At 37.2% G+C, this 57671-nt stretch carries 50 protein-coding genes and 1 tRNA gene (2 of these 51 running past the window's edge); 28 read left to right on the top strand and 23 right to left on the bottom strand.

Annotated features, from left to right (window positions below):
- Together JL102_RS00795 and JL102_RS00790 are read left to right on the top strand one after the other, a co-directional pair.
- Positions 1-270, top strand: the 3' portion of a protein-coding gene (locus tag JL102_RS00795) for a GNAT family N-acetyltransferase (RefSeq protein ID WP_202241657.1). Its footprint begins 186 nt before the window's first position; 270 of the gene's 456 nt are visible here — the last part of the coding sequence; its start codon lies beyond the left edge, outside the window; it ends in the stop codon at positions 268-270.
- Between the two features lie 228 nt (positions 271-498).
- Positions 499-738 carry a Kazal-type serine protease inhibitor family protein gene (locus JL102_RS00790; RefSeq protein ID WP_202241655.1) on the top strand — a complete coding sequence of 80 codons (240 nt, stop codon included), beginning with the start codon at positions 499-501 and terminating at the stop codon, positions 736-738.
- On the opposite strand, the gene JL102_RS00785 is transcribed toward JL102_RS00790, so the two are convergent.
- Positions 730-1185 (bottom strand): hypothetical protein, encoded by a 456-nt coding sequence (locus JL102_RS00785; protein WP_202241653.1) that lies wholly within the window; start codon positions 1183-1185, stop codon positions 730-732. The genes JL102_RS00790 and JL102_RS00785 overlap by 9 nt on opposite strands.
- Positions 1186-1270: 85 nt before the next feature.
- On the opposite strand from JL102_RS00785, the gene prfA reads away from it, so the two are divergent.
- From prfA to JL102_RS00755, 6 genes are all read left to right on the top strand, one after another.
- The gene (gene prfA / locus JL102_RS00780; RefSeq protein WP_202241651.1) at positions 1271-2338 is read left to right on the top strand and encodes a peptide chain release factor 1; all 1068 of its coding nucleotides are present in this window, start codon (positions 1271-1273) and stop codon (positions 2336-2338) included.
- Between the two features lie 11 nt (positions 2339-2349).
- Positions 2350-3756, top strand: coding sequence for a right-handed parallel beta-helix repeat-containing protein (locus JL102_RS00775; RefSeq protein ID WP_202241649.1), 1407 nt, complete (start codon positions 2350-2352; stop codon positions 3754-3756).
- 4 nt (positions 3757-3760) lie between these two features.
- On the top strand, positions 3761-4183 hold the full coding sequence (locus JL102_RS00770) for a secondary thiamine-phosphate synthase enzyme YjbQ (protein WP_202241647.1): 423 nt from the start codon (positions 3761-3763) through the stop codon (positions 4181-4183).
- A gap of 73 nt (positions 4184-4256) precedes the next feature.
- Complete coding sequence (locus JL102_RS00765) at positions 4257-7913, top strand: BamA/TamA family outer membrane protein (RefSeq protein ID WP_202241645.1); 3657 nt, start codon at positions 4257-4259, stop codon at positions 7911-7913.
- 54 nt (positions 7914-7967) lie between these two features.
- A complete protein-coding gene (gene gpmI / locus JL102_RS00760) occupies positions 7968-9488 on the top strand; it encodes a 2,3-bisphosphoglycerate-independent phosphoglycerate mutase (protein WP_202241634.1) in 1521 nt (506 codons plus the stop codon).
- Positions 9489-9536: 48 nt separating this feature from the next.
- On the top strand, positions 9537-10064 hold the full coding sequence (locus JL102_RS00755) for a hypothetical protein (RefSeq protein ID WP_202241632.1): 528 nt from the start codon (positions 9537-9539) through the stop codon (positions 10062-10064).
- 72 nt (positions 10065-10136) lie between these two features.
- Here JL102_RS00755 and JL102_RS00750 read toward each other — a convergent pair whose 3' ends face one another.
- On the bottom strand, positions 10137-11048 hold the full coding sequence (locus JL102_RS00750) for a universal stress protein (protein WP_202241631.1): 912 nt from the start codon (positions 11046-11048) through the stop codon (positions 10137-10139).
- Between the two features lie 150 nt (positions 11049-11198).
- Here JL102_RS00750 and JL102_RS00745 point away from each other — a divergent pair, with 150 nt between their 5' ends.
- From JL102_RS00745 to JL102_RS00735, 3 genes are all read left to right on the top strand, one after another.
- Positions 11199-13019: an ABC transporter ATP-binding protein gene (locus tag JL102_RS00745; protein ID WP_202241630.1), complete on the top strand. Its 1821-nt coding sequence runs from the start codon at positions 11199-11201 to the stop codon at positions 13017-13019.
- Positions 13020-13030: 11 nt separating this feature from the next.
- Positions 13031-13441: a Fur family transcriptional regulator gene (locus tag JL102_RS00740; protein ID WP_202241623.1), complete on the top strand. Its 411-nt coding sequence runs from the start codon at positions 13031-13033 to the stop codon at positions 13439-13441.
- 154 nt (positions 13442-13595) lie between these two features.
- Positions 13596-14558, top strand: coding sequence for a TerC/Alx family metal homeostasis membrane protein (locus tag JL102_RS00735; protein ID WP_202241621.1), 963 nt, complete (start codon positions 13596-13598; stop codon positions 14556-14558).
- Here JL102_RS00735 and JL102_RS00730 read toward each other — a convergent pair.
- Positions 14551-15822, bottom strand: a complete 1272-nt coding sequence (locus tag JL102_RS00730; protein ID WP_202241619.1) for a TerB family tellurite resistance protein — start codon at positions 15820-15822, stop codon at positions 14551-14553. The two genes, JL102_RS00735 and JL102_RS00730, sit on opposite strands and share 8 nt — an antisense overlap.
- 192 nt (positions 15823-16014) lie before the next feature.
- On the opposite strand from JL102_RS00730, the gene JL102_RS00725 reads away from it, so the two are divergent.
- Both JL102_RS00725 and JL102_RS00720 read left to right on the top strand, forming a co-directional pair.
- A complete protein-coding gene (locus tag JL102_RS00725) occupies positions 16015-17037 on the top strand; it encodes a potassium channel family protein (protein WP_237390275.1) in 1023 nt (340 codons plus the stop codon).
- 14 nt (positions 17038-17051) lie between these two features.
- Positions 17052-17438: an STAS/SEC14 domain-containing protein gene (locus JL102_RS00720; protein ID WP_202241618.1), complete on the top strand. Its 387-nt coding sequence runs from the start codon at positions 17052-17054 to the stop codon at positions 17436-17438.
- A gap of 11 nt (positions 17439-17449) precedes the next feature.
- Here JL102_RS00720 and JL102_RS00715 read toward each other — a convergent pair whose 3' ends face one another.
- The 5 genes from JL102_RS00715 to JL102_RS00695 form a co-directional block, all read right to left on the bottom strand.
- Positions 17450-17968 (bottom strand): PH domain-containing protein, encoded by a 519-nt coding sequence (locus JL102_RS00715; protein WP_202241614.1) that lies wholly within the window; start codon positions 17966-17968, stop codon positions 17450-17452.
- Between the two features lie 259 nt (positions 17969-18227).
- The gene (locus tag JL102_RS00710) at positions 18228-20111 is read right to left on the bottom strand and encodes a hypothetical protein (RefSeq protein WP_202241613.1); all 1884 of its coding nucleotides are present in this window, start codon (positions 20109-20111) and stop codon (positions 18228-18230) included.
- A 22-nt stretch (positions 20112-20133) separates the two neighbouring features.
- Positions 20134-20658, bottom strand: coding sequence for a 5-(carboxyamino)imidazole ribonucleotide mutase (purE, locus tag JL102_RS00705; protein WP_202241612.1), 525 nt, complete (start codon positions 20656-20658; stop codon positions 20134-20136).
- A gap of 5 nt (positions 20659-20663) precedes the next feature.
- Positions 20664-21803: a 5-(carboxyamino)imidazole ribonucleotide synthase gene (locus JL102_RS00700; RefSeq protein ID WP_202241611.1), complete on the bottom strand. Its 1140-nt coding sequence runs from the start codon at positions 21801-21803 to the stop codon at positions 20664-20666.
- Between the two features lie 13 nt (positions 21804-21816).
- Positions 21817-23730, bottom strand: coding sequence for a peptidylprolyl isomerase (locus JL102_RS00695; RefSeq protein WP_202241610.1), 1914 nt, complete (start codon positions 23728-23730; stop codon positions 21817-21819).
- 278 nt (positions 23731-24008) lie between these two features.
- Here JL102_RS00695 and JL102_RS00690 point away from each other — a divergent pair, with 278 nt between their 5' ends.
- The 4 genes from JL102_RS00690 to JL102_RS00675 all read left to right on the top strand — a co-directional run bounded on the left by JL102_RS00690 (position 24009) and on the right by JL102_RS00675 (position 28479).
- Positions 24009-25172 carry a CNNM domain-containing protein gene (locus JL102_RS00690; RefSeq protein ID WP_202241609.1) on the top strand — a complete coding sequence of 388 codons (1164 nt, stop codon included), beginning with the start codon at positions 24009-24011 and terminating at the stop codon, positions 25170-25172.
- A gap of 124 nt (positions 25173-25296) precedes the next feature.
- Positions 25297-26340: a SanA/YdcF family protein gene (locus JL102_RS00685; protein WP_202241599.1), complete on the top strand. Its 1044-nt coding sequence runs from the start codon at positions 25297-25299 to the stop codon at positions 26338-26340.
- A gap of 69 nt (positions 26341-26409) precedes the next feature.
- Positions 26410-27849, top strand: coding sequence for an N-acetylmuramoyl-L-alanine amidase (locus tag JL102_RS00680; protein ID WP_202241595.1), 1440 nt, complete (start codon positions 26410-26412; stop codon positions 27847-27849).
- An 87-nt stretch (positions 27850-27936) separates the two neighbouring features.
- Positions 27937-28479: a hypothetical protein gene (locus JL102_RS00675; protein WP_202241593.1), complete on the top strand. Its 543-nt coding sequence runs from the start codon at positions 27937-27939 to the stop codon at positions 28477-28479.
- A gap of 42 nt (positions 28480-28521) precedes the next feature.
- Here the strand turns inward: JL102_RS00675 and JL102_RS00670 are convergent, their stop codons facing one another.
- The gene (locus tag JL102_RS00670; protein ID WP_202241591.1) at positions 28522-30330 is read right to left on the bottom strand and encodes a MutS-related protein; all 1809 of its coding nucleotides are present in this window, start codon (positions 30328-30330) and stop codon (positions 28522-28524) included.
- A gap of 99 nt (positions 30331-30429) precedes the next feature.
- Between JL102_RS00670 and JL102_RS00665 the strand changes: the two genes are divergently transcribed.
- On the top strand, positions 30430-30837 hold the full coding sequence (locus JL102_RS00665; RefSeq protein ID WP_202241589.1) for a hypothetical protein: 408 nt from the start codon (positions 30430-30432) through the stop codon (positions 30835-30837).
- Here JL102_RS00665 and feoB read toward each other — a convergent pair.
- Entirely contained in the window at positions 30834-32948 is a 2115-nt protein-coding gene (gene feoB, locus JL102_RS00660; protein WP_202241583.1) for a ferrous iron transport protein B, read from the bottom strand. The two genes, JL102_RS00665 and feoB, sit on opposite strands and share 4 nt — an antisense overlap.
- The gene (locus JL102_RS00655; protein ID WP_202241582.1) at positions 32949-33173 is read right to left on the bottom strand and encodes a FeoA family protein; all 225 of its coding nucleotides are present in this window, start codon (positions 33171-33173) and stop codon (positions 32949-32951) included. It lies immediately after the preceding gene.
- Positions 33174-33346: 173 nt separating this feature from the next.
- On the opposite strand from JL102_RS00655, the gene JL102_RS00650 reads away from it, so the two are divergent.
- Complete coding sequence (locus JL102_RS00650; protein WP_202241581.1) at positions 33347-34132, top strand: Fpg/Nei family DNA glycosylase; 786 nt, start codon at positions 33347-33349, stop codon at positions 34130-34132.
- 54 nt (positions 34133-34186) lie between these two features.
- Here JL102_RS00650 and JL102_RS00645 read toward each other — a convergent pair whose 3' ends face one another.
- On the bottom strand, positions 34187-37165 hold the full coding sequence (locus JL102_RS00645; protein ID WP_202241580.1) for an AsmA family protein: 2979 nt from the start codon (positions 37163-37165) through the stop codon (positions 34187-34189).
- A 44-nt stretch (positions 37166-37209) separates the two neighbouring features.
- On the bottom strand, positions 37210-37587 hold the full coding sequence (locus tag JL102_RS00640; RefSeq protein ID WP_202241578.1) for a hypothetical protein: 378 nt from the start codon (positions 37585-37587) through the stop codon (positions 37210-37212).
- Positions 37588-37736: 149 nt separating this feature from the next.
- Between JL102_RS00640 and JL102_RS00635 the strand changes: the two genes are divergently transcribed.
- The gene (locus JL102_RS00635; protein WP_202241577.1) at positions 37737-38624 is read left to right on the top strand and encodes a hypothetical protein; all 888 of its coding nucleotides are present in this window, start codon (positions 37737-37739) and stop codon (positions 38622-38624) included.
- 20 nt (positions 38625-38644) lie between these two features.
- Here JL102_RS00635 and JL102_RS00630 read toward each other — a convergent pair whose 3' ends face one another.
- Together JL102_RS00630 and JL102_RS00625 are read right to left on the bottom strand one after the other, a co-directional pair.
- Positions 38645-39436, bottom strand: coding sequence for a (Fe-S)-binding protein (locus JL102_RS00630; RefSeq protein ID WP_202241575.1), 792 nt, complete (start codon positions 39434-39436; stop codon positions 38645-38647).
- A 21-nt stretch (positions 39437-39457) separates the two neighbouring features.
- Complete coding sequence (locus JL102_RS00625) at positions 39458-40780, bottom strand: 4Fe-4S dicluster domain-containing protein (protein WP_202241573.1); 1323 nt, start codon at positions 40778-40780, stop codon at positions 39458-39460.
- An 80-nt stretch (positions 40781-40860) separates the two neighbouring features.
- Between JL102_RS00625 and JL102_RS00620 the strand changes: the two genes are divergently transcribed.
- A tRNA-Phe gene (locus JL102_RS00620) sits at positions 40861-40933 on the top strand.
- A gap of 214 nt (positions 40934-41147) precedes the next feature.
- On the top strand, positions 41148-42533 hold the full coding sequence (locus JL102_RS00615) for a sensor histidine kinase (protein ID WP_202241572.1): 1386 nt from the start codon (positions 41148-41150) through the stop codon (positions 42531-42533).
- On the opposite strand, the gene JL102_RS00610 is transcribed toward JL102_RS00615, so the two are convergent.
- Genes JL102_RS00610 through JL102_RS00600 form a run of 3 tightly spaced genes read right to left on the bottom strand, consistent with a single transcriptional unit; the run spans position 42530 to position 44310 of the window.
- A complete protein-coding gene (locus JL102_RS00610; RefSeq protein ID WP_202241571.1) occupies positions 42530-43312 on the bottom strand; it encodes a pseudouridine synthase in 783 nt (260 codons plus the stop codon). The genes JL102_RS00615 and JL102_RS00610 overlap by 4 nt on opposite strands.
- Positions 43313-43350: 38 nt before the next feature.
- Positions 43351-43920, bottom strand: a complete 570-nt coding sequence (gene scpB / locus JL102_RS00605; RefSeq protein ID WP_202241570.1) for an SMC-Scp complex subunit ScpB — start codon at positions 43918-43920, stop codon at positions 43351-43353.
- Positions 43921-43923: 3 nt separating this feature from the next.
- Positions 43924-44310 (bottom strand): TraR/DksA family transcriptional regulator, encoded by a 387-nt coding sequence (locus JL102_RS00600; RefSeq protein ID WP_202241565.1) that lies wholly within the window; start codon positions 44308-44310, stop codon positions 43924-43926.
- Between the two features lie 214 nt (positions 44311-44524).
- On the opposite strand from JL102_RS00600, the gene JL102_RS00595 reads away from it, so the two are divergent.
- Entirely contained in the window at positions 44525-45541 is a 1017-nt protein-coding gene (locus JL102_RS00595; RefSeq protein WP_202241563.1) for an isoaspartyl peptidase/L-asparaginase family protein, read from the top strand.
- A 6-nt stretch (positions 45542-45547) separates the two neighbouring features.
- Here the strand turns inward: JL102_RS00595 and JL102_RS00590 are convergent, their stop codons facing one another.
- Together JL102_RS00590 and JL102_RS00585 are read right to left on the bottom strand one after the other, a co-directional pair.
- Positions 45548-45733: a hypothetical protein gene (locus JL102_RS00590; RefSeq protein WP_202241562.1), complete on the bottom strand. Its 186-nt coding sequence runs from the start codon at positions 45731-45733 to the stop codon at positions 45548-45550.
- A 110-nt stretch (positions 45734-45843) separates the two neighbouring features.
- Entirely contained in the window at positions 45844-48477 is a 2634-nt protein-coding gene (locus JL102_RS00585; RefSeq protein WP_202241560.1) for a lamin tail domain-containing protein, read from the bottom strand.
- Positions 48478-48512: 35 nt separating this feature from the next.
- Here JL102_RS00585 and JL102_RS00580 point away from each other — a divergent pair, with 35 nt between their 5' ends.
- The 5 genes from JL102_RS00580 to mfd all read left to right on the top strand — a co-directional run bounded on the left by JL102_RS00580 (position 48513) and on the right by mfd (position 55593).
- Entirely contained in the window at positions 48513-49505 is a 993-nt protein-coding gene (locus JL102_RS00580) for an aspartate-semialdehyde dehydrogenase (protein WP_202241558.1), read from the top strand.
- Between the two features lie 14 nt (positions 49506-49519).
- Positions 49520-50698, top strand: a complete 1179-nt coding sequence (locus JL102_RS00575) for a THUMP-like domain-containing protein (protein ID WP_202241556.1) — start codon at positions 49520-49522, stop codon at positions 50696-50698.
- A 220-nt stretch (positions 50699-50918) separates the two neighbouring features.
- Positions 50919-51515 carry a Crp/Fnr family transcriptional regulator gene (locus JL102_RS00570; protein ID WP_202241554.1) on the top strand — a complete coding sequence of 199 codons (597 nt, stop codon included), beginning with the start codon at positions 50919-50921 and terminating at the stop codon, positions 51513-51515.
- Positions 51516-51581: 66 nt separating this feature from the next.
- Entirely contained in the window at positions 51582-52136 is a 555-nt protein-coding gene (locus tag JL102_RS00565; RefSeq protein ID WP_202241552.1) for a DinB family protein, read from the top strand.
- A 154-nt stretch (positions 52137-52290) separates the two neighbouring features.
- Positions 52291-55593 carry a transcription-repair coupling factor gene (gene mfd, locus JL102_RS00560; protein WP_237390272.1) on the top strand — a complete coding sequence of 1101 codons (3303 nt, stop codon included), beginning with the start codon at positions 52291-52293 and terminating at the stop codon, positions 55591-55593.
- Here mfd and JL102_RS00555 read toward each other — a convergent pair whose 3' ends face one another.
- The 3 genes from JL102_RS00555 to JL102_RS00545 form a co-directional block, all read right to left on the bottom strand.
- A complete protein-coding gene (locus tag JL102_RS00555) occupies positions 55594-55845 on the bottom strand; it encodes a hypothetical protein (protein ID WP_202241539.1) in 252 nt (83 codons plus the stop codon).
- A 185-nt stretch (positions 55846-56030) separates the two neighbouring features.
- Entirely contained in the window at positions 56031-56747 is a 717-nt protein-coding gene (locus JL102_RS00550; protein WP_202241537.1) for a LytR/AlgR family response regulator transcription factor, read from the bottom strand.
- 6 nt (positions 56748-56753) lie between these two features.
- On the bottom strand, positions 56754-57671 hold the 3' portion of the coding sequence (locus JL102_RS00545) for a sensor histidine kinase (protein ID WP_202241535.1). It continues 132 nt past the right edge of the window; the window shows 918 of its 1050 coding nt (coding positions 133-1050); its start codon lies beyond the right edge, outside the window; its stop codon occupies positions 56754-56756.

Genomic DNA, 57671 nt, shown 5'->3' with positions numbered 1-57671 from the left:
GGATGCCTATTGGTAACTCCTGAATGGAGCGAATGGAGAAATGGAACTGTACTTTGGATACAATCTGTGTATGTAAGCAAAGATTTCCGTAAGCAAGGGGTATTTAAGCAGATGTATAATTACCTTAAAGCCCAGGTTATAGCTGATGAAAAGCTCATGGGCTTAAGGTTATATGTAGAAAAGACCAATCTTCCGGCCCAAAAGGTATATGAAGCCATAGGCATGAATGGCGATCATTATCAATTTTTTGAATGGATGAAAACCTTTTAGTATATTACCGCCATGATGGCATTATGCCAATGGTCATGTAGTCAGATCACTACCAAAGCCAAGAACTGCAACAGAGGGGGTAATGGTAGCATTTTTTAAAATAAAATTGAAAAAAATTATCTGACTACCCAGCGAAAAAGATATTTGCTGTGCCTATATTTAATCCTTGTGATATGACTTTTGAAAAAACCATTATTTTTTAAACACATAAAACAGCTACTACGAACCATGAAAAGAAAAATTGCTTCCTTCTTATTTTTTGCGGCTTTAACAACCTTTGCATGCCAATCTTCTAATGATGATAACTGCATAGATGAAGAAAAGATTAACCCCGAAGGCATGTGTACACGAGAGTACATGCCCGTATGTGGCTGTAATGGAGAAACTTATGGCAACAAATGTGTAGCTAAAAATGCAGGCCTCACTTCATGGACCGAAGGACCCTGCCCTGAGAAACCCTCAAAGTGATAAAATAATTTCTTTCCTGCTAAAGGAAATAAACCAAATGCCCAACAAGGTGTCGGATTCTATTATGGGAGCTGAATACAACAGGTCTTTTCCATCTTTCTGCACATTATCACCCAGCTGAGATGGACTAGCTTCTACGTATTTATAAGCATCCCATATACTTTTTTGTGTGTCGTTAAGCTCAGGCTCCCCTATATTATTCACACGTTTCACCGTACACTTACATTCATTAACTACCCCTGCAAGCTCCACGGAATCGCTAGATAATGCGGTTACAATTGATCGGCCTTCATCAAGAGCCTTTTCAAAAATAGATTCTTCTGAAACCTTTTTTATAGCACGCTCATTCATTTCATTATGCAGTGCCTTTCTTTCTTCATTCGAAAGATTACCACCACAGCCTGCAGCTATAATAAACAGACTTAAAAGTACAATTACTCTACTCATTTAGTACGTATTGGTGAATATTTTACAAAGCTACAACATAATCATACTGTTTTGTTAATTTTGTTGTTAGAATAACATAATCCTTATGATTGAAAAGTTAGAAGAGATAAAGCATAGATTTGAAGAAGTGGGTCAGCTCATCGTGCAGCCAGACGCTATGGCTGATATGAAAAAGTACTCACAGCTAAGCAAAGAGTATAAAGATCTCGATAAGATTGTAAAGAAATACGAGGAGTATAGAGATATACTTTCCAACATAGCCAATGCAAAGGAGGTCATCAAAACAGAAAAGGATGAAGAGTTCAGAGATATGGCCAAAATGGAGCTAGACGAACTTCAGCCTCAGAAAGAAGAGTTAGAAGAAGAACTCAAGAAAATGCTCATACCTAAAGACCCTAATGATGATAAGGAAGCTATTCTGGAAATAAGAGCGGGTACAGGAGGTGATGAGGCAGCCATATTTGCTGGAGACCTTTTCAGGATGTATCAAAGATTCTGCGAGAAAAATGGCCTTAACCTTACGGTATTAGACCTTACTGAAGGTACGAGCGGCGGCTATAAAGAAATAGTAAGTACGGTTTCAGGAGAAAATGCCTTTGGTACACTCAAATTTGAATCTGGCGTACACCGCGTACAAAGGGTACCACAAACAGAAACTCAGGGGCGCGTACATACTTCAGCGGCTACTGTAGCCGTTTTACCTGAAATGGATGAAGTAGAAGTAGAAATAGACATGAATGATGTAAGAAAAGACACGTTCTGTTCTTCAGGGCCTGGAGGTCAGTCAGTAAACACCACTTACTCGGCGGTAAGACTTACCCACATGCCTACAGGTATAGTGGTTTCTTGTCAGGATCAAAAATCCCAAATTAAAAACTTCGAAAAGGCACTTAAAGTATTACGATCAAGAATATATGAAATAGAACTGGCCAAGCATAACGATGCCGTAGGTGCTCAAAGAAAATCTATGGTGGGTAGCGGAGACCGTTCTGACAAGATACGAACTTACAATTATCCTCAAAGTAGGGTTACTGACCACCGTATCAATTACAGCCAGCATAATTTACCTTCTGTAATGGACGGAGAAATAGGTGAATTTATTGAGCAGCTACATTTGGCTGAAAGCGCTGAAAAAATGAAAGAAGGAGCATAAAATAATATCATTTGAAATACATTCTGCCGGTTTTATGTTTATTCATTACCATTTGGGCTTGCAAGCCCGAAGAGGAAAAGTTTACCTATGATAGTAGTGCAGCATTACGGTTCTCTGCCGATACCGTGTTATTTGACACTATTTTCACCTCTGTTGGTAGTATAACTAAACGCTTCAAGGTATATAATGACAATAAAAATGCCTTAAACATAGAGAGCATAACACTGGCAGATAACGCTTCTCCATATACCATTTATGTAAACGGGAGGGCGGCCTCTAGCTTTTCAGATACCCGAATACTTGGAGAAGACAGCCTACTTGTACTAGTAGAAGTAAGGATAGACCCAAATGATCAGGACTTACCCTTTATTGTGGCCGATGAAATAGTATTTAATACTAATGGAAACAGGCAGGATGTAAAGCTGGTTTCCTGGGGGCAGGATGCAAACTTCATTCATGGCACGCTGAAACTCTGCGATGAGGTATGGACAGCTAATAGGCCCTATGTGATTTATAATTCAATAATTGTTGAATCTTCATGCAACCTTACCATTGAGCCCGGTGCCAAAATTTACTCTCACAACTCCAGCTACATACTTGTAGAAGGAAGCATTACGGCAGAAGGCACTGCTGAAGAAAGAATATCTTTTACGAATGACAGGTTGGATTATGAAAATGTACCTGGGCAATGGGGCGGTATAGTGTTTCTGGAAGGGAGCAAGAATAACTCTATCACCTACGCTGATATCAGAAATGCAGAAGTGGGCATCTACCTAGGTACACCGGATGATGATGATATAGCTGATTTAGTAATCGGTAACTGCACTATTGAAAACATAGGTGGACTTGCCGAAAACCCAATAACGGGCGGTCTTGTAGCCCCTGGCTATGGAGTTTTGGCCATTACATCCGACCTATACATGTACAATACACTCATTAATAACTGCGCGGTAAATGTATTAGGCAATTATGCTGGGGGTAATTACATATATGAACACTGCACTTTTGCCAATTATTCATTTGACTTTTTCAGAGAAGACCCAGCTGTAGTATTTTCTAACAACCTGCAGTTACTAGCAGATAGCTTATTGGTAGCAGATCTCAATATTGAGCTTTATAACAACATCATATGGGGTAGTATAAGAGATGAAATAATCTTAAGTAGTGAAAGTAGTAAAAAGTTTGAACTGGCCATGTCTAACAACATTATTCGAACCAACTTAGAACAGCTCAACACTAACAATAACATTATTAACCAAGATCCGCACTTTGTTAACCCCAGCAATTATAATTACCACCTAGACACGCTTTCGATAGCTAAGGATGCAGGGATAGACATTAATCTAAGTACCGATCATGATGGTAATACGCGAGATGCTAAACCCGATATAGGCGCTTTTGAAAGAATAGAAAATTAGAACCATGAAATTCTACCAAACAGAAATTTCCCTTCCGGCATTTTCAAGAGGCTTTCACCTCATTACCTCCAAGATAGAAGATGCCTTGCCTGAAATAAATAATATTGACGCAGGCATGCTACAAGTGTTTATCAAGCATACGTCAGCTAGCCTAAGCATTAATGAAAATGCAGACCCTACGGTAAGAGCCGATTTTGAAAGCCATTTCAATAAAATGGTGCCTGAAAATGCCCCTTACTATAAACATACACTGGAAGGACCTGATGATATGCCTGCCCATATAAAAAGCTCCATTTTAGGCAGCTCAGTAAATATACCCATCACCCAAGGCTCTCTTAATCTTGGCACGTGGCAAGGCATTTATCTCTGCGAACACAGAGACTATGGAGGAGCCAGAAGGCTCGTTATCAGTGCCTTTGGCCAGTAATCACCTATATAGTATATAGCTTGAAAATGGCCTGATTCGATAACTTAAAAAAAAGTTACTTGTTAGGTCTAATATGATTAAAAGGTTAACTATACTAGTAACAGCCCTTTTTTGCTTCATTGGGTTATCAGATACTCCGGCTCAAAATATAGAGCACAAAGTATTTCTACTTGGCAATATCACAGACATAGATGATAAAGAAGCTTTTGCTTCTAATTTTATTAATACACTTAATAAAACATCTTCGCCGTACACTATTCTGGTTAACGGAGATATTATAAATTCTAAACCTACTAACGAAAATACCGAAGCTCTAAAAAGATTATTTTCTAGTATTAATAAAGCCTCCAAAGGAAAAATAATTATAGTTCCTGGAGATCGTGACTGGGACGATTCTAGTGAAGAAGGATGGAAAGCGGTAAAAAAACTAGAAAAAATAGTTAAAGATTGGGATCTGGATAAAGTAAAATGGCCGAATGACGATGCTTGCCCGGGCCCTAAAGATATAGAACTCAGCGCTAATCTTTTACTCATTACCATAGACACTCAATGGTGGAATCATCCTTACCGTAAAACTACCCCTGCTGATGCCGATTGTAAGATAACCACAACAGGAGATTACCTTGAAGAGTTTACAGAATTATTAGACGAAAACTCCAATAAAAATATTTTAATAGCCGGACACCACCCTTTAATTTCTATGGGACACTATGGTGGTCGATTTAATCTAAAGGATTGGTTATGGCCTGTCCCGGTAGCCAAAGGGCTTATCATTTCATACCGTCAGAATATAGGAAGAACCGTAGACTTATCTAATGAAAATTACAGCCCTTTTGCCCATATCATGACTAAAGTTTTAAGAGACTATAATTCAGTGATATATGCTTCTACTCATGAAAAAAATCAAGAGATTATTAAAGCACAGGATAACATTTATATCAATAGCGGTTCTTTGGGCTCTTCAGACTATCTGGCCAAGAATCCTCCCATCCCATTTGCTACAGAAGAAAAAGGTTATATGGTCATCAACTACTTTAAAAGTGGAAAAATAACTTCTGACTTTATAGCACTCAAGGATCAGAATTCCGCAAAAGAAATTCCGCTTTTTGCCTCCTCTTGTTTGGATATGAAAGACTCATCTGTACTTATTAATCATCGCAGCTCTCCATGCAAAGAAGAAGTTACTCTTCCGGGCCAAAGGCAAGATACGGCTCAATATGTAATGAGAATAGCCGGCCCGGAATACAGAAAAGATGTGCTATACAAACTCTTCTTTGGTCAGCACTATCGTAGCAGCTGGCTTACACCAGTAAAAGCACCATATTTACATCTAGACACCACCTTTCAGGGGCTTACTCCATATGCTGTGGGAGGTGGCCGACAGACAACTTCATTGAAACTAAAAGGAGGCAACGGAAAAGAATACACTTTCAGATCAGTAAATAAAGATCCGATAAAAGCTTTGCCTTATGAACTGCGAGGCACCATTGTAAGTAATGTCCTCCGTGACCAAACTACCACAGAGCAGCCTTACGGCGCCATGGCATCCAGCATTATGCTAGATGAAATTGGTATACTTCACCCCAGACCTACGCTGTATGTATTACCTGAAAGCCCCCAGCTGGGAAAGTTCAGCGAAAAATACACCCACCTACTAGGCATGCTGGAAGAAAAACCTATCAATCCTGATAAAGTAGAAATAGTTTTTGGCAATGGTGATGATGTAAAGCATTCACTACAAATGTTTAGAGACTTATATGAAGATAATGATAATCGTATAGCTGAAAATGAGTTTATAAGAGCCAGGGTATTTGATATTCTGGTTGGAGACTGGGGTAAGCATGAAGACAATTGGAAGTGGATAGGTTATGATCAGGAAAAAGGCACCCTCTACCGCCCTGTACCTAGAGATAGAGATCATGTGTTTTCTAAATGGGATGGCATAATTCCATGGTTAGCAGACAGAGAATGGGCCAAAGCTAGTGGAGAAAATTTTGACTATGAGATAAAAGGCATGCGCAGCCTCATGTGGCAAGCGCGCCATATGGACAGAGCACTAGCCAATGAATCCACTAAAGAAGATTGGATAGCTGAGGCCCAGTATATTCAAAATAAAATTACTGATGACATTATACACAAAGCAGTACTCAATATGCCTGAAGAAATCTATAACCCTGATGGCAAAGAAATAGAAGATAAGCTCAAAGCAAGAATCAGAGATTTGGATAAATATGCCGAAGAATACTATCTCATGTTAGCGAAGGAAGTGAATATAATCGGTTCGGAAAAGCATGAATATTTTGATGTGGTAAGAAACGAAAATGGCTCGGTAGACGTAACCGTACACAAAATGCTAAAAGATGGAGAAAAAGTAAAAATTCTCTATCACCGCCTATTTCACCCTGAAGAAACCAAGGAAATTCACCTATTTGGCTTAGATGGTGAAGATGTTTTTAAAATTTCAGGTGATAGCAAAAAGCCCTCCATTCTGGTAAGAGTAATACCAGGCCCAGGCAAAGACACCTTTGAAGACACCTCTTCTGCTACCAATTGGAGCAAGCAGACCATAATCTATGATCTAAATGAGAACCCTGATTATGCACTGGGCTCTGAAGCAAAAATGTCAAAATCGAAAAACCCTGATGCTTACGTATACAATCGCACTGCTTTCAAGTACGAAACTTATTTACCACTGGCATACCTTTCTTACAATGCAGATAATGGTGTTTCTTTTAATGCCGGGATCAGGTTCACACAACAAAAATATGGCAAGTCAGACTTTAGCAGTACACATTTTATAAGCGCTTCAGCCACCACCATAGGAAACCTCGGTTTCAAATATGAAGGCCGGTGGAAGTATACCTTTGGCAAATGGGATACTTACCTGGATGCTGAAGCAGGCGTTCCAAATAAGATCAATTACTACTTCGGAAGAGGCAATGACACCCCAAAAACAGATGACTTAATGGATGCCAACTATTATAACGTACAATATAATACTTATAATGCTAGCATAGGGTTAGTAAGAGATTTCCTGAAGTTCAGCAATTTCAAAGTAGGAATAGGCTATGAGCATAATAGCGAACAACTCAAAGAAAATAACATTTACTATGCGAACCCAGAAAGTGCACCTCTCCCAGGCAGCGATGATCAAAGCTTTTTCACTACTAAAGCTAAATTAAATCTAGATTTCAGAGACCGCCCGAACCTAAGCTTAAGAGGGATGCGCTTTTTTGTTGACTATACCAATGGTAGTTATATTAATAACTCCAATTATGACAATTTTGGTTTGGCCTACGCTTCACTGGAGCAGTTTATGTCTAACTATTGGGAAAACCCGCTCACACTGGGTCTTAAAATAGGTGGATCCACTTCATTTGGAGATATTCCGTTTTACAACCTCAAATACTTAGGTCAAAATAATGATTTAAGAGGCTATCGAAGAAACCGTTTTACGGGTGAATCTACCGCCTTTTTTAACAGTGAGGTAAGGATGCAGCTTTTTCAGCGTCGCACCCAAATTTTACCTATCAAAGTTGGCCTTCGTGGCTTTGTAGATAGCGGTCGTGTATTTGATGACCTGGATGTTTCAAATAAGTGGCACACAGGCTATGGAATGGGCTTTTATCTTGTTCCTCTTCAAGAAAAATTCACACTCAATTTATCCGTCGCCTTCTCAGAAGAAGAATCCGGACTTATATTATTTAGCCTGGGCAATGTTTTTAACTGAGCCTTTGAATACCAAGCCAAAATTGCCGTTTTTTGCAGCAAACCTTTTAAAATTATGAGCAAGAAAGTCTTATTAATGATATTAGATGGTTGGGGCCTGGGTACAAACCCTGAGGTTTCAGCTATCGAAGCTGCCAACACACCCTTTGTTGATAGCTGCTTTGAAAAGTTCTCCCACAGTAAATTAGAAGCTTCCGGCCTAGCCGTTGGTCTGCCTGAAGGACAAATGGGTAACTCCGAAGTGGGACACATGAATATTGGAGCTGGTAGAATTGTTTATCAGGATCTGGTAAAAATAAATAAGGCATTCGAAGAGCACACCATTGATGACAATCCTGTACTTAACGAAGCCTTTGAATATGCTAAAAGTAATGGAAAGAATGTCCATTTCATGGGGCTACTGTCTGATGGCGGTGTTCATTCTCATATTAAGCACCTGAAAGGGTTATGCTCCCTGGCTAAGGATAAGAACCTAGATAATGTATTTATTCACGCCTTCACAGATGGACGAGATACCGATCCTAAAGGAGGAGAAGGTTACTTAAAAGACCTTATAGATCACACTAAAAAAACCACAGGAGAAATAGCATCTATAGTAGGTAGATACTACGCTATGGATAGAGATAACCGATGGGAGCGAGTGAAGTTAGCTTATGACGCCATGGTAAATGGCAAAGGTAAAGAAGCTCCTGACCTTATCTCTGCAGTAAAAGAATCATATGCTGATGATGTAACTGATGAGTTTATCAAACCGATTGTACATGTAGGTGAAAATGGCCAACCACTAGCTACTATTCAGGAAGATGATGTTGTGATATGCTTCAACTTCAGAACTGACCGTGGTAGACAAATCACTCAGGCGCTTACTCAGAAAGATTTCCCTGAGCAAGATATGAAAAAGCTGAAGTTGCATTACCTTACCATGACCACTTATGATGACACATTTAAAGATGTGAACGTTCTTTTCAAAAAAGATAATCTTAAAAACACATTAGGTGAGGTACTGGAAAGAGCAGGCAAGAAACAAATAAGAATAGCTGAAACAGAGAAATATCCACACGTTACTTTCTTCTTTTCAGGAGGTCAAGAAAGTGAATTTGAAGGAGAAAAAAGGTTATTATGCCCATCTCCAAAAGTAGCTACTTATGATTTACAGCCTGAAATGAGTGCCAATGACATTAAGGATAAAATCATTCCTGAACTAGAATCTAAGGAGCCTGATTTTATTTGCCTTAACTTTGCTAACCCAGATATGGTGGGTCATACCGGTGTGTTTGAAGCTGCCGTAAAAGCTTGTGAAACCGTAGATGGATGTGCTAAAGCAGTTACTGAAACAGCCCTTGATAATGGATATGATATCATTATAATAGCTGACCATGGCAACTCAGATATTATGGTTAACCCTGATGGAACTCCAAATACCGCTCATACTACTAATTTAGTACCTTGTATCCTAGCTAGTAATGACTTTAAAGGAAAAATAAAAGATGGTAAATTAGGAGATTTAGCACCTACTATCCTTACACTTATGGGTGTTGATATACCTGAAGAAATGACCGGAGACGTATTAGTTTAAATGAGATACCTCGCATTATTAACAATCCTTTTTCTGGCTTCATGTAACATGAAGCCAGAAAAAGAAATTTCATATTATTATAATATTGACAGCCTGATGGCAGCCCAAAAGCACCTGCTCATCTCCAAAGGCGCCGTCATTCATAAATCTGCAGTAGTGGCTGGTGACACCGCCACCTCTACCATACAGCCAGATAGCTCTGTATGGGACAAGGAATTTAAGATTTTTGAAAATATAAACATTAATAAGCCCACACTTAGAGGACTCTACACTGAGAAAAACGATCAGGATAATAAAAGCAATCTAAAAGTGCGCTCCTACACTACAGACAATGAAGATGCTGAAATTAAATACTTGAAAATTTACTACTTAGATAATTTAAGCAATATCAAAAAAGTAGAAGCTAAGTATGAAGAAGATAACCCTATTTATCAGTCAGCTAGATTCTTAAGATTAACCTTTGATGATATTAACAAAGAAGCTGTACTTACAAAGTATCAGATAATTGGTAATCAGAAAACGATTTTAAGAGATCCTGTGAAAATTAAAATCAACGCAAAAGTTACGATTAAGTAGCAGGTAAAAAAAATAAGCGAAATGAATAAGGCCTTCCTTTGTATAAAAAAGAAGGCCATTTTATCTTTTGATTTACAGGTCAAGCAATGCCTGCAAAAAGCTTAAATTCTCTTTTTTATCCTTCACTATTAACAAAGGAATAACAGTATTATAGGCCACCATTTTATCAGCCACACTACCTAAAAGTATAGAGGCCAAACCGGTTCTTCCTTTAGATCCAATCATTATCAAGTCTACTTTCTTTTCTTCCGCTACCTCCCAGGCTCTTTCTGCAGGATCATCTTCCTCATCATGCGAAAGAATAATTTCAACATCACCTTCTTTCACTTTGTTATCATTAAGAAACCCCACTACATCTTCATAAGCATTGCTTCTCATAATTTCAGTAAACTCTTCATATGATTTACCACTGGTATGATAGCCAGAAGGTACCTCAAAAGAATTTTGCACTACTACCTGAGCGCCTGTTCTTTCTTTAAAAAACATAGCCTCTTCAAGTGCCAAAGCTGATGTTTTAGAGCAGTCTGTAGCTATCAACACAGAAGATACCGTATCTTTAGCCTCTTCAGGCACAAACAGCACGGAGCAATGTATGGTTTTTGCCAGTTTACCTGTTAAAGTTCCTTTGCCTTTAAGGTTTACTTTTTTACCTACCACAAGTAAGTCTATCTCTTTTATGTCTGCCCAGCGCAAAATTTTATCTTCTGCATTGCCTTCTTTAATCTCTACGCTATAATCACATTTAGACTTAAACTTTTCTTCTACCTTCTTTTGTATCTGTTCCTTCAGAGCCTCATCTGTGGGAGCCATAAGATCAGGATATGCTTCTTTCACTTTCTCTGGTAGCTCTAAAGATTTGGCCACGTGAAAAAAATATACCTTATCAGTATTAAGAATATCTACTAATTTGGAAGTATATGAAAATAATGTCTCGTCCATCTCTGTAAGGTCGAGCGCTACTAATAATCGTTTATAGGAATACATAACTCTACTTAATAATCTGCTTAAATATATGGTAAAAATCCGAATTACTCCGGCCAATTACATATTTTGAACGCTTGATTAGTCTATAAAGTTATTAGTCGATAAATTTGTAGCTGCACAACTGGCAAATCTTATATAAAGATATATTGAATGGCTAAAAGAAGAGGAAGAGAACCCCTAAAAGAAGGCGAAAAAAGGAAACTGGATAAAAAGAATTTTGCAAAGCTTATAAGGGTATTCCGATACATCCTTCCCTACAAATCAACATTTATTTTCGGCATGGTATGCCTGTTTTTCAGCAGCACTACCCTCCTGGGCTTTCCTTATTTTGCTGGTAAGCTCATAGATATAGCCGATGGTAAACCTTGGGTAGTAGTACCAGGAAAAGACTGGATTATCACTTCCATCGGGGAGGTTACATTGATACTAATTGGCATTTTGTTCATTCAAAGTATATTCTCCTTTTTCAGAGTATATCTATTTGCCTTGGTAAACGAGAGATCTATGGCTGATTTAAGGCAAGATCTGTTTGGTAAAATACTCATGCTGCCTATTAAGTTTTTTGATAACCGAAGAGTAGGGGAGTTGATCAGCCGCATCACTTCTGATGTATCTTTATTGCAAGACACATTCTCTATTACCTTAGCGGAGCTATTCCGCCAAATGGCCAGCCTCATAATAGGTACCGTAATAATAGCCGTAATAGCCCCTAAGCTTACGCTGTTCATGATATGCACTTTTCCTGTTGTGGTTATTGCAGCTCTTGTTTTTGGCAAATTCATCAGAAATTTATCAAAGTCTACCCAAGACAAGCTCGCAGAGACCAATGTAATAGTAGAAGAGACCATACATGCGGTAAATACAGTAAAGGCATTTACAAATGAAATATTTGAAATTAATAGATATACCAAAAAGGTAAATGAAACGGTAAACATAGCCCTAAAAACTGCCAAATATCGTGGCATGCTAATATCGTTTATCATTTTTGCCCTTTTAGGAGCATTAGTAGCCATTATGTGGTACGGAGCCACTTTGGTTCAAAACGGCCACATGAGTGTAGGTGACCTCATGTCTTTTGTTCTTTATACAGCATTTATTGGAGGCTCACTAGCCGGATTAGGAGAGGTTTTCAGCCAGATTCAGCGAGCCATAGGTGCTTCTGAAAGGGTAATAGAAATCATCAACGAAACACCAGAAACCAGAAATGGTGTAGCTAATAAGGAAAAGCTAAAAGGAGATATTATTTATGACAATGTTACTTTCGCCTATCCAGGAAGAAAGGAAATAGATATATTGAAAGGCTTAAACCTTACCATAAAAGAAGGTCAAAAAATAGCACTCGTTGGACCAAGTGGGGCTGGTAAATCTACCATCATACAGCTTCTTATGAGATTCTACAATGTTGATTCAGGCAACATTGTAATAGACAATAAAACATATACCGAATATGACCTTGCCTACTACCGCAGTAACATAGGCATAGTACCTCAGGAAGTAATGCTCTTTGGAGGAAGTATAAAGGAAAACATTGAGTACGCTAAGCCCGGAGCCACTGAAGAAGAAATAAAAAATGCGGCAGAAAAAGCTAACGCTCTGGAATTTATAGAGAATTTCCCAGAGAAATTTGATACATTAGTAGGAGACAGAGGGATAAAGCTAAGTGGGGGTCAAAGGCAAAGAATAGCTATTGCCAGGGCCATTTTGAAAGACCCATCTATACTTATTTTAGATGAAGCTACTAGTGCGCTTGATGCCGAGTCTGAAGTACTGGTGCAGGAAGCACTAGACAAACTAATGGAAGGCAGAACCACTATTATGATAGCACATAGACTATCTACCATTAGAAAAGCTGATAATATATTCGTCATTAAAAATGGCAACATAGTAGAATCAGGAACCCATGAGGAACTTTCTACTTATGATAAAGGTATATATAGTCACTTGCTTAGCCTTCAATTTCAGGCAAATTAAACTGGCCGATCATGGATACGAAAAAAATTCTGAATGACTATAAATTAAAATCTACTCCTTGCAGATCAGAAGTACTCCAACTCCTGGTTAACAATGAGCATGCCCTTTCTAATTCTGACATAGAAAACCAAATAGATGTAAGCCACGATCGCGTTACGGTGTACAGAACACTCAAATCATTTTTAGACAAAGGAATTATTCATAAAGTACTGGATGACGAAGGTGTAACCAAATATGCGGTATGCCATGAGTGTAGTAAAGAGGAACATCACCATGAGCATGTACATTTTAAATGTGACAATTGCGGCCTCACTCAGTGCATGGATAACATTCAAATTCCACAAGTGAAACTTCCTTCAGGCTTTACAGCCAAGGAGAAAAATCTATTGATACAAGGAATATGTGATCAATGCAATAATTAAGTAGAATATTCAATTCATATTAATTATTTTTTCCTATAATCCATAAAATCGCACTCTAAGGTTGCAATTAATTTTGTACTTTTGAAACTGTTGCACTATGGTTAAAAAGCCTAACATATTGGATAACTATCCTTTCCCCTTGACTCACGGTTAAATGTCTACATTTTCTCTTTTTGATAACGCCAATGAGCCTATTCTTTTTGGGATATTTGGGCTGATTATCATCTCATTTTTAGTAATTGATCTAGGTGTTTTTAACAGAAAAGCACATAAAATACCTGCCCGATCAGCATTATTCCAATCAATATTTTGGGTGGTTGTATCGGTCATATTCGGCTATCTCATCTACCTCAATGACGGAGGAGCTGAGGCATCCTTAGCCTATTTTTCAGCTTACCTTACGGAGTATGCACTTTCAGTAGATAATATTTTCGTTATACTGCTCATACTACGGTATTTCAAGGTTAAAGAAGAGTATTATCATAATATACTTTTTTGGGGTATTATAGGTGCCATACTTTTCCGGGCCATATTCATTTTTGTAGGGGCGTACCTTATTAGCCAGTTCTATTGGATACTTTACATCTTTGGCATTTTCCTAGTATATTCTGGTATTAAAATTTACTTTGAAGGAGAGGAAGATGAAATAGATCCTGGCAAAAATCCTGTTTTAAAATTTGCAAGAAAGCATTTAAAAATTACTAAAGGTGACTTTGGCGGCAGGTTCTTAATAAGACGCAAAGGAAATATATTATTTACTCCCCTTTTTTTAGTAATAATATTAATAGAAACTACTGACCTGATTTTTGCTGTAGACTCTATTCCTGCTGCTTTTGCCATTACACAAAGTGAGTTTATCATCTACACCTCAAACATTTTTGCTGTGCTAGGCCTTAGAGCCAAGTTTTTCCTTTTAGCCAATATTATAGACAGATTTTACCTATTACAAAAAGGTCTTGCTTTTATTCTTATTTTCATAGGAGCAAAAATGTTATTAGAAATTTTCCATATTGATATTCCTATCTATATATCATTTGCTATAATTTTATTAACACTAGTTACCTCCATAGTACTTTCCATAATATTGCCTGAAAACAAAAATGAAAAGGCTAAATAGCGAGCTGTAATACTCCTTTTATAACTTCTCTGGGTATAATTCTCAGCAGGATTTTGAACGAAATAAACTCTTTAGGAAAAGCTATTACTCTAAAACTAGGTATTTGCTTCAATGCTTGCACTAGGCCATCTCTCATGATCTCTTTTTCTGCGTCTGTTAGCTCAGCTTGTACTCCTTTTTTAATAAGACGCACCAGTATCTCATCTGCAAAGATGGCACTGCTCACCCTGTTTTTATATTTCTCTACCACCTGCGAAATGCGCTGAATATATTCATCACTGACCTCCTCATATTCCTTCTTACTCTGGAGAGCATCTAGTTGACGCCAGTTTTCTAACACAAAACCTTCCACAGCAATCATACTATGCTCAAAATCAGCGCTTTGAAAGCCCAATGAATTGTTAAATCGATTAAGAAATTCTAATTCTATCTGATCTACTTTTTTATCTGACCATACAGTTAGTATGGCCAGCTCCAAGAAAAATTTACGAATAATCCATGGATCCGACTTTTCAAGAGGAATATCTTGAATACCCAATCCATGGTCAAAATATTCCTTTGCCACCCTTCTTTTTTCAAGTGGGAGGGTGGTATTTTCTATAAAATGCTGAAATAGCTTTCTTTCTTCTTCCTCCACCTTATGATTAGCATGAGCAGCTGCAGCCATTACTTTAACAGCAGTATAACTCAAATCTGTCTTTTGATCTTTAAAAAAATCAGCTAAAACCTTATCAGGGTTGGTATAGCTCCATTGACCAAAAATGTATACATCATGAAAAAGCTGAGTATTATAAAAAAACTCAGCCCAAAAGTTGCCCATACTCTTTCTAAAGGCCATATCTACACGCTTTTCCAGTACTCTTTCGGTAATTCTAAAAGTATCTTTAGCTCTACCAAACCAATTTCTGCCGGAAGTAGCAATTTCAGGATATACGTTATTATAAAAGCTATTTACCTTTTTCATGGTGGCTTCCATGAACTCCCAGTAATCAATATTTTCTGAAGAGTAATTATATAGCTCAGCTATATTTATGAAGGTATCAAGCAAAATAACTTTCACTTTATCTTCATGATCCCAATTTTTTTGATGAAGATCATCAATGGCGCTTATAGGAAATCCATACATAAGGCCAGTAGGTTGTATTAGCCCATAAAATGACTGGTCTGGATTCTGGCCCTTCACTTTATGATTGATGCTAAATAAAAATGATTCCTTTCTCTCTTCAAGAAACTCGCGTACCCACCCTTTTTCTGATGGATTCATATTTCAGTCAATTAGTTTAATCTTTAATAATAATATATTTAAATAACTATTTCATTATTCTTTAAACATATAAGCAGAATTCTGCTACCTATAAAATCAGATGATACACAAATTGTTCAAACATAATTTCAATCACAGTAAAGCGATAATAATTGGATAGAATTCACAATATCAATATCTTCAAACACTGATATGAACATTAACTTGCCCAGGAGTATAACCAAGCTGATCTATGCTACAATTTTATTCCTCATAAGCCTAATTGTAGGTACAGGAGGATATGTGGTACTGGAAAATTATACATTAATAGATGCCTTATATATGGCAGTTATCACTTTTGCCACAGTAGGCTATACAGAGGTTAACGCATTATCTGTTAATGGAAAGATTTTCACCCTAATCTATATTATTTTTAATCTTGGGATTTTTGCGTATACTGTTTCTGTACTATCAACCTTCTTGTTTGAAGGAGAACTGGGCCGTGTTTTTAAAAATTATATTTCGAACAGAGAAGTGAATAAGTTAAAAGACCATGTTATAGTATGTGGCTTCGGTAGAAATGGAGCCATGGCTTGCGAAGAGTTACATAAAGCAGAAAAGGAGTTTGTAATCATAGAAAAGGATACCTCTGTGATAGAAACCGTTCCTCAAGACAAAAAATACTCTTTTGTGAGCGGCAATGCTACGCTAGACGAAATACTCTTAGAAGCGGGTTTAGAAAGAGCCTCCACAGTAATCACAGCGCTCCCTAGCGATGCTGATAATGTATTTATAACACTTACAGCCAAGGAAATTAACCCTAGAATAAATGTAATAGCAAAAGCCTCTGAAACCAATTCAGAAAAGAAATTATATCGTGCTGGTGCCTCGCACGTGGTTATGCCTGACAGGCTTGGAGGTATACATATGGCCAACCTTATCACTAAACCTTATGTAATTGAGTTTCTTGAATTACTCAATGGCGTAGGAGATGCTAAGCTTGAGCTGGAAGAAGTAAGTTACGCCAAATTAAAAAACGAATTTCATAATAAAACGATCAAAGAGCTGGACATTAGAAATAAAAGTGGCGTAACTATCCTAGCCTTTAAAGATGATTTAGAAGGGTTTATATTCAACCCTCAGTCTGATAAGAAAATAGAAAAAGGAGATGTACTGATCATTTTAGGAACTAAAAAGAACTTACATAATTTCAATAATCATTTTATTAAAAACTAATAACATATATCATTATGGAACTCAGAAACGATGCTTTTGCGTCTATCACCTTTGAAAAAGAACTTAACACTATAGTAGTGATCTGGAAAAAAATTCCTTCAGAAGAAATTTATAGAGGCGTTTTCTCACAAGCATTAATAGAACTACACAGTAAGGGAGCTGATAAATGGCTAAGTGATATTAGAAAACAAGGGGTAGTAAGCCCTTCTAATACACAATGGCTTCAGGAAGAATTATTACCAAAAGCAGTAAATGCTGGATTGCGCAGAATTGCCATCATAGCAGAAAAAGACGTTTTCAAACAGTTTTATATTGACAATATTAAAACTTCAATCAGCGACACTTCAGAAATTCAATATTTTGACAATGAAGAGGGTGCCAGAAAATGGCTAAATAGCTAATAAACCAAAACCTATTGTGGAATACCGATTTTAATTCTGTTAAAATCGGTATGAGATTCCAGCGCTTCTAATAGTGTTACAAAACCTATTGAATGCATATGGACTTTAATCTTATTGCTATCACTTATTATATTGAGCTCCAGAGAAACTTTACCGAAAGAAACATCGTGAATTTCGGACCATTCTATTTTTTGGGTCTGGCCTAACATCGTCCGCTGTTCTACTCCTTCATCTTTTATGATTAAGCGGAAGTTTAACCCCATGAGCAATAAAGGAATTCCCAAGCCCAACATCATTATTACTATAAAGAGCAACGCAAATGGACTTTCAGGTTCGTGATTTATCAAACCATGAATGAGCACGGCAATGGCACCAATTACAGCAAAGAGGCCGATAATCAAATAGAATATTGGCAATTTTAATATCACATTGCCCCTTACATCTACTTGTGGTTGTTTCTTAGAAGCAGACATTAAACAAAACATTACTATTATAGCAACAGCGGGAATGGCATAGACAGAAACATCCATAATGATCTAATGATAAAGGAGGTAAAGGTTAAATAGTTTAGTTTCGGTAAATATATAATTTTAATTACATATTTTATAATATATAAATTCACAAATAGCTCAAGGTAATTACTCCTCTAAAAATTCTGAGCTAGTATGACTTCAAATAAAAGACATTAATGAACGATATTTATCCTAGTAATAAAGCTAAAAAAACATCTACTACGTAATGGAATTTATTGAATATAAATAACCATAAATATAACTAAATAAAGTATATTCACTCAGAGCAGGATTCACAATACTGATTCTTCAACTTAGCATTATCTAATAATTGAAAAGTAATGCCTCCATCTAAGGAGCTGTTAAATAATTGGCAAAACCGCTCTGGATTTTTATTGGACGCATTAATCAGTAAAGATCTATAAGAAGGGGAATTGATCAATTTAGGATCTATAATAGTAAGGTTGATATAGAAGAAAAGAAGGTCTTCAGAAGCATCTAACTGATGAATATAAGGCTTCAAAACTGACACTGCCAAGCCATATTGCTGAAAGCTTACAAAATACTTAGCCATACTTAAGGCATCAGATTCAGAAAGTTCATGAGATGAATAAATGTCATAAATAGTTCTGAGCATATCGTTCTTTTCCTTGTAACGACGCTCATTATTCAACTTATCACTTTTTATAATACCATAATTAATTTGTAGCCTATTCACCAACGAATTGTCTAATGGCGACTCACTCAGTTTTTTAATTCTATATAATATTTGCTTTTCATCTAATGTAGAATCACCATAAGCCAAAATCTCCAATTGCAATGCCACCAAATTATACAATACACGAGCATTTTCTGGCATTAATTGATAAAGCTTTTCAAATTCTTCAAGAGCAGAATATATATTCTGAGGGTCAAAAGTATGCTTATAAACCAGCTTATTATTAATTACAGGGCCAAAGAAACGGGCTTGAGGCACTTCTAATCTATCAATAAGACTATCAGGCATTTTATTGCTTTGGATATAATAAAATGCGGCCTTCTGGATGGCAAGGGCTGCCTCCACATTCTCTTGCTCTACTGCCTCATCAAACAATGATATGGCTTCCTGCTCACTTTCAAATTGATAAGTAGCCTTCTTCTCTAAGGTCATGTATAAAATGGCCTTTCTATGTTTACTTAAAATAGGCTCAAGTTTATCAAGCACTTTGTCATTTTCAAGCTGTGCTTTAATGCTACTCTTGTTCATACTTTCCCAAGACCGAAAGGGGGTATCTTTTATATCAGTGAAAAAATCTACCCAGTTTTCTGCTGTCTTTATTTTGATATTAAGGTCGTGCTCTTGTAGCTCTGCAAGTGCACTGGCTATGGAGCTAGCTCTTTTCTGTTGTAACTCTTCATTAACCTCACGAGAACCTTCTATGGAGGTATAAGCCTCTATGTTAAGCTGCTTTATGTCATAATCATATAATTGCAGAGAATCATATATAGGTCTGATATCTGCAGGATTATATACTGATTTGCTTTTTTCAAAGGGGATTTCAAATTTGAACTGCTTGTTTAAACTTATAGCCTTATCTATAAGATTGTTGTTTTGCAACGTATCTACAAATAAGCCCATATCTAACAGTTCCCACTTGGCTCCTTCGATATTAAAAAACCACTGATAATAACATAAAAAATGATCTTGAAGAAATAGAATATTAAACTCCAGGTCTTGATTTCGATAGGAAGAGGGGATAGTACCGACCTTAATTGTTAAAAAACCATCTTCAGTATAAAGTGCCTGCTCCAGTAGTTTCTTTTTATACAAAGGCGGCAGCAAGTAGCCCCTGGACATAGATGATTTGCTGAAATGATTTTTAGAATTGCACCTGAATTGATTCTTAGAAATAATATCAATGGCTATGCCATCACCATTGCTACCTATCAAGTCAATAAACCATTGGGCATCATTACAAAGAAAATAAATATCATTACCTTCTGCCCTAACCCCAAATTCTATCTCTACGGCTTTAGAGGTAATCATCTCATTGCACTCTGTGCATTTTTTACTATAATTATCACCAGCCGATTTTATATCATAAGGGGCATCGCGCTGTGCAAAAAGAGGGCTGACTATCAAACCTAAAAAAGAAATAATGGCAAGCGTTCTTGTTTTCATTATCAAATCAGCCCTAAATGCTTTATTGAAATCCTATTTTTCCACCTCTCCAACCATGCGTTTCCAGGCTCTTGGCTGATTCCAAAACCTTTTCTTTTAATTGCTTTTTATACTCAGCAAGGTTGTCAGCAACCTTATCATCAAAGGCGCCGATCATTTCTGCAGCTAAGATACCTGCATTTTTAGCTCCATCTAAGGCTACAGTAGCTACTGGTATACCACCTGGCATTTGCAAAATAGATAATACGGAATCCCAACCATCAATAGAGTTGCTTGATTTTACCGGCACACCAATAACTGGCAGAGTAGTCATAGACGCTACCATACCTGGCAAATGAGCGGCTCCACCTGCTCCAGCAATAATTACCTTAAGCCCATTGTCTCTGGCTCCTTCAGCATAACTAACCATGCGCTCTGGCGTACGATGGGCTGACACTATAGTAAGCTCATACGTTACTCCTAACTCTTCTAATATTTCAGCAGCCTCTTTCATCACTTTTAGGTCAGACTGGCTACCCATGATAATTCCTACTTGCGCCTTACTCATATTATTTATGCTTTAACTTTTAATTTATTTTTAACGAAATCAACTTTTTCTTTCAGGAGTTTTACATCTGCCTCTACTATGGTTACATGACCCATTTTTCGAAATGGCTTAGTGATTTTTTTGCCATATAAATGCACATGAACGCCTTTAGTGGCAATAGTTTCTTCTAACCCCTCATATTGAGCTATGCCTGTAAAACCTTCTTCTCCTAATAAATTTACCATAGCAGAAGGCAAAACCAAATCAGTATTTCCTAAAGGCAAATTAAAAATGGCTCTCAAGTGCTGCTCATACTGCGAAGTGAAATTCGCTTCTATAGTCTGATGCCCACTATTATGAGGCCTTGGTGCTATTTCATTTACAAGCACCTCATCCTCATGAGTAACAAACATTTCTACAGCTAAAAGGCCTACCATATCCAGCTCTTTTATCACCTCAGTAGCGATAGCTTTTGCCTTTTTATCTACTTCATCGGCAATGTCTGCCGGAGCAAAAAGATACTCCACCAAATTAGCCTCTGGATGAAAAACCAGCTCTACTACAGGAAAAGTACTAATATCTCCTTGTTCGTTGCGAGCTACAATTACAGCAATCTCCTTTTTGAAATTGATTAGTTTCTCTAACAGACTAGGTGCCTCAAAAGCTTTATTCAAATCATCCTCTGAGCGCAATATCTGCACACCGCGGCCATCATAACCTTCTTTACCTAATTTGTTTACTGCAGGCAGAAAATCAGCATTTTTCTTTACAGCCTCTTTAGTATCCGTTAAAATAAAATCTGCTGTAGGGATTCCCTTATCTTTATAAAATTGCTTCTGCACCCTTTTATCTTGTATAAGCTCAATTACCTCCGGCTGAGGGAATACCTTCTTCCCTTCTGCCTGCAGCTTTTTCAAAGCTTCTACATTTACACTTTCAATCTCAATGCTGATAATATCCAGGTCTTTCCCAAAATCATATACCGTATCATATTCCTTCAAAGAGCCTACAGTAAAAGTGCTAGCCACATTTCTACATGGCGCATTTTCATCGGGATCTAGAATATGAATGTCAATATTAAAATCTAAAGCAGATTGTATAAGCATACGACCCAACTGGCCTCCTCCAAGTATGCCTAACTTTTGTGTTTGAACTGATGCGGACATGCCGTTTTCTCTGTTATTTTTGTTTATCACCTAATACTTCTACCGACTGAATAACAGTACCTACCTCTACTTGGTGTACCACATCCATACCATCGGTCACTTGTGCAAATATAGTATATCTGCCATCTAAATGTGGAGTGGGAGAATGAGTAATAAACCACTGAGTTCCTTCAGTATCTTTACCTGCAGAGGCCATACCTACCGAACCTTCCTGATATCGCAGATTGGCTAGCTCTGAGCGGATAGAATAATTTTCTCCACCATAACCATCTCCACGATTACAGCCCCCTTGTACTACAAAGTTAGGAACTACTCGATGAAAATTCTTTCCATTGAAATATCCGCTTTTTGCCAATTGCACAAAATTTGCGACTGAACCAGGGGCCTCATTTACCAAAAGCCGCATGGTAATATCCCCCTTGTCTGTTTTAACTAATACCTTCTGGTTTTGAGGTATGGTTTTTATTAAATCCCAATCTATAGGGTGATTAAATTCATTTACAGTAACAGGAATATCATCTTTACCTTCAAAGTAGGCAATGGTTTTATTCAATACTTGTAGTGCTTCATTGTCTTTAGGCAGAGAAAGCTTTGATTTGGCCGTATAAAGAAAATCGATGCTGTCATATTCTTCTTTGAAATGATAGGTGGTATCAGACAAAAGATTGGACGTTATTGCCACCATAGCAATATCTCCCGTTTCCATTGCTTGCTTAAAAATATCAGCAAAAGCTGGTTTCAACTCTTCAGGAAAAGAGGGCTGCATTCTTAAAGAGACTAATGCCTCCGTACCAGCAGTGGCAATAGCAGGATGCTCTGCTGCAAATGTTTTGGTAATAATGAAGTCATATCCTTTTAGGTAATCTGATAAAGAAGTTAATAAAGCAGCTTTAAAATATGGGTTTTTACTACTTTCATATTGCTCTTTTATTTGCCTGAAAATCTCAGACTTGCTATTGGTAATTTTCAAAGCAGAACCTAGCAATATGGCTTTCACTCTCCAGTTGGTAGCCTTTAAAGCCGCCTCGGTAATATAAATTTCATCAGAAGAATCAGCTTTTTCATATATAATATCTGCAGCAGTAATAGCAACATTTACATTTTTATCTGTCAAGGCATTATACAAAGCCACTTTAATCTCTTCGTACTCATAATTGTACAGTGCCTTAAGTGAGTTAACCTTCACACGGTAGTCATTATCTCCTATTATCTCTTTAGACAGAAGCTCTATTACAGCCTTAGAGTTAAGGTTTTTAAGTGCTGATGCCAGTGCCATTCTCACATTCACAGATTGATCCCTTGTGAGAGCATCAATTATTTCCTTTTGATATTTCTTTAAATCCAATCCTTTAATTCTGGCTAAATAATGAGCGGCCCCCAAACGAGTAAGGTAGGTGTTAGCGCTATCTAGAAGATTAATGGCCCATTCGGTAGTTACTCCATCATATACACTTCTCAGGCCAGCTCTATACAAACCCCAGGCCAGCCCTTCTTTTATTTCATCTTCAATTGGTCTTTTATACAAAAGCTCAATCTGCGGTTGAGTCACTACTTTACCCAACGCCTCAAGCATCTGATTCTTCACCATCACACTATCTTCGCCACTTAATGCCTGAACCAACAGCCTCACTGCACTGCTATCGTAACTCTGTCCTAGCGCATAAGCTGCTGCTTTCCTTACTTCAGCATGATCATCATTAAGCAAGATACCTAACTTGGGTATGGCCATAGTATCCTTTACAGAGCCAAAAGCCTCCGCCGAAAGCCTACGATATTCTGCATTATCATGATCCAAGTATGCCAATAAGGCTTCGGTATCACGCCTATCGGCCAGGTCGTAGATATCTACAACTACAGAATCTGAAAAGAGATTTACGTTAGTAACAGGCTTTTTTACTTTAGATTCACAAGCGGCAATGCATAACATGGTACACAGTAACCATATTGAGGGTAAGTTTTTAGTTAGCACAAGCAATTAGGGTAAGTTAATGAATAATCAAATATACAAATTCTGAATTGTAACTATAAAGGTAGATAAGCAGCCAACTGAGCTGAGGATAGAGCTCTCTCCAATAAATCTTGCTTATTAAAGACTTTGCCCTGATACTGAAAAGCAGCATTTAGCTTATAAGGGATTTATTGATAGCAATTAAACATTATTAGCCTCTAGGCACTTAACTATTAAACAACCATTATTCATTAAACATGGGCCTATTAATTCTCTATCTGCTATTAGCTATATTCATCTCCTTTCTTTGCTCGGTGCTAGAGGCCGTATTGTTGTCTATAACACCTTCTTATATAGAATCACTAAAGGAAAAAGGTAAGTATGCGCTAAGCGAAAAACTGGGCAAAATGAAAAATGAAATTGATAAGCCTTTAGCAGCCATATTATCCTTTAACACCATTGCTCATACGGTAGGTGCTGCTGGTGTGGGCGCACAGGCCGCCATAGTTTTTGGTGATGAATACTTAGGGGTAGTTTCTGGGGTGCTTACCCTTCTTATTTTGATATTTTCTGAAATCATACCCAAAACAATAGGTGCCAGCTACTGGAAATCTTTAGGAAGGTTTACCGCCTCCACATTAAAAATACTCATTTTCCTCATGTACCCACTAGTGCTATTGTCTCAGGCTATCACGAAATTATTGTCTAATGACGAAGTTCAGTCCTCTATCAGCCGTGATGAAGTCTCCGCTATGGCAGATATAGGACACAAAGAAGGAATTTTTCAGGAGATGGAGTCTCGCATGCTCAAAAACATGATACGATTCAGGAATATCACTGCTGAAGATATTATGACTCCACGTACCGTAATGGTAATGGTAAAAGAAAGCCATACTATTTTAAACCTGTATAAGAATAAGGATTTTTCTAAATTCTCAAGAATTCCTGTGTTCAATGAAAATAGAGATGACATAACAGGATATGTACACAAAAATGATGTACTCACCGAAATGGCAGAAGACAATCATGAAAAAAAACTTCATGAAATAAAAAGAGAGATCACCATGATCTCAAAAGACATCCGACTGCCTGTTTTGCTAGATCAATTCTTGGAAAGCAAAGAACATATTGCCCTGGCTAATGACAGATACGGAGGTGTTTCAGGACTACTTACCATGGAAGATGTAATGGAAACTTTATTAGGTGAAGAGATTATGGATGAGTATGATAATGTGGAAGATATGCAAGAATATGCCAGAATCAGATGGAAAAAAAGAGCTATGAAACTAGGCATAATTGAGGAGCAAAAACCAACAGATAATGATAACGCTACGGCAGAAGAGGTAGTACAATATGGTATTACAGGAGGACAGCCTCCTCAGCAAGAAGATAACGATACTGAGAAGTCCAAGGAAGCTTAATTTTTAATAAGTTCTTACATGTTATTAATTTTTTAACGCAAAAAATTCCCAAGGTTTAAAGGACTTTTATACTTTTAGGATTCCATAGCGGGTTACTAAACTTAATTTTTTGCTATTATTACCTATGAAAGGTTTAAAGTTTCTACTTTACATTTTTATTCTTGTCTTACTAGTTGTACTATTTCTTATCCCATTCTATTATAGTGATATCAGTACTCTGATATCTGATATCAATAACGGAAAGGAAACACTTTCATCTGTTTGGGAGCTAACAAAGGGATATTTTTCTAACGTAGACAGTTGGAATATTCTCGGCTTTTTCTTTTTGGCCGCTACCATTTTGGTTATACACAGTGTGGTAGATCATTTTTTACTTTATAAACTGGATAAATTTTATTCCGGTTCTTTTTTTCTGGATGGCTTATTATGGATTACAAAAAGGCTATTAAGTTTAATTTTCACTGCTTTGCTGTTCATTTTTATGGCTAACCTTTTTGTAGACTTTTACTCCAACATAAGAATAGCCTCCAAAACAGCTGATCTGGAAAAAAGAAAATACACCGTATTACTTCTAGGTACCAGCAAACTGCTACAAGATGGTGTACATGAAAACTTCTATTACACCGCTCGTATAGATGCAGTAAAAGAGCTATATGATGCAGGTTATATTTCCAAAATATTAATTAGCGGAGATAACAGCACTGCAGACTATAACGAACCTGTAGATATGATGCGAAGCCTGGTAAAAAGAGGTATTCCTAAAAAAATCATTAAATTAGACTTTGCCGGTTTTCGAACCTTAGACTCTATTGTTCGTTCCAAAAGATACTTTGGCATGCAAGATGTTGTAATTGTAAGCCAAGGGTTTCATTTACAACGAGCATTGTTTCTCTCTTGGTATTTTGGTGTAGACGCCCGCGGCTATGAAGCGAAAGGCGATATGAACTGGGCCATGTTTCTGAGAGAACACCTGGCAGTGCCTAAAATGATTCTGGATATAGCTGTATTAAATACACAACCAGAATATGGTACTACAGGAGTAAGGCGGCAAATTAATTTTGGTCAAAGAGACCTTGTTTTTATTGCATTTATACTCATATACTTAGGCATAGCAATATACCTATCTTATGATGCTTTCGACTTTGGTAAAAAAAGAAGAAACGTATAGATATATATAGATCAAAATCTTTGATATTAGCTAAAAAATTTCAAAGTTAAGGGATTAAATCACTGATTCATGAAAAATTCATTCTTCAGGTTATTTTTTATTATTGCCATTTCGGCCACTTTTTCATCTAGATCTTTTTCCCAAAAGATTGAACCCATCCCCGTAAAACAATTTTATATGGACCGGGTAAACAGAAACTTACAGTTTCTATGTAAAGAGGCAGAATGTTTGGACAATGTAGTAGCGAATGACCGAGGCCTGTACATCTACTCCACTAGTCAAAAAGTAAATAAACCAGAGTTTGTACTTCACTGGCGCGAAATGCCCCATTTCAACGAGTTGCTACAAACCAAAACCAATGAAGAAATTATTGATATCCTGAAAAGAAAAGGAACTCAATATTTCTATGGAATTAATGATACCCATGTTGATCCCGCCAAGTATCCTGTTAGTGAATTTAAAGGTTTAAAAATAGCACTAGATCCAGGACATATGGCTGGAAACTTTGAACAAGCCGAATTTGAAAAAAGGTATGTAAAAGTGGAGGGCAAATACTATAAACAAAAAAGAGATATTTCTTTTTTTGAGGCCAACCTCGCTTATACCACTGCTCTAAGGCTAAAAGAAATGCTGGAAGAAAAAGGAGCCAAAGTAATGCTTACTCATGACTATGGTAAAAGTGCCATGGGTTCTACCTTTCAAGAATGGAAAAATTCGAATAATACAAAAAATGACATCGTTTCTGGCTATAAAAGCGATTGGTTTAATAGAGAGAAATTAGACTATTTCCTATCGGGGGATGCTACAGACTTTATGCTCTTTTATGATGTATACAGAAACATGGATTTTGTGCAAAGAGCAAACAAAATTAATGACTTTGATCCTGACCTCACCTTAGTTATTCACTATAATGCCAGTGAAAATAATCCTAGATATAATGACAAGTACCTTAAACCTGTAAATAGCAACTACAGTATGGTATTTATTCCTGGCTCGTTTATGGGCTTTGAGATAGACGGTAATGAGCAGCTAGACCAAAGGTTTGAACTCTTAAGACTCTTAGTTTCTCATGACTTGGAGGAGTCCAATGTTTTTGCTTCTAATATCATAAAAGCTCTTAATGATGAACTAAAAGTGGAAGCCGTACCTGTTGATAATGACTTTGGCTTTGCCGAAAACTACTCTATACTTTCAGACCTTTCTACTGGTGTATATCATAGAAACCTATACTTAACCAGAGTAGTAAAGGGGCCTATAGCTTATACTGAAGCTCTTTATCAGGACAATGTGGATGAAATACCTTTGCTTGGCAAAACTGATTATACCATTGGAGGGATTAGAACTAGCAGCAGGGTAAAAGATGTAGCTCAGGTGTATTTAAGTGCTATTGAGCAATGGCTCAGTTACAATCAGGAGTTTTCTAAAACCCTGGATGCCCTGTATGAAGATAAGTACGGAGATGAAGCAGACTACCAAGAATTCTTAAAAGAAAAGAAACAAAAAAGATAAATACGACTTTTAAAGTTAATTTTCAGGCCATGTTTTTTAACTGGCCTGATCTTTGGTTAAGTTTAATCACTTCCAAAATTATTAACTATGAAGAAAACTATTTATCTATTATTCAGTCTCTCTGCAATATTTTTATTAAGTGCATGTGGAGAAGGAGATATAGGGCCTCAAGGTCCTCAGGGTCCACAAGGTCCTCAGGGACCAGGAGCATACCTTTTTGAATTCAATGATGTTGATTTCACTGCCTCTAACAAATATACCGCAATACTTCCTTATCCTTCAGGTTTCGACACTTTCGATACTGATGTTGCATTGGTATATATGTATTTTGGACAGGAAGAGGGGCTTGACGTATGGTTTCCTTTACCTGAAACTCAAATAACTGATAATGGAATATTGCAATACAAAAATGATTTTACAACTGAAGACGTAAAAGTATTTCTTCAAGCCAATTTCTCATACGATCTACTAACCCCTAAGGAAACGGATGGGTGGACTATAAGAGTAGTGGTGGTACCTTCAGAAGATTGGCTTGCCTCAGGAAGACAGGACTTGTCTTACCATGCAGTTATAGAAGCCTTAGGCTTAAAGGACTTACCCTCTCCCAAGGTTTCAATACCAAGAAATTAAAATAAAAACCTCTTCACGTGCGAAGAGGTTTTTTGTTTATGATTACTGAATCTTAATACCTATTTTTTCCATTAGCTTACTGGCATTAAAACTTTTACATAAGCCTTCTTCCAGCTTATAGTTAAAAATAATTTCATCATTCTCTATTATGCTATTAAAGCTATAGTTTTTAACGCCTTTCAGCTCATTTTCCAGCTGCCCTAAATCTAAATCATGAGTAGATACAAACCCCAAGGCATTCTCATCTACAAGTTGCCTCACAAGCCCTGACGCACCCTTATGTCTATCAATAGAATTAGTACCCTTCAGTATCTCATCCAGCATAAAGAGTACTGGACATTCACTTTCTTTAAGTAAATCAAGCAATGAGCGTATTCGTTTTAATTCTGCATAAAAAGAAGAGGTATTATCTTCCAGGTTATCTTCTGTTCTCATACTAGTGAAAATCTGAAAAACAGAAGTTTCCATTTCCTTAGCGCAAACAGGAGCACCAGCAAGGGCCATAACTACATTCACGCCCAATGTTCTCAAGAAAGTGCTCTTTCCTGACATATTAGAACCCGTAATAATATTGATAGTACCACGCCCATTCATTTCCAGATCATTGGTTACTCTAATTGCTGGACTAATCAGGGGATGCCCCAAGGCCTCAGTCTTTATATGATAACCATCTCCGCTGATTATGGGAAAATTATAATCCGGGTTGGCATAAGCCACAGCGGCTAAGCTAGAAAGGGCTTCTAGCTGACCAATACTCTCAAACCACTTATTAACATCGGCCTGCTGTTCATTTTTCCACTTTTCAGCACTTAAAACCAGATGAATATCGGTCAAAAATATTAAATTAAATATACTGTAAAACCAATTAGCTCGAGACTGAAGATAATCTAAAACTTTATTTAATTTCAAAATAGAGGCTGATGCCTTTACATTTTCATGGATAAAGGTATTTCTTAATTGCAAAAGCATAGGTGCCTTAAAATTATTATCTTCTATATGGCTTATCATTCTACCATAAGCTCCTAAAACCTCTATACCAGCAGAAGTCTTTTCTGTAAGTTTAGCAGTATATTCAGCAAATCTTTTAAGCACTACTCCATTGACCACCATCATGCCAATGAAAAAGTAAACACTGGTCCCCAACCATATAACTCCTGATAGACTTGTCAGCGCAAGAACAGGAAGAAGGTAAGACAAGATCTTAGGCCATGTTTTATGTAATACTTCATTTGGCTCATTAATCCAGCTAAGCAGTGTTTCAATCTTGCTATCATCCTTTTGGCTGGTCATTCCAGCAGCCTGGAAGTTTTGCCTCCAGGTAAGCTCAGACATCAATTCTTTTACAGCCTGCTGACGTAAAATGATTTCATCACCAGAGGCCGCCCTTTTAAGCCAATGAGCTAGTGTAGCCCGGCCGTTAGGAGTTTCTGACCTTTGAATAAATTGATATATGGAATGCTCTCCAAATACATCTAAATCTTTAATATAGGGATGAGATTTTTCAAGAAAGCCAAGTCCGGTATCTATACCTGTAAAATTATATTCTAAGCGCTGTAGCTCCTGCTGATTAATAAGCATAAGCGCCCGGGCATTATCTCTTTTCAGGGTCAACTTATTATGATATTTCACTAAGAGAATAAAAACGACTAAAAATATACTGAGACTAATAAATACGCCTGACACCAACCGCGCATTAGTAAGCCATACCGTTAGCACTAAAGCAGTTAGGAAAATAATAATTCTAAAAGCCGAAACTAAAGCATGCTTCTTTTCAAGCTTTTGAAGGATCTCTTGATAATGAGTAGCCTTATTTGAAAACTTTTCTTTTATGCTATTGCTATTTTCTGTCATTTTAAAAATGTATATTCATAATAACTTGAAACGAGATTATACTTATTACTAAGTAAAAATAATCTCTAAAATAGAGAACCTGTTCAACCAAAACTAACCATGCCACCTTACTCTGAATTTACAAAACTTGAAAATGGCCTTTATTTAAATAAAATAAGTGCCGAAGGTGCTAAACCTGAAATATTTAATCAATATTTAGCCGATTGCAAATCCTTTCTAGATAATCTGGAGACTAAAATAATCATTATTGCCGACCTAAGAGTAGCTAAAGTAATTACAGTAGAGCAAAAATCTCAATTAGCCTATTTTTATAGGGAGCACAAAAAGCTTATGAGTGATAAATTACAAGGGCTGATCTATGTGGCCCCATCAGCCCCTATGAAAATAACACTAAATACTGTTTTCTTTATTTGCTCGCCTGCCACTGATTACAAAGTTGTAAGCAGTATGGAGGCGGCCAATAATTGGGCTAGAAAAAAGCTAATAAGCGAAAAAAGCCATCTTTAAGAAAATATATTGTAGGTTATAAAAGCGCATAAATAGGCTAAGCCCGACATGTACAGTAATTGAAGTACTGGCCATTTCCAGCCCTTAGTCTCACGGTACACTATGGCCAATGTACTCATGCACTGCATAGCAAAGGCATAGAATATTAATAATGAAGATCCTGTAGCCAAAGTGTAGCGAGGTCCTCCCGTGTCAGGGTTAATCTCGCGCCTCATACGGCTCTTTATCGTCATTTCATCATCTGTTTCCCCAATGCTATAGATGGTAGCCATGGTACCCACAAACACCTCACGAGCAGCGAAAGAGGTAATAAGTGCTATGCCTATTTTCCAGTCATAGCCCAACGGTTTGATGGCAGGCTCAATGGTTTTACCGAAAATACCGGCATATGAGTTTTCCAGCTTGTAAGATTCGATCTTATTATGTAACTCTTGCTCAGTTAGTTGCTGATTCTGAGTTTCGGCCAGGATTACCTCCTCAGCCTTGTCCATCCTATCACCCGGACCATAAGAAGCAAATACCCAAAGTACTATAGAAATAGCAAAAATGATTTTTCCAGCCTCAAAAACAAAAGTTTTAGACTTCTCAAACATGGTTATACCCACATTCTTCCATCTCGGCATTTTATAGGTAGGTAGCTCCATTACCAAAAAGCTTCTTTCTTTGCTCTTCAGGATCAACTTCATGAACCAAGCTGATATAATGGCTGCTAAAAAACCTAAAAGGTAAAGCCCCATAAGCGCCACACCTTGCAGGTTAATAAACCAAAACAAACTTCTATCTGGCACAATAAGCGCTATTAAAATAGTATAAATAGGCAAACGAGCAGAGCAACTCATTAGAGGTGTTACAAAAATAGTAATCAACCTTTCTTTCCAGTTTTCTATTGTTCTTGTAGCCATGATGGCAGGAATAGCACAAGCTACTCCAGAAATCAGAGGTACTACGCTTTTACCATTAAGGCCAAATTTTCGCATGATTTTATCCATAAGAAAAACCACCCGAGACATATACCCTGTCTCCTCAAGAATGGCTATAAATGCAAAAAGAATGGCTATCTGAGGAATGAATATGACTATACCTCCGATACCAGGCACAATACCTTCTGTAAGAAGCCTGGTGAGTACTCCTGGCGGCAATGTTTCACTCAACCAAGTCGCCAACTCTGAAAATGTCAGATCTATAAGATCCATGGGCACTTCTGCCCAAGCAAATATCGATTGAAATATGAGGAATAGGATCAAGAAGAATATTACATAACCAAAAATCTTATGCGTAAAAATCCTGTCCAGCCGCTGAGTCCAGTGTTTCGGAAGTGTAGTAAAATTTTCTTTTACTGATCCATCTATAAAATCATTGATAGCCGCATACCTATCCAGCGTTTCTTTTCTTCTAAGGTCATCTCTAGAGAAGTTATGCTTCTCTACCAGGTCAGTAAGTAAGTTCTTCTCATTTTTCGTTAATGATTGGTTAATGCGGTGCTGCTGTAGCATTTGATAAGCCACATAGTCCTCATTGATAGAGAACATTTCTTTTACAGCATCAATAGCTTCTGGTGCGTGAGACCTGGCTTCAAAGATAGGGCTGAAATGATAATCCATATCGTTTAGCAGGGTCTTTTTCAAGACGTCAACACCTTTTCCTCTTCTGGCTTTCATAGGTATAACAGGTACACCCAATTCCTGAGAAAGCTTCTTTTCGTCTATGCTCAAGCCCGTCTTTTCCACAATATCCATCATGTTAAGCACTAACACAGTAGGAATATGTAAGTCATAAAGCTGAGTAAATAACAGTAAATTCCTCTTAAAATTAGAGGCATCTACAATTACCACAACTATGTCTGGATGAAGAGGGTTGTTCTTGTTTCCTAATATATCGAAGACGATTTTCTCGTCTGTAGAGTTGGGATAAATACTGTAGGTACCAGGCAAATCTATAATTTCTGCCTTATGTGTAGCATCCAGATGACAGATGCCCGTTTTTTTATCTACAGTTACTCCAGGGAAATTTCCTATTTTCTGGTTTAATCCAGTGAGGTGATTAAAAAGCGATGACTTGCCAGAATTAGGATTCCCTACTAATGCAATTTTGGGAATGGTCCTGTTTGACATCTATTGAATAGAAATAGTAATAGCTTCGTCTAATCTTAAGGAAAGATTATAACCTGACACACTCACACAGATAGGATCTCCAAGAGGTGCTGCAAAATTATATTTGATAGGTTGACCGGGTAAACATCCCATCTCCAATAGCTTTAAAGAAAGGGTGTCATCCATAAAGCCATTAATTATTCCACTTTCTCCTGGGGTTAAGTCTACTACACTTCTTGTATTCACCTTCTTTTATTTAGATTAATTACAAACTATTGCGAAGATATGACCTAGCGCCCTTTTTGCCAAAGGTTTGATTCAAAATAAGATCATTTATTTGGCTGACTTTTGTCATTTAAAAGCCAAAGCTCAACCTTTTTAACCATACACCTCTCAGTTATGTTAAACAACATAAAAGCATGCCCGAATTACCAGAAGTAGAAATGTACCGCATATATGCCGAGAGCACCGTACTTCACAAAAAAGTAATTAAAACAGAAGTGATCGATACCAAGCTCCTCAAGGTATCTATACCTACATTCAAAAAACATATCGAGGGTCAATCCTTCTCCGCCATCACACGAGTAGGAAAGTATATCTTCATAAAAACCACAGGAGCTAAATACCTAGTAGTACATTTTGGGATGACTGGTAACTGGCAATACTTTAAGGATGATGAAGATATTCCTAAATACACGAAAGTACTCTTCTACTTTGATAATGGGTTTAAGCTTTCGTACATCAGTAAGAGAAAGTTTGGCTGGCTAAACCTTACTGATAGCATAGAGCAGTTTCAGCAAGATCATAATCTGGGTAGTGACGCACTAAGCACCAGCCAGTCGGCATTTATAAAAAGCCTGGATGGGCGCAAATCTCCTATCAAAAGCTTCCTTCTCAATCAAAAAACCATGTCAGGCATCGGTAACTGGATGGCTGACGAGATTCTTTACCAAAGCAAGCTTCATCCTGAAACACCAATCAACCACCTCTCAGAAGAGGATAAGAAAACGATCTATCAAAAGATTCAGCATGTTTGTGAGGTAGCCATTCAAAAGGAAGCCAATTATGATGATTTCCCGTCATATTTTCTAATACACAACCGCAAAAAAGGAGGCATATGCTATCATACAGGAGACAAACTAGAAAAGATCACGGTAGGAGGTCGAGGTACATTTGTAAGTACTAAATGGCAGGTCAAAAAGTAAAAAGGCCGCATAAACACTACGGTTCATCCGGCCTTTTATTCAAATTACATTTCTTTATTTGTCCTTCCTTTTGAAAAGATCTTTAATCTTATCTTTTGCTTCTTCTTTTGCTTTCTCGAAATCCACTTTTGAATCCTCTTTTTTGGTACTATCAGATTTCTTATTACCTAGGATATTACCTATCACCTCTTTAGCCTTCTCATCCTTCACCTTATCAAGCAGGTCAGCTGCGGCATCTTTCACTTCCTCCTTAGCCTTTTCTTTAACTGCATTTTTTACTTGTTCTTTTTGCTCACTGCTAATAAGTGTAGCTTTAGGGTCATCAAAAGTACCTCCAATACCAATATTTATAGGAATAGTAGAACCTGATGAAGCTGAACTACCAGAGTACTGAGAAATAAGACTATTAAACTGAGTACCTAATTTACCTGCAGGTACATCCATTTTCACATTATAATTAATTCCTCCTCCTAGTCCTGTAGTACCAGAAATATTAGTGGTATAATCTCCTAATTTAACATCAAACGGCTCTACTTTAAGTTTACCATCTTCTATTTTGATAGACATCATAACATCTTTCAGCGTTACCTGATCAGTGTTATTGAGTTTAGTAAGACTTGTAATCCCTTTCACTATTTTAGAATCCTTCATGGAAGCCTGAAGTACTTCAAGCACACCACTACCATTTACTGTTTCCATTTTAGGCATCATTTCTTTATCCAATGACCCGCTGATTTTAAAATCAGTAGAAACGTCTCCATTCACAGTCTTAGCCACAGGAGCATAAGTTTGCACAATACTAAAAGTTTGGAAAGCCTTTTGAATAGAAAGCTTGTTTATATCCAGTGAGAAATTATACTTAGGGTCATTGATATCTTTTGCGTTATAATCACCATTTACGGCAAAGGCTCCGCCAAGCAAATTAAACTTCAAATCACTAAGGTTAGCAATACCGTTACGAACTATAATATCACCCTTAGCATTGGTAATATCCATATCCATAACTTTAACTGTTTTGATGTTAGAATGTAATACAAAATCTATATTTTCAGGCACTTGTATCACTCCATAAGAGGCTTCTTCTTCTCCCACAGCTGGCGCAGGATCTTCATCTTCCTCCATAAATTCATTTAAATCAAGAAGGTTAGAGTTAAAATTCATAGCTCCTTCTATGGTTTGGTTATCTCCAAACATGTAACCTATATAGTTAGATACAGAACCTGTGATAGCCATATCACTCTTACCAACCGTACCTTTAAAATTATCAATCTTCATTTTTTGAGGATCGAAGGATACGGCAGCATTAGAAATAGTTACATCGTAAGGAAGCTCAGCATCCTTATAAGTAAAGCTTTCTACACTTACCTTTCCACTAGTAGGTAAATTCTGATATCTCTCTGCCTCCAACTCTGCCATATTACCTGCTGTTTTAAGATCGGCATTTATTTTACCGGTAAGCTCCATACCTTCTAGCGGGAAAACTTTAGTAATTTTCTCAAGATCTACACCTCCTTTTGCGCTCACATCCCAGGTGTAATTGTCCAAATTACTCACAATCATTGCTGCTTCAAAAGGTTGTCCATCCATTACCATTTTAAAGTTTTGCACTACCGCTTTAAAATCCTTCATTTTACCTGTAGGATCAGTAATACTGGCATCAAAACCTAAGTTTTCTAAAGCATAAGGAAATTCTGAAGTTTTAACATATCCATTCTTCATGCTCATGGTAGCATCTATACTAGGGATAATTTGCTTCACACTATCATATACTCCTGAGGCAGACATATCCACATTAAAGCTCCCTTTAATTGCCATCCCTTCCATAGGAAACATTTTGCTAAGTTCTTCAAGGTTAAGACTTCCTTTAACATTAGCCTCCATATCATAATTATAAAGATTCTTTAGAAGTAGCTTAGCATCAAATGGATTGGCTCCAAACTCTAAATGAAGTTGTTTTAGGTCTACTACTGTATTGTCTATTACCCCATCTGTATTGGCCACAGCCAAATCCATATTTATATTCTTGACAGCATTCGGTAAGTCTGGATATTTAAAGAGAGCATCGTTAACCTTCATATTGAGGTTAAAGGCCGGCATACTTAAACTATCATATAACCCCTTTACTCCTCCATCAAAAGCAAGGGTACCTTCTGTTTGTATATCGTTAAAACTTTCTGTGTATACACCAGGTACAAGCGACAGCAAACTCTTAAAAGTATTTTCCTTAGTACCATACGTAAGGTCCATATCGATACTTCCATCATCTAACAAAGCAAGAAAGCCCTTAAAGCTTAACGCGAAGTCATTTACCTTAACTGTATTTTCTTTAAAGGTATATTTGCTGTACTCATCACTAATGCTCAAAATGGCATCAATTTCTAAATGCTTATCAGTAATATATTCTGTACCATCAAAATCTACTGTAACCGAATCCGCTGAAGTATAAGTGGTTAAATCGAAAATATCTTGGGTGAAATCTCCACTTCCGTTATGGTTAAGTTCTTTGATTTCCAATTTAAACGGTAATGATTTATCATCATATACCACATGGCCATCATTAATCTCCCAGTGATCTATACCAATATTGTAAGCCGCGGTAGTAGTGTCTTGTGAAGCTTCCACTGCAGTAGAATCCGAAATAGCTATGTCATAGTTTGTTCTTCCATCTTCCAGAACTTTGATAAAAACTTCGGGTCTATGGAGCTTTATCCCTTCAATTTTAATCTGATCTCCAAAAAGGCTAAACAAATCTACCTCCACCTCAAATTGCTGTACTGCAAAAAGCAGCTGCCCCTCGAAAGGCGCGTGATTCAAAACCCCAAAATTGTTGAGGTTAGCCGTAGCATTTGGGAAATTTTTAAATAATGAGATGTTAAAGTCCTCAACATCCCAAACTATATCAGCATCTACTGATTCCGCCAAAGCTTTATCTATGCTGGCTTTTATTTGATCCTTAAATGCTATAGGAATGATAAATGCAGCTGCCAACAGTATCAAAATGATACTACCAAAAATAATAAGGACTTTCTTCATGTTTGCTAAGATTTTATAAGAAACAAATTTAGCAAAGATTAATATTAAATGTTAGTGTAGTCCTTTTTGAGATGGAGATTAACCTTAACATCATCTGCAAAAGAAAGCTCCATTTGATCATATGACCGCTCTATCACTCTATATTTTAATAAAATCTGATTATCTAACCTCTTAAGGCTAAGTTCCTTATCATCTAGCTTCCACTCATAGTTCACTTTAACCGTATCATTCACAAAAAGTGAACTATTATTACCATAGATTTTTAGTTTGGCCAAATTGTCTTTATACAAAACCAGTTCACCGTTCACCAGCTCTTGTCCAGAACTCCAAGAAACTGACCACTGACTCTGCACATCATAAGTATCCTGATCCTCAACACATCCCACGGTCGCAATCAGGCAAAGTAACGCTAATCTTTTCATCCATTCTCCTTGTTCTTACCTATTCAACGCCTTACCTGCTGTAAACATTGTATTAAAATCTAAAAATTCTAATGTTAACTTAATGTTAACAACTATTGCCTTTTTACGCCATTTGTGTTAACTTAATGTTAAGTTTTAACAAGAGGGCCATGCAGAAGATCGTTATTTTTACCCTAGCAGTGGCTTTAGGTACGTTTATCCCCACCTTAGCCCAAAAAACCTCAGACCTGAGGTATCAATCAGCATATGAAAAAAATTTCATAGAAAGCTATTTAAAGTATAAAGCTGAAAATCCGTTAAACCTACTTCTGGCACCTGATGAAAGCATGACGAGTCATCTTGCTTCAGAAGCAGATCAAATATTGAAAGATTTTTTATCTCGGTATGAACAAAAGATTAGTTCAGACAAAATATCAGGTAAACACCTTGCCCAACTCTTTTATAAAGTACATAGAAAATTTTTGAAGAGATATGTGCAATACAGCACTTTAGGACAAACCCTTAGAAATGGTAATTACGACTGCCTATCGGGCACTGCTTTCTATGCTGTAATACTAAAAAGACTAGATGTGCCATTCGAAATAATAGAGACCAACTATCATATTTATTTGCAGATAGAAACGGATCAAGGTTTAGCATTAATGGAAAGCACAGATCCCTTATATGGGTACATTAGCAACCCAACAGAAATAAAAGAAAGACTGAAAGATTTTGAGAAATCGGCTACCAGAAAAATAGATCCTGCTCAACATGAGTTTAACTACACCATTAATAAGCCTACTAGCATCATGGGATTAGCCGGGCTACAATATTTTAACCTGGCAGTAAATTCTTTCAACCAAAAAAAATTCAAAGAGTCTCTCAGCCACCTAGAAAAAGCTAATATATTCTATAATTCAGAAAGAATAGTTGAATTTGGAGCGTTAGTAGGTACACACATATTAGAGTCTGGCCAATATTCAGCTCCAGACAAAGAAATTATGATAGCCAGGATACAACGGCTTATCAACTCAGATTTAACAGTAGCCTCTCGATAATAAGAGGCTACATTGTTATTTCATAATCCTTCAGACTCTGCAATGAGTTCAGCCAGATCTTTCACTTTTACCTCGCCTTCCTTTTCCTTGTTCTTAACACCATCACTCATCATAGTCATACAAAATGGGCACGCTACTGCAATAGTATTAGCTCCGGTACTCAAAGCCTCTTCTGTTCGCTCTATGTTCACCTCTTTTTTGCCATTTTCGGCATCTTTAAACATCTGAGCTCCTCCTGCTCCACAGCAGAAGCCTTTGGTGCGGCATCGTTTCATTTCCACTAATTCAGCATCTAAAGCTTCCAGCACCTTACGTGGTGCTTCATAAATGTTATTTGCTCTACCCAGGTAGCAAGAATCATGATAGGTGATTTTCTTTCCTTTGAAACTGCCACCACCTTTTAGGCTGACCTTACCCTCATTGATGAGCTGCTGTAAGAACGTACTATGATGAATCACCTCATAATTACCTCCCAATGCAGGATATTCATTTTTAATAGTGTTAAAACAATGCGGACAGGCGGTAACCACTTTTTTAAGATTATAACCATTAAGCGTCTGTATATTGGCCACGGCTTGCATTTGAAAAAGGAATTCATTTCCTGCCCTTCTGGCCGGATCTCCAGTACATGTCTCCTCTTCGCCCAATACCGCAAAAGAGACACCTACCTTATTCAATATTTTGATAAATGCTCTGGTAACACTTTTATACCTATCGTCAAATGAACCTGCACAACCAACCCAAAAAAGTATTTCAGGTGATTCTCCAGAAGAGGTCATCTCTGCCATAGTAGGTACTTTATATTCACTCATAATCTAATTTCTTTTAATTTTTTAATCCTCTTTTAATTCATCTGCCCATTTAAACCTATCCGTAGGAGCAAATTTCCATGGTGCAAAGCTGGTTTCGATATTCTGAAACATACTGTTCCAAGAGGCGGGTGAGCCAGACTCTTCCATGGCCACATATCTTCTCATTTCCAATATTATCTCCAATGGATTGATGCTTATAGGACATGCCTCTACACAAGCGTTACAGCTAGTACAGGCATTTATCTCTTCTTTGGTAATATAGTCTCCCAAAAGTGATTTACCGTCTTCCAAACCTTTTCCTCCGCTGGCCAAGCTTTTTCCTACTTCCTCCGCTCTATCACGGGTATCCATCATTATTTTCCTAGGAGATAGCAACTTACCGGTTTGGTTAGCCGGGCACTCAGAAGTACACCTACCACATTCCGTACATGAGTAGGCATTCATTATATTCTTCCAAGTCAGGTCATTTACATCCTTAGCTCCAAAGCGTGCTATCTCAGCTGGAGGCTCAGCTGGCTGCTCAGTTTGAATGCCAAGCATCATATTCACTTCATTAGTTACGGCTTCCATATTTCTCATTTCACCCTTAGGTGCTATATCTCCATAATAGGTATTAGGAAATGCTAGAAATATATGTAAATGCTTAGAGTAAGTCACATATACGGCAAAGGCTAAGATGCCAACAATATGAAACCACCAGGCAAAACGCTCTACGAAAATGAGCGAGCCTTCACTCATTCCTTCAAAAAGAGGTATCAAATTACTACTGAAAAACAGGGTACCTGTATCAGGATAATGCTCATTGCTTAATTGTAGCAACTGATCAGAGGCATTCATAGTAAGAATAGCTAGCATCAGCACGATCTCTATCACCAGAATAAGATTTGCATCCAGAGTAGGCCAAGAGGTCATCTCCTTAGCATGAAAACGCTTTACCTTAAGGATATTCCTTCTTATTAAAAAGATGACACAAGATATTAATACGGCCATAGCCAAGAACTCAAAGATATTCATCAAAACAGGATAGACTCCTCCTAACAAAGGAGCGAAAATCCTATGATTACCGGTGAGACCATCAATGACAAATTCTAACACTTCCAGATTGATGACCAAAAAGCCGAAGTATATTAAGAAATGTAAAAAAGCAGGCACCGGTCGTTTGAACATTTTCTTTTGCCCAAAAGCAATAAGCATCATATTATTCAGCCGCTCAGATTTATGATTTTTGAGGTCAATTTCCTTGCCTAACATGATGTTAGACCTGATTCTAGCTATACGCTTATAAAGTATAAATGATACGATACCGAGTGTTATGAGAAACAGTATCTGTGGTAAATATTCCATTCTTGAAAAATAATTTAAAAAAAGTGTAGCATTTATTTGCATCAAAAATAATTTTACATAGTTTTGCATCCTCTTAACAAGGTGCTGTAGCTCAGTTGGTAGAGCATCGGACTGAAAATCCGTGAGTCGGTGGTTCGAGCCCACTCAGCACCACCCAAAAGCCTCGCTATTTTAGTGAGGCTTTTTTTATGGCCAATAGTTTCGTTTTTCATAGTTTCAATCGATTTAAATAGTTCTAGTAGCATATATAAAGGTAATATTTTCTTTAACAAATTAGTATGCTTGCATACTAATTTTGAGCTTAATTTATAATCCTTCTTGATAACTTAATTACAAGTGCCTATCTTACCGGCTTAATTATATTACATTGTCAGAACTTTCAGTCAGAATATTTTCTCAATATTTGATCCAGGGTGTATGGGCCATCATTCTGGCGTTATTATTTCTATATACCTTCCGTATTTACAAACGACATTATTTAAAACTGTGGGCATGGAGCTGGCTAGCATTCTCTATGTATATGCTCACCTCTGGTCTACATTTATACTCCACCTGGATCTATAGCATTTACAACCCTATAAGGATTACACTATCTGCTACTTCCATAAGCTTTGCCTATATTGAAGCCTCTCTGCTGCTAATAGGAACTTGGGAGCTGGTAAGGAACAGAAAATTTGCTTCTGCCCATTTAAGGCTCATAATGATCATTTCAATATTACTGGCGATAGCCTCCAGTGTATTATTTATTGACAACTCTCAAATCTCAGAAAACAGGTTTTTTATACGCGTTGGCCTACGATCACTCATTATGGGCTGCGCCTTTTTCATTACCGGAATCTGGATGATTACCAACCTTTCACATGATAAAAGCCTGGGTAAACGTTTACTTATTATTGCCTTTATTATTTATGGCAGTGAACAATTTAATTACTTTTTAGTAGGCTTTCTCCCAATAATTAATGTTCACCTAAAATTTCCATACATTCAATATTTAGGGCTGCTAGACTTCTTTTTAGAAGCCCTCATAGGCATGGGGATGGCCATATGGCTATTGGAGAATGAAAGAAAAGAATTGGAAAGAGCCAATGATGACCTGGATCATTTCTTCTATAGTACGTCTCACGATTTAAGGTCTCCTTTGGCTTCTATTACCGGCTTGGTAACCCTAGGAAAGGTTCATATAAAGGATGAATCTGCTCTGGAGTTCTTTGACAAAATAGAAGGCCGTGTGAATAAATTAGACTCTGTAATAGATGACATTATCAGCTATGCTAAAAGCGCTAAGTATCAGCTAAAAATAGAGCCCTTAAACTTTAAGGAAATCGTCAAAGAGATTGAAACTAACTTAGAATTCAACAAAGGCGCCACTCATATAGACTTTATATGCGAAAGTAGTGAAGAGGTTTTCTTAAGTGACAAATTGAAAATCACGACGATCTTACACAACCTTATTACCAACTCTATAAAATATCATGATTTCCATAAGGATAATCCATACATAAAGGTATCTCTTGTGAAAGATCAAGGGCGCGTATACATCAGCGTAGAAGATAACGGAAGAGGTATAAAGCAAGAAAACCATCAGCAGATCTTTGAAATGTTTTACCGAGCCTCTGGAGATTCCGTTGGCTCTGGGCTCGGCCTATACATTGTAAAAGAAGCCGCTAAAAAGCTAAATGGTAAAGTAAGCGTACAATCTACTTATGGAAAGGGTTCTTGCTTTAAAGTAAGCCTGCCTGCTTTGGCTGGCTAATTCATATGCTTCAGCTTTATAATCTCTTTTTCTGTAAGCATTCTCCACTTACCTCTTGGTAAGTTAAGCTTATCTAAAGTACCATACATAACTCTATCCAGCTTAACAACATCGTAACCTAAGTGCTCAAAGATCCTTCTCACTATGCGGTTACGCCCTATGTGAATTTCTATTCCTAGCTGACTCTTACTGCCATCTATCATAGCCAGATTATCCACTATAGCCAGTCCATCCTCCAAGTTCAACCCTTCCTGAATCTGAAGAAAATGTTCCTTAGTAATGTTTTTATCTAGATCTACCTTATAAATTTTTCTAACCTTATGAGAAGGGTGTGACAGTTTCTTAGCCAACTCCCCATCATTAGTAAATAATAATAAACCTGTGGTATTTCTATCTAACCTACCTACCGGATAAATCCTTTCGTTACATGCATTCTTTACCAGATCCATTACCGTCCTCCGGTTTTCAGGATCATCGGTGGTCGTTATAAAGTCCTTCGGCTTATTTAAGAGAAGGTAAACATTATTTTCAGGTACTAGCTTTTTACCCTTATAATAAACGGTGTCACCAGGCTTCACTTTAAAGCCCATCTCTGTAACCACATTTTTGTTTACTTTTATTTCTCCATTTTCAATCAGCTTATCCGCCTCTCGTCTTGAGCACACACCTGAATTAGCGATATATTTATTTAACCTAACATCAGTGGATGGAGTGTTTTCTGTAGTCTCCTTTTTAGAGACGCGCTTTACTCTTTTAGAAGAGTTTCTTTTCTGTTTCATAGAAACGCAGTATCACTACTGGATTATTATTTATTAAATTAATTATTATCTGATTCTTCACCGATGACGTTATCATCCATCTCGGTAAAATCTTTTGGAGTAGGCAGCTCATTAAGGCTGTTAATACCAAAATATTCCATGAAACTGGCACTAGTACCATATAACAACGGCCGACCTATAGCATCTGATTTTCCTTTTATTTCGATCAGTCCTTTTTCCAAAAGCTTTTGCACGGCATAGTCACAATTAACACCGCGAATGTTCTCCATATCACCTTTAGTAACAGGCTGCTTATAGGCAATGATTGATAAAGTCTCCAAGGCAGAAGTTGAAAGCCTCCTTTTTGATTGCTGCTTAAGCAATATACTAATACTGGCCTGATAAGCCGGCTTAGTAAGAAACTGAAAACCTCCACCTGTACGATCGAGACTAAAAGAAAATTCTTCTTGCTCGTACTTATCCTTCAGTTTACCAAGTACATTCTCTATGTCTTCGATAGGCACTTCGGCTTCAAACATCTCAGATAAGCACGATTGTAGCTCTTGTTCTTTTATAGGATCAGGGGAGCAGAATATTAGTGCTTCTATATGGTTTTGTAAAAAATCCAAGCCTTAGTTTTGCTGACTCAATTTAGCCTCTATAGACTGTGTAGTATGAGGCACCGCTTTTAATCTTTCTTTTGAAATAAGCTTACCTGTAACTGAACACACTCCATAAGTACCATTTTTAATTCTTATTAAAGCATTTTCCAAGTTATTAATGAATTTTTGTTGCCTGGCGGCCAGTTGGCTTAAATTCTCTTTCTCCGCTGTATCTGCTCCATCTTCCAACACTTTTGTGTTTCCTGAAGTGGTATCAGTACCTTCATCATTACTTTTATTCAAAGTATCTTTCAGAATTTTAAGCTCTCCTTTTGCCTTATCAAGCTTTTCGTTTATTAACGTTTCAAACTCAGCAAGTTCAGCATCAGAATATCTGGTCTTTTCTTCATTACCCATGGTTATATGTTTAAAATGAAACTTTCATTATGATAAATCACCCAAAATATAATATGAAAACCAACAACAAAAAATTCACCTGAAAATAATTCTTGCTTTCAACAAGTGAAAAAAGATTATATTTCGTAGTCAATTTGAGCTGCAAATTAAACCCTTAATTATGAATTTAAGACATCTGATCTTCATTAATTATTTATTAATTTTCATAATCTGCATGAATTCATGCACTTATCAAGATCAAAAAAATGATTTATCAGCAGATAACACCAAAAGTTCGGAAGAGGTTCATGACGCCGTTCCAATAACTTTAGTAATACATGGTGGTGCCGGAAATATTAAAAAAGAAAACATGACTCCTGAGCACGAAGAAGCTTATAGAGCCAAGCTGGAAGAGGCCTTAATGACTGGATATACCTTGCTGAAAGAAGGGAAAAGTGCTATGGATGCAGTAACAGCCACCATACAGGTAATGGAAAAATCACCTCTTTTTAATGCTGGGGTAGGTGCCGTATTTACCAACCAAGGTAAAAATGAACTAGATGCCTCAGTTATGGATGGCAGTACAGGTATGGCAGGCGCAGTAGCCGGAGTTAGCATCATAAAAAGCCCTATATTAGCTGCCAGAGCAGTAATGGAGCAATCGCCTCATGTAATGATGTCAGGGCAAGGTGCCGAACTTTTCGCTAAAGAAGCAGGACTGGAAATAGTAGATCCGTCCTACTTTTTTGACCAGAGACGATTTGAACAATTTGAAAAAATAAAAGAGCAGCAGGAGAAAAAGGAAACTGCTTATATGCAAACCTACCCAGACTATAAGTTTGGTACTGTGGGTTGTGTAGCACTAGATGCAGAAGGCAATATAGCTGCAGGCACCTCCACCGGTGGTATGACTAACAAAAAATATGGTAGAATTGGCGATTCGCCCATCATCGGGGCTGGCACTTATGCAGATAATGCAACCTGTGGAGTATCTAGCACTGGCCATGGAGAATTTTTCATAAGAAATGTAATTGCTTATGATATTGCCGCAAATATGAAATATCGAAATATTTCTTTAGAACAAGCCACTAGGGAGGTAATAACCCGTAAGCTAACCCTAAAGGGAGGTACGGGAGGTGTAATAGCTTTGGACAAAAAAGGCAATGTTTCCATTACCTTCAATACAGCCGGAATGTTTCGCGGCTATATTAAAGATGGAAGTGAACCTGAAATATTTATGTACGGAAATTAAAAAAAATTAATTTCTCACCAATGTATGGCTAGTTAATTCCAGCTGAGTTGCATTGATATGTTTTACTCTTTGTTTAAGAGTTTCCATATCAATGTTAATGCGGTACTTCATCTTAATGTACCTTCTTATTACATCCATTTTACGACCTTGTCGCAAATGAAAGAGGATAGAGTTATCAATTACACAATTCATTATTAGCACGGTTTAATGTAGTAATATAACCAAAAAAACTTAATTATAGTTTTAATGCAATCGATTTTCACAAAATTTAATGTATGCTTTCCGCGAAAGCAAACTATAAACTAAAACTGTGAACCTACCACTACTTTATTTTTATAGACCTTTGCTTGTCCGTTGGCATTAAATACCTGAAAGTAGATAATATAATACCCCATTCGAGCTTTATTACCTTCAGAGGTAGTACCATCCCAGGTATAAAAGCCCTGATCAGATAAATAATCATTCTCAGCTAAAGTGCGTATGGGTTGGCCATTAACATCAAACACCTCTACATTGGCTATAAAACCTGGCTGCTCGAAGTGATAACTAATAGTAGCGAAATCGGCCTGACCACTGCCATCAGGGATTATAATCATTGGATCAATAACAATTTCTCCTACCACACCTGAGTTTGAACGGATAACCTGAGAATTGATATAACCGGGGGTAGCATAACCAACGGAAGATGCCGCTGATTTCCAATTATTATTATCACTCGCTTGCGCTGAAAAAGAAATTCGCTCTAACGATACGCCATCTACATTATTGATCAATTCGAAATGTTGATCTTCAGAATAGGTTATAGAATCTTGCCGTAAATCTTGAGCAGAAACAATTTGAACCGTGCCTTCACCATTAGGATAGGAAGGAAGAGATGGCATTTCAAAAAATGAAGTTTCAACACCTAAAGGATATTGCTCTTTTAATACCACCGCATCTTCAGTAAAAGCCAGATATTCTTTTGGTGCTAACACCCAATGGTCTTCTGAAATCAGTTTTGAGTCCTGATCATTCCAAAGGGTCCAATTTTTCAGATTAATATGCTTGGATGAATTATTATAAATCTCAACGAAATCTACACCCTCAGATCGAGGGTTAAACAGTATTTCATTAATAATTACATCCCCTGGCTCTGCATTTTCTATGAGTGAAAAGCTAAAAGGATCATTTTCAGTCACCCTGTTGCCACTACAGTCTGTAATTCCCGATACCTGCATTTTATAACTTACTCCATTATTTAACCTTGAAGAAAGCACTATCCATACAGATTGTAAATCAGAATTAACAAACACGGTATCCACTTCTACTGTAGGATTTAACGTAAAATCATCAACCTGAACAGATTCTTTATTTAGCGTTTCATTAAACTGCACCAATATGCTATCTTCTGCTACAGCAAATACTTTATGAATTTCAGGCCCCAGGTTGTCAGGTAATTCACTCAATACCGAATTAACAGCTCCGGGCGTGCCTCCCATATCATCTATTGATGCAGTCCAGTTTCCTTCTCCTCCACAAGTATTTTCAGGATCAATTAATTCTAATGACCAACCACCTGATGCCTTTGAAGAGCTATTATACCAGGCATCATCATAATTAACTGAATCGATAGGGAAAGTGCCATCCGAAATAAGTAGCTGATCGCTACCATTATTCAAACTTGGCCAGGGATCTACCACCGCCACTCTACCATAAGACTGCAACAATTCTCGATTTTCAGCAGCCGTAAGTATCAAATAATCTTCTGGAATAAGGTAAACAGCCTCTATGCTCCCAGAGGTGGTAGCATCATGCAAAACCCAACTATCGAGGTAAAAGGTTTTATCGCTTCTATTGAAAATCTCCACATATTCGGCCTCAGGCAAACCAATAGACGGAGCAAAATCAGCCATAATTTCATTAATAAGTACATCTTTGAAAGTGACCTCTTCTGTCAAATAAAAAGTGAAAACAGAATTATAACCTTCCATAACATTGCCCGCTAAATCCTCAATATAGTTTATTGATAATTCATAGTTCTCCGCTGTTTGAAAAGTCTCTGAAAAAGTAAGTATCACAGACAAATTGTTTTCTCCAAGCACTACGGCCTGAGGATTAATCGAGTTATTTATGATGTAATTACTCGTTTCTTCTGCGCTTTCTGTGGCTACCTCCTCAGAAAACTGAACCTGCCACTGCGTATTTGAAAGGAAATCAATGCTTGCCACTGCTGGGGGCCGGACATCCGCACCTATAGGCCTAACACTAAAGTCATCAAAATAATGATTCTTTCTAGGACTCATGGCAGTAGATTGCTTAATAAATATTCCAAAATGAGAAGATGAGAGCACATCATCATCCAGAATAGATCCTATTTCTACATAATTGCCTGTTACGCCTTCATCTGCCAGTAAAGTCCACAAGCCGGCTTCATCTCTTAACATTCTAATGCCAAATGGATTCTCTGATGTACTTCCCACTATACCATTTTCACTACTAAAAAGTAACGATTCACTTCCTGCCAACACCCTGTAGAAAGCGATATGATCTTCCGTATCTCCAATCCTAATAAAATAGCCATTCTGAACTAATGAGAGATCTTCATCATCGGCCAATAAATAAACATCTACATAGTTAGACCCTGACGTTCCGAACTTCAAGTTGACAAAAAACTCAAATTCAACATTCGTAGCAAGAGTATTCTGCGTACTCAAATAATAATCGGCAGCTCCTTCACTGTTCGATTGGAGTCTGTCTCCAGAAATGGTCCACAATTCATTATTTCCACTCCATACAGGGTTATTTGTGAAATCACCATCTTCAAAATCATCAAAAAACTGGGCATGCACGGGAGCAGTACTGAATATTAAGGCCAGTATAATATTAGTTTTAAAAAATATTTGCCAAACAAACCCATTCATTTGTAATAATATACCGCATAAAATATATAAAAACATTATTTTTGGCTTCAATTTTATAAAAATCAATTCATATGAAATTAGCAGTAGTAGGAGCCACTGGTTTAGTAGGCCAGGAGGTACTAAAAGTCATTGAAGAAAGAAACTTAGAGTTTGACCAATTATTTCTCGTAGCCTCACCAAAGTCGGTTGGTAAGGAATACGAATTTAAGGGTAAGACGTATAAGGTAATCGGAATGGAAGAAGCTATTGCTAATAAACCGGAAGTAGCTATTTTTTCTGCCGGAGGAGGCACCTCTCTAGAGTGGGCTCCCAAGTTTGCAGGGGCAGGCTGTATTGTGGTAGATAATTCTTCTGCCTGGAGAATGAGTCCGGATCACAAGCTCATCGTTCCGGAAATTAATGCTGAAGCACTAAGAATAGACGATAGAATTATCGCCAACCCTAACTGCTCTACTATCCAAATGGTATTAGCATTAGCACCTTTGCATAAGAAATATAAAATAAAAAGGGTAGTCGTATCTACTTATCAGTCTGTAACAGGAACAGGAAAAGCAGCTGTAGATCAGCTAATGAAAGAAAGAGCTGGTACAGATGCTGAAAAAGTATATCCTCACAAAATAGACATGAATGTGCTTCCTCATATTGATGTATTCCAAGAAAACGGATACACCAAAGAGGAAATGAAAATGGTAAATGAAACTAAGAAAATTCTTGATGACCAATCAATAGCTGTAACGGCTACGGCTGTAAGACTACCAGTTATGGGTGGCCACTCGGAGTCTGTAAACGTTGAGTTTCACAAAGATTTTGATATTAAAGAGGTATATGAATTGCTTAGCAAAACACCAGGAATCACTATAGAAGATGACGTGGCTAACAATGTATACCCTATGCCTTTAAACGCACATGGAAAAGATGATGTGTTTGTAGGTAGATTAAGAAGAGATGAGTCTCAGCCCAACACTTTAAACATGTGGGTAGTGGCTGATAACTTGAGAAAAGGAGCAGCCACTAATGCAGTGCAGATTGCAGAATACCTGGCAGCTAATAACTTAGTATATTAAATTCAACCCTCTTAATGATAGAATTACTTCTACAGCCAGAGGTACAACACTTTATAAAGGATCATGAAAACCATGATCCTTTTTCTCTTTCTTTAAAGCACAAAGAAATAGGCGGAGTGCCCATAAAATGGGTGGCAGAGCAAATTGCTTCGCGTAAACGTGCTAAGAGCAAGTTGCCCGAGTGGTATAACACAAAAGACCTCATATTCCCTCCACAAATATCTATGGAGCAGTGTTCTTCTGAAGCCACTGCAAAATACAAGGCCGATCTGGTAAATGGCAGTACTATGTATGACTTCACCGGAGGGTATGGCATCGACTGCTATTATCTAAGCAAGCATTTTAAACGATCTATTTACCTTGAAAAACAATCCCATTTATGCGAACTCGCCACGCATAACTTCAAGGCCTTATCTTCTAATATTGAGGTGATCAATGCAGAATCAACCTTGTATGTTTCTGAAATAGAAAAGGCTGATCTTATTTATATTGATCCTGCCCGGAGAGATAATAATAGCCAAAAGGTAGTGCTTCTGAAAGACTGTGAGCCAGATGTCACTACGTTACTTGCACAACTCAAAGGGAAGTCAAAAGAGGTGTTAATAAAAACATCTCCTATGTTAGACATTCAGCTGGCGTTACAAAGCCTGAATAATGTAAAATCCGTACATGTGGTGTCAGTAAATAATGAGTGCAAAGAAGTACTTTATCATATTGATTTCACCGCAAATCATAAAACGGAGATAGTTACTGTTAACCTTCAGAAAAAGGATAATCAGACATTCTCCTTTTTCCCCAATGAGGAGGTGGAATCTCAGGCACCCCTCAGTGATACCAAGCAATTTTTGTATGAGCCCAATAGCAGCGTACTTAAAGCCGGTGCTTTTAATACGGTGGCAACACACTATGGCGCCTTCAAAGTTCACCCCAACACGCACTTATATACCAGCAAAGAATTAATTGAAAACTTCCCTGGCCGGAAGTTTAAGGTAGAGAGGCTTCTTCCTTATAATAAAAAGAAAATACTATCAGCTCTGGAAGGGAAGAAGGCCAATATCACCACGCGGAATTTCCCAGAAGAGGTGAAAAATATTAGAAAAAAGACAGGCATAACCGATGGGGGAGATCAATACATTTTTGCCTTCACTGATAAGAATAATCAAAAAATGGCCGCTATTACACGTAAGGCTTAAATCACCAAAAACTTAAGTAAAAGGTATATTATCATTAGCACCAACGCACTCAGTCCATATACTTTCAAAACCTTTAACCTATTTTGCCTCTCCATCCACCAAAGAGGAATTACTGGACGGTAAAGGCCAATAAGAACACTAAAAATCGCCCAAACTAAGAGCCACCCGATTACAGTAGTTAACGCTGTCATTAAATAGATTTCGCTATTTTTATAGATATATGAAGCACAAAGATAATCATAGTTCTGCCCTTGCTGCATTAAAAGCCAATGTATTAAAGCTTACCGAGATGCAAGAAGCTGAATGGGAAGATTTTAGCAGTCATTGGCATTATTGTAGTTTAGAAAAAGGGGAATATCTAATTCGTGAAGGCGAGACTGAAAGATATTTTTATTACGTAATAAGTGGGGTACTAAGAGGTTATTTTCTGATAGACGGAGAAGAAATATGTGTAGGCTTTACTTATGACGATGACTACTCAGGTTCTTATGATTCATTTTTAAGCCAACGCCCTTCTGAATGGTATTTACAAGCCATTACAGACACCAGACTTTTACGCATCTCACACAGCGATCTTATGCATATGTTTGACCAATACAAAAGTGTAGAACGCTGGGGCAGGATGTTTAATGCCAAAATTTTGATTGGGATGTCTCGCCGGCAGCTGGAAGTAAGATCATACACAGCAGAAGAAAAATTTGAGCGATTAATGTCGCAAAGCCCACATATATTCCAGCTAGTACCTCAAAAATATCTTGCTTCTTACTTGGGAATGACTCCTGAAACCTTAAGTCGATTAAGGAAAAAACGTAAATAAGCGAACTTGATCTATATCAAGTTGAATGAGTAGTACAGTGATTAATTTTACTGAAAACACACCAGCATGAATCAGAAAGAATTAATCAATAAATTAAAACAGGACAATACTACCTTAGTAAAATTCGCTCGGAATCTTAAGACTTTAAGCATCGAAGATATGCAAGCTAAGGAAAATGAAGACTGGAGTATTACAGATTGTATTGAGCATATGAACATTTCTATGGAAGTCTATCTCAATCAAATATTACCCAGATTAGCTACTGATTTAAAGCCAAAAAATGGCCCATATAAACCAGGTTGGCTCGCTGCTTATTTTGCCAAAGGAATGGAACCTACTGATGAAGGCAAGATCAAGCACAAAATGAAAACCTTTAAAAAGCTTGATCCTAAACAAGTGAGTAGAAATGTAAATGAGTTGGAAAGATTTATTCAAAACATTGAAACCACAATTGAAATTACAGAAAGGATTAAGGAGAAAAATTTAAAATCATTCAAAGTAAAAACGGCTTTGGGCTCATGGCTAAAGTTCTACCTGGGTGATGCCCTCTGGTTTTATACCGCACATAACCTTAGGCATATGCTACAAATACAAAATATGCTAAAAAACACAGTTCTTTAAAAATCCTTGTTTCAACAATATTTTATTAAAAACTAAGCCTTTAACTATACTGATTCTTTTTATTCTTTAACTTTGCGCCTTTAATTTTGTTGAAAGCTAAGTGAAAGCAGGAGAACTTCTTAAACTTTATAAAGCAGATAGTATTATCCAAACCATGGCTGAAGTAACAAAGCCTAATGAGGATAAGTGTGTTCAATTAAAAGGGTTAAGGGGCAGTTTAGATGCTATATTAGTAGCAGTTCTATACCAAATCAACCACCAAAACCACCTAATAGTACTGCATGATAAAGAAGAGGCAGCTTACTTTCACAGCGATCTTCAAAACCTACTCTCTGGCAAAGAGGTACTATTCTTCCCTACTTCTTACAAACGTCCCTATCAGTTTGAAGAAACTGAAAATGCCAATGTACTTATGCGGGCCGAAATCCTCAATAGGGTAAATCATAAGGCATCATCTGGTGAAATTATAGTTACTTACCCTGAGGCTTTAACCGAAAAAGTAATCAATAAAAAATCATTATTGAAGAACACTTTCTCAGCTAAAGTAGGTGAAGAAGTAGATATTGAATTTCTGGCTGAATTACTGCTTTCTTATGATTTTGAAAAAACTGACTTTGTTTACGAAGCAGGACAGTTTGCAGTAAGAGGAGGTATAATTGATATCTTTAGTTATGCACAAGATCTTCCCTACAGATTAGAGTTATTCGGTAGTGAAATTGAAAGCATAAGAACATTTGATCCTTCTACGCAACTTTCGGTAGAACCGGTAAAAGAGATCAACTTGATACCCAATGTGCAAACTAAATTAATAGCTGAGGAGAGACAAGGTTTCATAGATTTTCTTCCTAGAAATACTAAAATCTGGTTTAAAGACTATCAACAGTCTATTGATGTAATAGACGCATATTTTGACAAAGCCAAAGACAGTTTTGATGAAATACTAGAGGAAAGCGGTGATACACAGATAGTGTTAAACCCTTCTGATTTGTTTGAAACTTCAAAAAGCTTTGAATCTCAAACCAAAGAGTTAAGTAAAATAGAATTTGGCAATAGATTCTATCTAAAGTGCAGTGAAACATTTGATTTTTCAGCCGAACCTCAGCCTTCATTTAATAAAGACTTTAAACTTCTCTCTCAAAACTTATCTGATAATCAGGACAAAGGCTTTACCACGCTTATTGCCTCAGATTCTCAGCAGCAACTCACACGGCTTCATTCTATTTTTGAAGAAATAGATCACACCAGTGATTTTCAGGATTTAAACATCAGCTTAAGAGAAGGTTTCATAGATCAAATCCTTAAAATAGCTTGCTATACAGATCATCAGCTGTTTGAGCGTTTTCACAGATATAAGACCAAAGACAAACACTCTAAATCTAAGGCACTTACTCTAAAAGAGCTTCGTACCCTACAGCCTGGTGATTTTGTCACACATATAGATTATGGTATAGGCAAATTCGCCGGCCTTGAAAAACGAGAAAGCAACGGAAAAGAGCAAGAGGCGATTAGACTAATCTATAGAGATGATGACTTACTATATGTAAGCATTCACTCTATACATAAGATATCTAAATATACAGGCAAAGAAGGAACTCCTCCAGCTATTAGTAAGCTGGGATCTCCTGAATGGGAGAACAAAAAGAAAAAGGTTAAAAAGCAAGTTGCTGATATAGCCAAAGACTTAATAGAACTCTACGCTAAAAGAAAAAAGGCCCCAGGGTTTGCCTTTAGCAAAGACAGCTTCATGCAAGCGGAGTTAGAATCTTCATTTATTTATGAAGACACTCCTGATCAAGCTAAAGCTACCGATGATGTGAAGGAAGACATGCAGCAACAGCACCCTATGGACAGGCTGGTATGTGGTGATGTAGGGTTTGGAAAAACTGAAATAGCGATAAGAGCTGCTTTTAAGGCCGTAACTGATAGTAAACAAGTAGCTGTTTTGGTGCCAACCACCATACTAGCTATGCAACATTATAACACTTTTAAAGACAGGCTTTCAAGTTTTCCTGTTAATATCGAATACATTAACAGATTCAAAACGACCAAAGAAATAAGAGAGACTTTAAAAAAGGTTAAAGAAGGAAAGACTGATATATTAGTAGGTACCCACAGAATAGTAAGCAAAGATGTTCAATTCAAAGATCTAGGTTTAATGATCATTGATGAAGAACAAAAATTTGGCGTTAAAGTAAAAGAAAGACTCAAGGAATTACGGGTAAACGTGGATGCGCTAACACTCACAGCTACACCTATTCCTCGTACTCTACATTTCTCGCTCATGGGAGCCCGAGATTTAAGTATTATTTCTACACCTCCACCAAATAGACAACCTGTAACAACCGAGCTGCACACTTTTAACGAAGAAATAGTGAGGGATGCCATAAGCTATGAATTAAGAAGAGGCGGACAAGCCTTCTTTGTACATAACAGGGTGGGCGATATTGAAGAAGTAGCTAATATAATTCTAAGGCTCGTACCTGACTCCAGAGTAGGCATTGCCCATGGCCAAATGGATGGTCCTGTGCTAGAAAAAGCCATGATGAAGTTTATCGCAGGGGAATATGATGTGCTAGTTTCTACAAATATTATAGAATCTGGATTAGACATTCCAAATGCCAACACCATTATTATAAATCGAGCGCACATGTTCGGTCTTTCTGATCTACACCAGATGCGTGGCAGAGTAGGAAGAAGCAATAAGAAGGCTTTTTGTTATTTATTAACACCTCCTACCATAGCACTTTCATCTGACGCCAGAAAAAGACTGAGTACTCTTGAAGAGTTTTCTGACTTGGGGGATGGTTTCAAAGTAGCTATGCGTGACCTCGACATTCGTGGTGCAGGAAATCTATTAGGAGCAGAGCAAAGCGGATTTATATCTGACCTTGGTTTTGATATGTATCATAAAATATTGGACGAGGCCGTTCAGGAACTTAAAGAAACTGAGTTTAAAGATCTTTTCGTAAAAGAACTTTCCGAAGCAGCCAAGGTCATAGTACAAGACTGTAATATAGAAACAGACCTTGAAGTAATTATTCCTGATCAATACGTAAGTAATATTTCAGAAAGATTAAGCCTATACTCCAAGCTAGACAATATTAAAACGGAAGAAGAACTGAAAGCATTTACAGAATCGATGATTGACAGGTTTGGACCTCTGCCAGAATCTGTAAAAGAACTCATTGAAACTGTGAGGTTAAGGTGGCTAGCTGAAAAACTTGGATTTGAGAAACTTACCCTTAAATCTGAAAAAATGAAGGGTTATTTCGTAAGCTCGGATAAAGAGGAATATTTTAAATCTGAAACCTTCGGAAGAATCCTCGCTTACGTTCAGACCAACCCTAAAACCTGTCGATTAAAGGAAGTAAAAGACAAGCTAATACTTACAATACAGGAAGTTTTAAGTGTAAATCAGGCAATAGATATATTAAGCCACATCACCGGAAAAAAATAATTAAACTGCTAATTCCCCAATCTGAATGGCGTCTAAGTATGGGCCTAATCCAGTAGCCGAGTCAAAAGCATTTATTCCTAGCACTTTATTCTCAAATGGTGCATAACATACCTCTACAAAATAACCTGCAAGATAATATAGGTAAAATTTATTTTCGTCTTCAGTTCTATAAATCAAATAGTCTGCAAACACGGTTATAAAATCACATTTCTTGTCAAAAGGTAGTGTTTTAAAGTCATCCAACGGTATCATATCAACTGGTTTTAAATTTGAATCTTTACACAACCAATGTAAACACTATGCCAGCAGTCAAAACCCGCAGAACAACCAAAAAATAACGATTTTTCTACATTTCAATTCCAATATTAACCACTATTCTCCCAAAATGGGATTCTATTCATCGATAATTATGTCGCTTTATGGAAGCATTCTGCTCTTTAAAAGCTCATTAGTTCTTTGAACCGTTGAGTTTGTCTTCGGGAAACATCCACTTCCTGTCCACCTTTCATATAAATCTTGATACTCCCGCTAAACCATGGCTCTATTCTATCTACCCACTTCAAATTAATAATCTGCTGCCGATTGGCTCTGAAAAAAGTTTTCGTGTCCAAACGAGATTCCAGATAGTTCAGTGTCCGGGGTATCATTGGTTTATGTTCATCAAAATATAACTTGGTATAGTTTCCGTCTACCTCCAACATGCGAACATTAGCAAGCTGCACAAACCAGCAATTATCACCATCTTTTACAAATACCTGATCATTAGCAGTCATTCGGTCCCCGTCATCCTTTGCTTCATCCTTAGTTATTTTTTCGCCCACCTTACTCACAGCACCAGCTAGCCTATCCTTTTGTATAGGCTTTTGCAGATAATCGAGCGCATTGTATTCAAAAGCCTTTATAGCATATTCATCATATGCCGTGGTAAAAACTATATATGGAATGTGTTCAAGCTCTTCTAGTAATTCAAATCCATTCTTTCCAGGCATCTGAATATCAAGAAAAACCAAATCAGGTTTCTCAACTTCTATCTTTTCCTTCGCCTCCATTGCATTAGCAGCTTCACCAATCACATTTACATGATCAAACTCTTTCAATAATCTCTTTAGCTCATTCCTGGCTAACCTTGAATCATCTACTACTAATGTTCTCATAATTTTCTATGTTAATGGAATAGTAAATCTGGCAGAAACAAAATTACTATCCAGGTTTTCAATTTTTAAATCAGATAATTTTCCAAATAAGAGCTTTAACCTATCAGAGGCATTTTTCAAGCCTATACCTGTACTGTTAGTGGTAGTCTTTAATTGGCCACTATTTATCACTTCTATAGTAAGGGCACCTTGCCCCAAATACGATTTGATATGAATTGTGCCTCCATCAGGCAAATCAGATATACCATGTTTTATAGCATTCTCTACCAGCAACTGAACCGCCATAGGAGGAATTTCCAAATCTAACGTTTCCGGTTTGATCTCCAATTTATAGTTAAGCCTATCTTCAAGCTGGATAGATTCCAGATTCAAGTAATTTTGAACTATTTCCAATTCACTTTCTAAGGAAACCTTTTCCATATCATTAAACTGTATGGAATATCTTAAAAGACCTGACAAATGTGTGATCATATCTCTGGCCTTTTCCGGATTCTCTACTACAAGGGACCTGATATTATTTAAACTATTAAATATAAAATGCGGGTTTATTTGAGATTTCAGAGCAATAAGTTCTGCATCTTTAACTGCTGCTTGAAGCTTCCATTTTTCGATTTCTGTTCTTTTAAAATTTATAAAAACCTGAAACAAAAAATATATAAGTGACCAGCCCAATATCATTATAGAAAGATTAAAAGTGACCAATAAGGCCATAAACCAAGAAAACTCACTATCAGCATTGGTTTGAAAAAAAACAAAATTAATTGGTAGCACTACCACGGACCAGATCACTGCCAATACAAATGAAGCTAACAAAACCCTCACGGCTAATTTAAAAAGGCCTAATCTAAGCCAATTATACTTTTTAACATGAGCCCTATAAAAATGGGTTATGAGTAAGCCTACAAGTACAGTATTCAAATAGCC

This window comes from Fulvivirga sediminis (genome assembly GCF_016757215.1).
GTDB lineage: Bacteria > Bacteroidota > Bacteroidia > Cytophagales > Cyclobacteriaceae > Fulvivirga > Fulvivirga sediminis.
This window is presented reverse-complemented; position numbering and strand designations above follow the sequence as displayed.

Coding starts and splice junctions, on each gene's coding strand:
- JL102_RS00790 (WP_202241655.1), top strand. CDS start 499: ATGAAAAGAAAAATTGCTTCCTTCTTATTTTTTGCGGCTTTAACAACC.
- JL102_RS00785 (WP_202241653.1), bottom strand. CDS start 1,185: ATGAGTAGAGTAATTGTACTTTTAAGTCTGTTTATTATAGCTGCAGGC.
- prfA (WP_202241651.1), top strand. CDS start 1,271: ATGATTGAAAAGTTAGAAGAGATAAAGCATAGATTTGAAGAAGTGGGT.
- JL102_RS00770 (WP_202241647.1), top strand. CDS start 3,761: ATGAAATTCTACCAAACAGAAATTTCCCTTCCGGCATTTTCAAGAGGC.
- JL102_RS00765 (WP_202241645.1), top strand. CDS start 4,257: ATGATTAAAAGGTTAACTATACTAGTAACAGCCCTTTTTTGCTTCATT.
- gpmI (WP_202241634.1), top strand. CDS start 7,968: ATGAGCAAGAAAGTCTTATTAATGATATTAGATGGTTGGGGCCTGGGT.
- JL102_RS00755 (WP_202241632.1), top strand. CDS start 9,537: ATGAAGCCAGAAAAAGAAATTTCATATTATTATAATATTGACAGCCTG.
- JL102_RS00750 (WP_202241631.1), bottom strand. CDS start 11,048: ATGTATTCCTATAAACGATTATTAGTAGCGCTCGACCTTACAGAGATG.
- JL102_RS00745 (WP_202241630.1), top strand. CDS start 11,199: ATGGCTAAAAGAAGAGGAAGAGAACCCCTAAAAGAAGGCGAAAAAAGG.
- JL102_RS00740 (WP_202241623.1), top strand. CDS start 13,031: ATGGATACGAAAAAAATTCTGAATGACTATAAATTAAAATCTACTCCT.
- JL102_RS00735 (WP_202241621.1), top strand. CDS start 13,596: ATGTCTACATTTTCTCTTTTTGATAACGCCAATGAGCCTATTCTTTTT.
- JL102_RS00730 (WP_202241619.1), bottom strand. CDS start 15,822: ATGAATCCATCAGAAAAAGGGTGGGTACGCGAGTTTCTTGAAGAGAGA.
- JL102_RS00725 (WP_237390275.1), top strand. CDS start 16,015: ATGAACATTAACTTGCCCAGGAGTATAACCAAGCTGATCTATGCTACA.
- JL102_RS00720 (WP_202241618.1), top strand. CDS start 17,052: ATGGAACTCAGAAACGATGCTTTTGCGTCTATCACCTTTGAAAAAGAA.
- JL102_RS00715 (WP_202241614.1), bottom strand. CDS start 17,968: ATGGATGTTTCTGTCTATGCCATTCCCGCTGTTGCTATAATAGTAATG.
- JL102_RS00710 (WP_202241613.1), bottom strand. CDS start 20,111: ATGAAAACAAGAACGCTTGCCATTATTTCTTTTTTAGGTTTGATAGTC.
- purE (WP_202241612.1), bottom strand. CDS start 20,658: ATGAGTAAGGCGCAAGTAGGAATTATCATGGGTAGCCAGTCTGACCTA.
- JL102_RS00700 (WP_202241611.1), bottom strand. CDS start 21,803: ATGTCCGCATCAGTTCAAACACAAAAGTTAGGCATACTTGGAGGAGGC.
- JL102_RS00695 (WP_202241610.1), bottom strand. CDS start 23,730: ATGTTATGCATTGCCGCTTGTGAATCTAAAGTAAAAAAGCCTGTTACT.
- JL102_RS00690 (WP_202241609.1), top strand. CDS start 24,009: ATGGGCCTATTAATTCTCTATCTGCTATTAGCTATATTCATCTCCTTT.
- JL102_RS00685 (WP_202241599.1), top strand. CDS start 25,297: ATGAAAGGTTTAAAGTTTCTACTTTACATTTTTATTCTTGTCTTACTA.
- JL102_RS00680 (WP_202241595.1), top strand. CDS start 26,410: ATGAAAAATTCATTCTTCAGGTTATTTTTTATTATTGCCATTTCGGCC.
- JL102_RS00675 (WP_202241593.1), top strand. CDS start 27,937: ATGAAGAAAACTATTTATCTATTATTCAGTCTCTCTGCAATATTTTTA.
- JL102_RS00670 (WP_202241591.1), bottom strand. CDS start 30,330: ATGACAGAAAATAGCAATAGCATAAAAGAAAAGTTTTCAAATAAGGCT.
- JL102_RS00665 (WP_202241589.1), top strand. CDS start 30,430: ATGCCACCTTACTCTGAATTTACAAAACTTGAAAATGGCCTTTATTTA.
- feoB (WP_202241583.1), bottom strand. CDS start 32,948: ATGTCAAACAGGACCATTCCCAAAATTGCATTAGTAGGGAATCCTAAT.
- JL102_RS00650 (WP_202241581.1), top strand. CDS start 33,347: ATGCCCGAATTACCAGAAGTAGAAATGTACCGCATATATGCCGAGAGC.
- JL102_RS00645 (WP_202241580.1), bottom strand. CDS start 37,165: ATGAAGAAAGTCCTTATTATTTTTGGTAGTATCATTTTGATACTGTTG.
- JL102_RS00640 (WP_202241578.1), bottom strand. CDS start 37,587: ATGAAAAGATTAGCGTTACTTTGCCTGATTGCGACCGTGGGATGTGTT.
- JL102_RS00635 (WP_202241577.1), top strand. CDS start 37,737: ATGCAGAAGATCGTTATTTTTACCCTAGCAGTGGCTTTAGGTACGTTT.
- JL102_RS00630 (WP_202241575.1), bottom strand. CDS start 39,436: ATGAGTGAATATAAAGTACCTACTATGGCAGAGATGACCTCTTCTGGA.
- JL102_RS00625 (WP_202241573.1), bottom strand. CDS start 40,780: ATGGAATATTTACCACAGATACTGTTTCTCATAACACTCGGTATCGTA.
- JL102_RS00610 (WP_202241571.1), bottom strand. CDS start 43,312: ATGAAACAGAAAAGAAACTCTTCTAAAAGAGTAAAGCGCGTCTCTAAA.
- JL102_RS00600 (WP_202241565.1), bottom strand. CDS start 44,310: ATGGGTAATGAAGAAAAGACCAGATATTCTGATGCTGAACTTGCTGAG.
- JL102_RS00595 (WP_202241563.1), top strand. CDS start 44,525: ATGAATTCATGCACTTATCAAGATCAAAAAAATGATTTATCAGCAGAT.
- JL102_RS00590 (WP_202241562.1), bottom strand. CDS start 45,733: ATGAATTGTGTAATTGATAACTCTATCCTCTTTCATTTGCGACAAGGT.
- JL102_RS00585 (WP_202241560.1), bottom strand. CDS start 48,477: ATGTTTTTATATATTTTATGCGGTATATTATTACAAATGAATGGGTTT.
- JL102_RS00580 (WP_202241558.1), top strand. CDS start 48,513: ATGAAATTAGCAGTAGTAGGAGCCACTGGTTTAGTAGGCCAGGAGGTA.
- JL102_RS00575 (WP_202241556.1), top strand. CDS start 49,520: ATGATAGAATTACTTCTACAGCCAGAGGTACAACACTTTATAAAGGAT.
- JL102_RS00570 (WP_202241554.1), top strand. CDS start 50,919: ATGAAGCACAAAGATAATCATAGTTCTGCCCTTGCTGCATTAAAAGCC.
- JL102_RS00565 (WP_202241552.1), top strand. CDS start 51,582: ATGAATCAGAAAGAATTAATCAATAAATTAAAACAGGACAATACTACC.
- mfd (WP_237390272.1), top strand. CDS start 52,291: ATGGCTGAAGTAACAAAGCCTAATGAGGATAAGTGTGTTCAATTAAAA.
- JL102_RS00555 (WP_202241539.1), bottom strand. CDS start 55,845: ATGATACCGTTGGATGACTTTAAAACACTACCTTTTGACAAGAAATGT.
- JL102_RS00550 (WP_202241537.1), bottom strand. CDS start 56,747: ATGAGAACATTAGTAGTAGATGATTCAAGGTTAGCCAGGAATGAGCTA.